Origin of the sequence: Pararhodonellum marinum, from assembly GCF_015354735.1 — a bacterium.
Taxonomy (GTDB): Bacteria; Bacteroidota; Bacteroidia; order Cytophagales; family Cyclobacteriaceae; genus Pararhodonellum; species Pararhodonellum marinum.
Map to the genome: position 1 here is coordinate 1 of NZ_JACEFJ010000019.1, position 57,671 is coordinate 57,671.

Sequence of the window (57,671 nt, forward strand, 5' to 3'; positions counted from 1 at the left end):
TTTTATTCGGATAGAAGCCGGTAAAGAAATTCTGATTTCACCGATTTGTGGGATTGTCCCCACATTGCTGTATTTAGGAATTGGGCTTTGGCTAAGGAGGAAAAGATTAGACCTCAAACTGCATGATTCCCCTCCTTAAGAAGAGGACTTAATTGAACATTACTGAACCCAAACCATGATAAATTGGTGATCGTAAACTTGGGCCCATTTTTTGACTTTTTTGAGTATATTTATCTCAGCCAGTTTAAATGTTGTTAAGCAAATTTCATTTTCTTTTTGAAATTGTTATCCCTACAACATTTTTTTTTACATGGGACCCTAACAACTCTGTTTTTTCACTTGGTTTTGCAAAATCAAAACTTGAATTAATTTAATTTTTTCTTCATTTTTTTTAAATTTGAGGCACGATTCCTGCACTATCTTATAATTCCAATTTTAAACTCCCTATTATTCTCTATAAACCTTGTATGGCTAGCCACAAAAAATTTAAAATAAAAGATTTCCCAAAACTCTTATGGGAAGCAGCCAAAATCTGGAATGCCAACGATCCTTTTCGATTGGGGGCTGTGGTAGCTTATTACGCGGTACTTTCTTTACCCGGCCTATTGCTGATTATCATTAATTTGGTTGGATTCATCTGGGGTGAGGAAATTGTCCAAGGTCAGATTACTGAACAGATTACAGAGGCGATCGGTAAATCTGCGGCTGATTCTGTGGTGACCATCATTGATAATTCCCAAACAGACGGAAGAACGGTTTTCGCAAGTATCATAGGCATTGCGGTGTTGATTTTCGGGTCTACTGGAGTATTTTATCATTTGCAGATTTCTATGAACGAAATCTGGCATGTCAAAGTCAATCCAGATGTGGGCTTCTGGAAAGTCCTTAGGGACCGAGCCATGAGTTTGGCCTTTGTTATGGCAATTGCTTTTCTTTTGATTGTAAGTTTTGTGGTATCCACAGCACTTACATTTTTGACTGGATACCTTTCCAATATCTGGGAACCTGCCTATGTGATAGTTGCGCAATCTGCTGAATTTTTGCTGACTACCTTAATCTTAGGTTTTCTTTTTGTGGCCATTTTCAGGTATATGCCTGACATGAAAATCAAGTGGAATACGGTTTGGTTGGGCGGTTTTATGACTGCCATACTTTTCAATCTGGGCAAAATTCTCCTCAGTTTTTATTTTGGCAAATCTGAGCCAGGATCCGTCTATGGGGCAGCGGGTTCAGTTATTCTGTTGCTGCTTTGGGTTTCTTACTCCTGTCTGATTCTTTTCTATGGAGCAGCATTCTGTAGGGTATATGCCGAGACTTATGGCTCCAAAACGCATCCCAATGAATACGCCATGGTGGTCAGTGAAAAAGAGGTAATAGTAGAAAAGGGCAAGCCTGAAAAGGAAGAAAAAAGCGAATCGGGTTGAGCACCCCTATCCTACCAAGGCTATGATAAACTATACCTTTTCGTTTTTTACTATGTCTATGGAATCATAATTATTGAATTTTCATCATTGCTAAATTGGTGATAATTCCTCATATTTATACCAAATCTAAGATTAGATTGTTTTTAACATAGTAAATCTATTTCTTATCAGGACTGAATTTTCGCTTCAGATATCAAATCGATTTGAAATGCTGAGGGCTTTTATGTTCTTAAAAAAGCCATCTACCCTGTTGGAGTAAAAAATGTAAGAGTCAAAAAAAGTGAACCAAACAATAGGTATTACCAAAGGACTTATCTGATTTTTAAATATTACCTGTAACACATGATTAAACTATGGAAGAAAAATTAAGGGAGGGGATGGGTGCCATCGTTTCTGAGGATGGTGTGACCTTCAGGGTATGGGCCCCAAATGCCCAAAGAGTTTTTGTAATGGGTTCATTCAACAAATGGAATGACGAATCAAATGAATTGGAGCATAGAGCTGATGGTTATTGGGATACCTTTGTAGAAGGGGCCAAAACAGGCGATGAATATAAATACGTGCTCTTGAACGGAGAGCAAAAACTTTCGAGGAATGACCCTTATGCCAGGCTAGTGACCCAAAGCAATGGCAATTCTGTGATTTATGATCCTTACAAAGACTGGGAGGATCATCAATTTCAGATTGCACCCTTCAATGAGTTGGTTATTTACGAGATTCACATCGGCACTTTTAATAGAGAAGGATTAGAAGAAGACCAGGTAGGCACCTTTTATACAGCGGTTGAAAAACTGGATTACCTAAGAGACTTGGGCATCAATGCCATTGAAATCATGCCTGTGATGGAGTTTGCAGGAGATCATTCTTGGGGTTACAATCCATCCCATCCTTTTGCGATAGAGACCGCATACGGTGGACCTGATGGGCTCAAGCACTTTATTTTTGAGGCCCATATCAGAGGAATTGCGGTTATCATGGATGTTGTCTTCAACCATTTCGGTCCCTCTGACATGGATTTATGGCAATTTGATGGGTGGAAAGAAGGTGACTATGGTGGAATTTATTTTTACAATGATCACAAAGCCAAAACCCCTTGGGGAGAAAACAGACCGGATTATGGTCGGAAGGAGGTATTGAATTACCTCAGAGACAATGCCCTGATGTGGTTGGATACCTTCCAATGTGATGGCCTTCGATTTGATGCCACAGCATTTATCCGCTACATGGATCATGCAGATCCACATAACCATACAGAATTGAAAGAGGGTTATGCATTTTTGCAGTCACTTAATTCGGAATTGAAGGAAAGATTTCCTCATAAAATTCTGATTGCAGAAGACCTTCAGGCCGATCCTGTGGTTACCGCCGATATTGAGCACAATGGATTAGGGTTTCATACACAATGGGGAACAGGTTTTGCACATGGAATCAAAAGGGTTTTGTTGGAAGTCCATGATCGACACAGAAATCTGCAGTTGGTGGTAGAATCTTTATTTACCCGATTCAACAACGACGCTTTTCAGCGGATCATTTTCACCGAATCCCATGACCATGTAGCCAATGGCTCCTCCCGTCTGCCAGAGGAGATTCAACCTGGGGAAGCAGACGGGGAATATGCCAAAAAGAAATCAACTTTAGGTGCCATCACTTTATTTACCGCACCGGGAATACCCATGATTTTTCAAGGCCAGGAATTCCTCACTTACGGTTCATTTTCCGATACCAATCCGCTGGATTGGTCGTGGCAGGCTAATTTTAATGGAATATCCATTATGTTTAGGGATCTAATCAATCTTCGGAAAGGGCTAGACCCAGCTTTGATCGGACTTTCTGGTCAAGGTACCGAGACCTTACATTTCAATCAGGAAACTTTGGTACTTGCTTACAGCAGAACCCATCTTGATCACCTCGAAAATCCTGCGTTGATAATCCTTAATTTTTCGGATCATGAAAGATATGATTACAAGGTAGGTGTACCTTTTGAAGGAGATTGGCATGTGAAATTCAATAGTGGTTGGAAAGGTTATGATCAAGATTTTTCGGAAATAGAAGTAAGTTCCGTGCATACCGGAGATGGAATTGAGGACAAACCTTTTTCCATCGTGATTAATTTGCCTGCCTATGGAGGGGTGATTTTAGCAAAATGAAGAATCAATTGACCTATATCGATGAAGGGGCGCTTTGCATTCAAAGAAAAAGGAGAGGTAGAGGTTTTCAATATACAGATGAACATGGAAATAAAATTGGATCCAACAAACTAAAAAAAAGAATCAAAGACCTGGTGATTCCACCCATGTGGAATGAGGTGATGATCTGTAAGTTTGATGATGGACACATTCAGGCGACAGGCAGAGACTTAAAAGGCCGCAAGCAATACATCTACCACGATTTGTGGGAGCGACAAAAACAAGAGGAGAAATTTTCCCGGATGGCGAGGTTCGGCAAGTTATTGCCTAAACTAAGAGAAAAAACCGCCGAAGACCTTGGAAAAAGGGAATGGGACCTCCGAAAAGTAGTGGCCTTGATGGTGGAGATATTGGATGAGACTGGGATTCGGATTGGCAACAAGCAGTATGCACAGTCCAATGGTACATTTGGCCTCAGCACTTTGAGAAGAAAGCATTTGGAATTGGGAAGGGGATTTGCTTTGTTCAGATTCAAAGGGAAAAGCAATCAACTCAGGGAAGTCAGCTTGGAGGATAAAAAACTGGTGAAATACATCAAAAAAGTCATGGACTTGCCGGGGTACGAGCTCTTTAGGTATATGGATGAGGAAGGAAAAACCCAGCCAGTTGACAGCCAGGATGTCAATGAATACATCAATGAAGTACTGGGAGAAGGTTTTTCCAGCAAGGACTTCAGAACATGGGTCGGAAGCAGGTTGGCCTTGGAACTTTTCCCGGAGGCAATAGAAATGCAAAAGGCCAATCCCAGGAAAAAACTGGACACCATACTCATCAGAATGGTAGCGGATGAATTAGGAAATACACCTACGGTGTGCAGGGGCTATTACGTGCATCCTATGATTCTTACCAAACTTGAAGCAGAAGAGATTCCTTTGAAAAATCCTTTTCGGGACTCAAAATCTCCCTTTGCGCTTTCTGCCTCAGAAAAACTATTGATGCGCTTATTGGAAGAGTAGTATGTAAAACAAAAAGGAAAAAGAAAGGCCAAATTATTTTACATAAACAGTTGTTGTAAAGATATAGAACTTAATCCATGTTAAAACCTTAACCAAACTTATCCCTTATTTACTGGCACAATGGTAATTGCTGGAATGAACCACATTTAAAACCACATTATTTAACTTAAAAAAACTATGACTAACCTGACAACTGAAATCTACCACAGCCTAAAAAAAGGCCTTAAAAGCATTGGACCCGCCGTTTCTTTATTTTCAGGGGCATACCTGATGTATTTGGGCACACAGAAAAAAAATATCCCTCTAAGTTTCGCAGGGGGCTACCTCATCTTCAACGGAGGCTTGAAGTTCGGAGGATTACTGGATGGGAATTTAGCTGCTGAAATTGATGATGGCTTGGAGAAAATCAGCACAAAAGTTTCGTTTTTGGTCAACAGGCCCAAAAATGAAGTGTATACTTCTTGGAGAAGTTTGGCCAATCTGCCCATTTTTATGCATCATCTGGCTGAAGTCAATGAACTGGATGCGGAGACATCTAAATGGCACCTCAGCATTCCGGGGTCTAAAGAAAAGGTGGTTTGGATCAACAGAATCAAACAGGACAAACCTTATAAAAAAATTGCATGGCAGTCGGATGAGAATGCATTTTTTCAAAACAAAGGAAGCATTGGCTTTAAAAAAGTGGACGATTTTTCCACTAAAGTCAGTATTGATTTTGAATACAAGTTTAACCCGGCTTTCAAACCGCATTTGGAAGAACTAAATACCCCTCTGTTTGAAAAAATGCTGGAAAATGATTTGAATAATTTCAAGCTATATGCTGAAAACCAGCTTCCGAGCAAACATGAATTGAAATAACAGCTTTATTTCTTCTTTAGGATTTGGACTTGGGTAAAAAAAGAGAGGAGCTAAATGCTCCTCTTTTGTTACTTGATGATTTTTGTAGTAGTGGGGGCATACAAACCTAAGGTAATGGCATTGATCAGGCCATCAACGAAGGTATGCTGAATGGTTACTTCGTAATCCTTTGTCTCTCCGGCCATTTTTACCGGATCGGCGGTTTTCAAAGGAGCAAGTCCATATACTAGATAATGGCTTCTGTCTTTGACTTCAATGCCCTTTTGAGGACCATCTCCTACGGTGTAGCTTTGGGTGTAGCATGAGGTCAACCATCCGGTTGAGAGCAGCATCATGCCAATTTGGAAAATTGTCTTTTTCATTGTGTTGTTTTAATAGTTGATTTGTTAGGCAAATTTCCCAATTCCTGGATTTTGGAAATATCCCATGGTGATGTGGTTTTTTTAAAAAAGTAAACTAGGTTTTATGAAATTGATGTGAAGAATGGGTGATGACCCTATCTCCCTGATATAATAACCGAATCACTTTTTAATCTTTTGCTACAAGGATAATTGATGCAACTTCAATTTGATTTTTACCATCCTGAATTTGAAATAGAATTTATTTAGCTTTTCCACTTAACCCTTTTGATAAGTATAATCATGTCCACTTCTCCCTTCGAAACCGATAGACCTTTAATTCTGCCTTTTTATCTGCATCAATTACGGTTGTATTTGAAAAATAATTGAAGCTTAGAAAAGATGCTAGACCTCGATCCTATCCCGAGAGTGATTTCATCAGAAGTCCAAGAAGCATTGACCCAGACACTTATTCCAAACCTTGAGAAGTCCGAAGAGAAAGTGTTTTTTCCAGTGCTTTTGACAATCTTCTATAAGCGAGAAAGAAGGATGTTAGGGGATATATGTTTTTATGGTCCTCCCAATGAGGTAGGGATAATTGAAATAGGTTATGGCACTTATCCTGCTTATAAAAAAGTACCATGACAAAAGAAGCTATCTCAGGTGTGGTAAATTGGGCCAGGATTAAGACAGATATCAAATCCATTGTGGCGACCACCAATAAAGATAATCCGGCTTCCATACATATTTTTTAAAAAAAGCATTTTTGGAATGTCATAAATCTGAGTAAGTTCATTGGTCAATCAGTGTATGTGTTTGATCCAATTAATTAAAATTCATCCACCATTCATTAAAGATGGTCCTTTAAAAAAAAGCGTGAAATGCAGGATTCCTAGCACATCATATTCAAAAAACTAACTTATATGGGAAAAATCAAAGTCAGCATTATCGGAGGTGGAATAGCAGGATTGACCACAGCCATAGCCTTACGGCAAAAAGGAATCCAAGCCAATGTATATGAGGCTGCCCCCCAAGTCAAACCAGTGGGAGCAGGCTTGTCCCTATCTTCCAATGCGATGCGTGTATACAATTTGCTTGGCTTCATGGATGAAGTCATCAGAAAAGGCAGATTAATGGCTTCTTTTGCTTTGTTGGATCAAAAAGGCAAAATCATCACGATGGCAGACAGCGAGGCCATCAGCAACAAGTATGGTTTGGATAATTTTTTGATTCACCGCTATGCTTTGCATGAGTTGCTGCTTTCCAAACTTGATTCCGACACTGTTTTCACCAGCAAAAGGGCAATTGCTTTCAGTCACCAAAAAGATCAGGTTCTTGTATCCTTCGAAGACGGATCATCCCTATCCACTGATTATTTGATTGTGGGAGATGGTATCCACTCAGCCATTAGGAAGCAGCTATTACCAAAGTCTACCCCTAGGTATTCCGGTTACACCTGTTGGAGGGCAGTGATGGACAACAGCAGGTTACAAATCAATCAAACCTCTGAGACCTGGGGCACAAAAGGAAGGTTTGGAATAGCCCCATTGGCCCATGAGCAGTTGTATTGGTTTGCTTGTATCAATGCACCCCGAAATGATCCCAGAATGCAGTCTATGAAAGTGTTGGATCTTTTGGCTCATTTCAAAGATTATCATGATCCTATTCCACGGATTTTGGAACACACAGAGGAGCATCAGCTGCTTTGGAATGATATTATAGATATCAGTCCGATTGGTCAGTTTGCCTTTGACAGGATTGTTTTGGTAGGGGATGCCGCCCATGCCACCACTCCAAATCTAGGGCAAGGTGCTTGTCAGGCGATTGAAGATGCATATATCCTTGCAGATGAAATGGCCAAAGGGGAAGATTTTTCAAAGGCATTCCAATCCTTTGAAATGAGAAGAATCCCCAGAACGGACTTTATTGTCAATATATCATGGAAAATGGGAAAGGTGGCCCAATGGGAAAATCCGTTCCTTTGCAGCGTCAGAAATTTTGCTTTAAGGAATACCCCTAAAAGTTTCAATGACAAACAAATAGAAAAAATTCTTAAGACGGATTTTTAATCAAAGAATTTAAGACGATGGAATCAAACAAAATCTTTCAGAGCGAAATAAAATTACGCTGATGGTATTGATTTCTGATTTCTTTGGTAGTTCGATCAGCATCATCAGCGTTCAGAATTATCATCTACATGGCTTTCAAATTCCCGGAAGGAAAAAATATCATCCTTTAAAAGTAACCTCAATCCGGTTGCCGTCCGGATCCAAAGTTTCAAATTCATAGTAGCCATCTCCTGTGGTCCGTGGCCCCCTCAGAATTTCAAAGCCTTCATCCAATAGCTCCTTGGCCTTTCCGTCCACTTCATCCTTAGACGCAGCCCCAAATGCCAGATGGATCAATCCAAGGTGTTGTTTGGTTTTTCTGTCATTGAGGTTAGGGGGAATGTCTGTCTTTTGCATGATTTCCAGCCTTGCACCACCTTCAAATGTCAGGAAGTAACTTCGAAACCCGGTTTGGGGATTGTGATAAAGAGAATTCGATTTTCCATCAAAAAACCTGCAGTAATACATTTTTTGTTTTTCAAGATCATCAGTCCATAAGGCAACATGTTCCAAAGTCATAACCTATCATTAAGGGTGGTAAGTCCGATAATCCAAAAAGTAAACAAGACCGGCAAAAACCAAGGTAACTATCGCAGGAGCTGCTTCCGTAAACCCATCTCCAGCGGATAAGTGGGAATAAATGGCTAGGAACAGGTTGATCAGCAAGGCGAAATAGGCATAGGTTCTCCATCTGAATTGTCCGGAAAATAAAAAGGTGAGTCCCATCAGAATTTTCCCGAAACCAATTGCACCTAAAATGTATGCAGGAAATCCTAAACGATGGATGATGTCTTGGAAATCAGTGACGCCGAAATTGGGTCCAAACATAAATAAAGTGCCACTCAATAAAAGGTCCAAAGCGAGGAGGATGACCAATACTTTGGCAATGGTTTTTTTCTTCATATTAGGGTTGGGTTAAGTTGATATATTCAGGAAGTCCTCTTTTTCTTCCCTGCAGCATAGGGACGATCATGAGGGTTTTGATCAATGTTTTCAACAACCATTCAGGTATTCCTACTGGCACACTGTCCACCATCTCAAAAAGGAGCAACTTATCAGCCAGGCTTTTTGGAACATTTTTTTCGTTCATTTTACCCATTAAGCCCAGATTATAGGTAGCAATGAGGGCGTTTTCAATAGAACCAGCCGGATATATCTCTGCTTCAAAAGTCACGGGTTTATCAGTTTCATTCCAAAAGCAATGTCCCATCTTGGGAGGAACAATGAGTTTCCTGTCTCCAGGATTTAAGGTAAGCTGTCTTCCATCTACCCTCATGGACAGATGTCCTTGGATTACTTTAAAAGTTTCGGTTTGGGTGGGATGGTAGTGGTAGACTTTTGCCCAGTCCGCAAATGCCTTGATGGTTACCTCAATGATTAATTTCCCATCCTTCCTATCTTTGGATGATTGGATGATTTTCATCACATCTCCGGTGGCAGGGTTATGGTAGATTTCCATACCTGAATTTAATAAAATAGATAAGATTGGTTCAATTTTTTTTAGAAATGTGAAAATCCTTTCTGATTTACACATACAGTGATGAAATTATTGAGAAATTTCTACAGTTTTTCGTTTAACTAATTCCCGAAGAAAAGGAAATTCAGACAAAAAAGTCTTCAACATAAAGGGCTACTCTCCTAAGCATACATCAAAGGATGGGACTCTTTCTCTGCCTTGGTTTTGATCATTTTTTGAAGTAGACTTCTTGCTCTGCTCAACTGTGATTTGGAGGTGTTTTCGCTGATTTTGAGTTTATCGGCGATCTCATGATGAGAAAAACCTTCTATGGCATAAAGATTAAAAACTGTTTTGTAGCCTACTGGAAGACTGTTGATCAGTTTCATCAAATCTTCCACATCAAGTTCATCAGAAGGTGGGGTTTGTACCTGAGGGGGGAGAATGCTGTCAATGCCAATTTCCCGGTAAAAGTTTTTTTCTTTTTCCAGGTACATCAGACATTCATTGACCATGATCCTTCTGATCCATCCCCCGAAGCTACCAGTTGATTTGAATTGGTGGATGCGGTCAAATACTTTCATAAATCCTATAATCAGGACGTCCTCGGCAATGGCGGCTTCTTTGACATACCTCAGGCAGAGGGCGTACATTTTGGATGCATATTTTTCATACACGGCATTTTGCATTGACCTGTTTTTGGCCAAGCAGCCTCTAAACAGTGTTTCATCGGTAATTTCCAGGGTGCTTTTCATTGGCTTGCTGTTTTTTGGTTGTTACTTCCTCATTCAAAAGTTAAAGAGCAAGTGATCCTACAAATTTCAGCAGATTGGCAGTTTTCCAAAACCACATGTTGATGTGAAAAAGGGGAGGATAGCTATCTAAACATCAAAGGTTAATGTGATTTTTGGGTAAAAAACGGTTACCATAACTAAACCAAAAACTAAAGATAATTATGGGGTTTCAAGACGGTTCTTGAAAAAAAAATCACCCTATTCTTGAGCCTAATTCACTGAACAACAATTCTCTGTAGTTCGGACCCACTGGAATCTCTTCTTTACCAATGTTGATGTGGTAGCTGTTATAAGCCTCGATTTTCTTTTTCGAAACCAGATAGGAACGGTGAACCCGAATGAAATCTTTTTTGGGCAACAATTGTAAGAAACTTCCCAATGGCATTTTGGTCATCAGGCATTTATCATCGGTGTAGATTTTCAGGTAATCTTTGAGACATTCTACATAAAGGATTGAAGTCAAGGGGATTTTATGGTTCATTCGGTCAGCCCGGATGATGACGAAGGGACTATCTTTGTTGGGTTCTACAGGTTGGCTGACTTGGCCCAGCATGTCCATGCTCAATGCCTTCTGCACTGCTTTCAAAAATCGATCAAGGGAAATCGGTTTCAATAAAAAATCCACTGCATTCAACTCGAATCCGTCAAAAGCATAATCCTTATGCGCAGTAGTAAATATCACCTTTGGTGGATGGACCAAGCTTTTGACCAGATCAGTACCCAGCATTATGGGGATTTGGATGTCTACAAACAAGAGATCCACGTCCTTTCCCATCAGGTAACTCAAAGCTTCGATGCTATTGTCAAATACAGCCAATAGCCTAAGAGACGGGAGGACACCGAGGTGGTTCTTCAACAACTCTCTGGCATGAAATTCATCATCGACGATGACACAGGTATACATCTTATTGGAATTCATGGCTGAGGTTTATCTTGAGGTTAACGATAAATTCCCGTTCATCATGAATGGTTTCAAGGCTGTATTGTTCCGGGTAGAGCAAGGCAAGCCGTTTCTGTACATTCGCTAGACCAATCCCCATGGAGGTTGGCTTTTCCTTAATTGCGATGGAGTTGATCACTTTCAGTTCCAGCGTACCTTCACATACCGTCCCGGATATCCCAATCCAATTGTCAGTTCCGATTTCATCGGCGCCATATTTAAAGGCATTTTCAATGATAGGGATCAACAACAAGGCTGGAATCCTGAGCCCTTCGACCTTGCCTTCTATATCCATGTATACATGCATGGCATCTCCATACCGGTATTTTTGAAGATCAATATAATCCTGGATAAGCGCCAACTCTTCTTCTAAATTGATGAAAATCCGGTCGGAATGATTCAGTGAAAACCGAAGGATGTTGGAAAGTTTCAGGATGGACAATGGGGTCTTTTCTGACTGCTTGGTAGACAGGTAATAGATGCTGCTCAAGGTATTGAAGATGAAGTGTGGGTGCAATTGTCCTTTCAGAAAATTAAGTTCTGCCATTAATCTTTCCTTTTCTGATAGCTCCGTTTCCTGTTTTTTTCGGATCCAGAGCTTGGTGAGCTTTATGGCCACAGCAAAGCCACTGATGGTCAGCGATCCTCTAAATCCCGCCATCAGTCCATAAAAGAGGCTGTTTTTGGGCTGAAACATCATGGCATGGTCGACATGAAAAGGAAGTACAATGTAATTGGTGATAGGGATAGTGATCAATGAGGTAACGAGTAAGCACAGTAAAACGCCAAATGTCAACCAACCATATTTACCCCTTACCAGAAATCTAGGGATCAAAAAATAAATGATGCTGTAGGTCAAAAACAAATGAATGGGGAGGTAAAATATCGCTTCAACAAAAGAAATCAAGAACCCCTCGCCAATGCTATCAAATTTGGTCGAATAAATTACCCCCTGAAAAATAAGCACAAGCAGCCAAAACGAAATATGTCTCAGCCATTTTATACTTTTCTTTTCAGAAAAAACAAATGCTTCCATCAATCCTTGGAATAATGCCAGGATTGAAGTTCCAAAATTTTTATGGTTTAGTACCATTAGTGTCGACAAAAGGACGGATAAAGTAGACGAAAAGTCTTTGTGGCCCATTTTGCCTTCTATTTCTACTGAACTCGATTCTACTTCTACCATTGGAAAATTCAATTCATTTATTCCGTTAATGTAATCCTAAACCAAAACTTATTTTACCATGAAAAATTTCATCATTACTTTCGCATTGCTTTTATCAGCAGCCATTTCAAGCAGCGCCTTAGCGCAATCACAATTCGGTGATAACGGTACTTTTTGGGTTGTAGAGACCCAAAAAGGCGTTAAATACTCTCAGATCAAAATCTATGACAATGATCACAACTTGCTTTACAACCACGAATTGATCGGAAAAAGATTGAATTCCACAAAAAGAAAAGACAAGAATTACATCAATCTGATCCACCAAAGTTTTTTGGCAGGGCACTTACCCACAATCTGGAAAGACCAAAAAGCGGAAGTAATAAAGCCATAAATTTTGCCTCATACTTTCAAGAGGGTAAGTCCAATGGATTTATCCTCTTTTCTAGCTTAGGGATTCACTCGGATCTAAATCCCAAAGGCAGATCAATTAGGTTGTGTTTCCATTTACAGGTGGATATGATTCCGCTTTTTGGATGAATCTTTCAAATCAGCCTATCCCTAAAGGCTTTTGCGACCGCTTCGGACTTTGAGTTGACATGCAGTTTTTCATATATTTTTTTGATATGGCTGCGGACGGTATCCATGGCGATAAACATTTCAGAGGCGATCATTTTATAGGAGTAGCCTTTGACCAGGAATTGAAGGACTTCTTTTTCTCTTTCTGAGAGGTGATAATCATTTCCTGAAGGAAGGTTGATTTGGGAAAACATTTTGAGGACCTGCGCAGCCACGGAGGCTGTCATTGGTGCCCCGCCGGTAGCTGCTTCATGTATGTACTCCAGTAATTTCACTGGGGGAGTCTTTTTCAAAATGTATCCATTGGCTCCATTTTGCAGCGCTTCAAAGATGTTGACATTGTCATCAAAAACGGTCAGCATCAGAATGCTCACGTCAGTATTTTGCTGTCGGATGATCTTTAATCCCTGCAGTCCATTTACTCCCGGCATATCTATGTCCATCAATATGACATCAGGTTTATAAGAACCGACTTCAAAAGCCACATTGCTGCAATTTTTAAATGCACCCAACACTTGGAATCCCTCGGTACCGTCGATCAACATGGTCAGCCCTTCTCTCAATTGGGGATTGTCTTCGTATATTAAAACCTTTATCATCTTGAATTATTTTTTGTTATGATTGTGCAGCAACCTGCCAATCAATATTTTACAAATTTAATCACTGCTTAGAAACGGGCCAATCACATATTGGGGTGTATTTGTAGGTAAAGTACAAGACCCAAAGCATAGCAATATGATCGGGAATCTGATCCTTTGGATTTAAATTTAAACCGCAACGTCCAGCACCACTTCAGTCCCTTCTCCAATCTCAGAGGTGATTTTTAGCTCTCCGCCCATATTTTTGGCTCTTTTTTGCATGTTGTTCAACCCGTTTCCGGAATCTGCAGCCTGAGGATCGAATCCTTGGCCATAATCCCTGACCCGCATATGGAGTTTGCCTTTTTTGAGGGAAAAGTGGACAAAGGCCCGGCTGCATTTGGAATATTTTGCCACGTTGTTTACAGCTTCTTTGAATACCAGAAATAAGTCTCTTCTTGCATCCATGGGGAGTTTGATCCCATACACATTGTCTTCCACCTCAAACCTGAAATCAATTTCCTTGGCTTCCAGTACATTGGTGGTAAACTCACGCATCCTTGCTATTACTTTTTCCATGGTGTCATTTTGAGGCTTGATGCTCCAGACAATATCATCCATGGCTTCCATCATCCTTTGACTGTTGTCAGAGATTTTGGAAATATAATCGCTGGTTTTGACAGGGTCGGAATGCAGCTTGGTTTTGGCCATGGCACTGAGAATATTGATGGTGCTCAATGTGGATCCCATGTCATCATGAAGATCCCTGGCAACCCTGTTTCTCACCTTTACCACTGCCAGGATACGGTTGAGATGCAACCGGTACATGGTCAGCAGAATGCCGAGTAAAAGCAACAATACCAAACCCCTAAACCACCAGGTTTCGTGAAAAGGTGGAATGATCCTAAAGGAAAAGGTTTCGATGGGAGAGGGGATTCCTTCTAGGTTTTCGCTTCGGATCTCAAGGGTATATCCACCCGGAGGCAGAAGTGAATAAACCGCCATGTTGTTCTGTCCAGCAGGTCGCCACTCCTGTTCCATGCCAGTGAGTCGGTAAAAATATTTGAGTTTGTCCTGCTGTTTAAAACTCAGGGTACTAAAATAGAAGGAAAATGCATTTTGGTCATGCGTAAAAGTTTTCTTCCTGTCATTATTCAAAGAATCTACAAACAAATGCTGCTCAAATAATTTGATGCTGGTTAATGTTGGCTTGTCTGGGTTGATGGACCTGTTGAACTTGCCGGGGTCAAAATAGACTAAGGAACCATAACCAGTGAAAATCACATGGCCATCCTGGGTCAATGTGCCTCCATTTCCATCCAATTCCAGCTGATCCAGACCGTCTTTTTGACCATATGGGGTAAAGGAGTTTTGGTAATAATTGTACCTACAGATACCATTGGGTGTGTAAATCCAAAGAAAACCATCCTTGTCTGCTTGCATGTGGAGGATTTCATTGCTGATCATTCCATCTGCATAAGAAAGGATTCGATTTTCTCCACTGTTATCATTGTAGGCATTCAGCAGGTCATAGCCGAAAAAAAATATACTGTCATTGAGCTGGGTGATTTTTTCATGCTTATTGGAAGAAAGGATCGAATCATCCAAGTGTTTTAAGATTTCACCACTTTGAGCATCAAGGCAATATACTCCGGAGTGGGAGGAAACCACCCAAATCCGGTTTTTACTATCTACTAAATTTCCAAAGGTGTACCCATTGAAGGCGTGCACCAATTCAAAAGACTCATCGACCAAAGGGCTATTTGCTTTGTATTTTATGAGGTCTCCACGTTGAGTGGAAATCCATAAGTTTCCATTATGGTCTTGACTCATACCACGGATGGTAGAACCCTTGAAAATGGGAAATTGAAAATACCTGGCTTCCAAACTTTCTGGTTCGATGAGCTGGAGCCAACCTCTCTGTAAACCTACCCATACCCAATTGCTGTTTTTTTCTTGAATAAGATGCCATGGTTGTCTGATTTCCGTGAGATCCGGTGCCTGATCATAAATTTTACCATGTGGCTTTTCCTGAAAATTTTCATCTAAGATAACCATCCCTCTTCCCCAGCTTGCTAACCAATATTGTTTGGTTGTCTTGGCCTTGTTCCAAATTTCTCTGGCAGTCAATAGCAGATGAGGAGGATCAGCCTTTTCAAATTTTTTAAATTGGATTTCATTCGCATTGGGTGAGCGGAGGTATACTCCCTCATCCGAAGCCAACCAAATTGCACCCTCCCTGTCTTCAATGACCTGATAGATCTGACTGTGTTTTAGGTAATCATCCCTTAGAAATTCAAATCGGCTTAAGTCCTTATTCCAAACCTGAAGGCTGTTGACTCCATATTTCCATAATTCCCCCTTGCTCGTTTCCAAGCTATGGTCTGTTTCTCTGTATTCATTGGTATGGTTATGAAGGGTTGAGGCAGCATTTGTGATTTTTTTTTCCTTTTCGCTGTAGGACTGGAATACCTGCCCTTTTTGATCCCAATAATTGATCCAATGGTTTCTATTTCCGTCGATGAAATAACTTCTGACACCATTGATCTGAGGATCATCCAAAAAAGGTAAGCCATGTGGATTTTCCTCTCTTGAAAAGACCTGGTTGGTGGCAGGGTCGAAAACAGCCATTCCCTGTTGGCATGAAATCCAATAATATCCTGTTTCGAGATCTTCAAACACATGGTTGACCGAATACCCATCTGGCCATTTGATCGGGAGGTTTTCATCACTGAAAACCCCTTTATCCTTCTGATACATCAATACTGTATTGCGGACCAATACAACAAAGACACGCCCCTTACTGTCAATGAACATCTTTTCACCTAAATAGCGGTTGCCCTTGTTGGCAAAGGGAATCTTGGTGAATTTCAGTTCTGAGGGCTCAAATATTCCATAATCCTCCCCATAGGCCAACCACATGTTACCTTCTGGGTCTGATAGGATCTGTTTAACAGGCTTGGCAGGAAGAGGCTGCGGTTGCTGTATGTCGAAATAAAGGAAATTTTTCCCGTCAAACCGCTGAAGGCCGTTGGAAGAACCCAGCCAAATAAAACCGGATTTATCCTGCCAAATGGAATACACATTATTGGAGGCCAGACCATCTTGAATGGTCAAGCGGTTAAAATGCCAGTTGGTCTGGGCATTAAGCTCAAATTGCAGGACGAGGGTAAAGAGAAACAAACAAAACCACCTGATCATCAAAGTAAAAATAAGTACTTGAATTGAATTTTTTTAATTCCCTTTCGCCAATTCACATGTTTATGTGGTTTTGATCCAAAATCCAAAAGGACTGCAACCCCATTGCTGGTTTTTCCATCTTGGAACCAAGAAAATCAACAAAACCATGCAAAAACCACAAAGAATCAATCCATACCTATTGCCCCACAAGGGGCTTAGACATCTATTGGCCAAAACAAGCCTTTTGGCGGGTAACCTCGATGTTTCCAAGCAGTCAGACATCGAACAGCTACACTTTCTTTCCTTAGAACTTTTCTTCCTTTTGGAACAACATGCGCGCACAGAAGACCATATGATTTTGCCCTTGCTTGAGCAAAAGGCACCTGGCAGCACCATAGAAAATATGGAGGAGCACGAAAGGTTGGAGGCCATGGTCCATCAGCTTGCAACTCAACTTGACCAGCTTCGATTTAAAGCCGAACCACAATTGTTCATCGATTACTTTTTGGAGTTATCGGATTTCCATTCCCAATATCTGGCGCATATGATCATGGAGGAAAGGGCGGTGTTGGATTTGATTTGGACGCACTTCTCAGACCAGGAACTGATGGACCTGCATCATCGGATTTTGGCTTCTTTTTCACCGGAAAAAATCCTCAGATGGTTCAGGTATATCGTCCCCGCTCTTAATCCTTCGGAGCGGTTCATGGTACTGTCTGGCTTGAGGGATAAGGCACCAAAACCATTTTTTGATGCCCTGATTGAAGTCATCAAACCTGAACTGGATGAGGCTGTTTTTTCTGAACTGTTGCATCAATTGACAGGAGTGGAAGCCTAATAAATTTACTTTAAATCCTCTTTGGATATTAGATAAGCGCATTGGGTTGACCAATTTTGTTTCAAAATTTAAATTTTAAAGCATTATTAATCAATAAAATAATATACCTAAAATAAAGTAAAACTTCAATAATCAAGTTAAAAACCATTTTAATAAAACCACATATATGAAAACTATTCAAAAATTGCTTTTGGCGAGCCTTTGGGTGATTTTGTTCGCCGCATGTGACACAGATGATACATTGCCTACGCTTACCAATAAATTACAAGCCAACGCCGGAACTGACAGAGAGGTGCCTTTGGGTATCGCTGTCGAACTCAACGGAACTGCTTCCAAAGATGGGAACAACAAGCCCTTTTCGTATGAGTGGAGCTTCAAATCCAAGCCTGAAAACAGCACTGCCATCCTGGAAGGTGCGAGCCATGAGAAATCGACTTTTACCCCAGATCAGCTAGGTGATTATACCATTGAACTGAAAATCGCCAATGAGACAGGAGAAAGCAAAGCCTCGGTCAAAATAACCGCGGTCAACAGCAATGCTGGGGTCACCATAATCTTGGACCAAGACATCACACAGGATCGCATTCTTTTTGATATCCATGATGATCCTACAGTACCTGACTACATTGTTTCGGTCAATCTCGCAGTGAAAGCAAAGCTGACCGTTCAACCCGGAGTGGTGATTGCATTTGAAGAAAAGAAAGGGATGTTGGTGCAGCAGGGTGGCATACTGATAGCCAAAGGAGAAATGGATAAGAAAATCCAATTTATTGGAAAAGCTGCTGCCAAAGGATATTGGGCGGGGATTGTTATCCAAACCAATTCGCCTTTCAATGAATTTCAGCATGTAGAAATCAAGGATGCGGGAAGTCAGGCAGTTTATCCACTTTTGCAAGCCACTGCTTTGGGATTGGCCGGCAATTCCTATTTGAGGATCGCCCAATCCACCATTCTTCAGTCTTTGGGACATGGGTTTTGGGTCAGCCCCACCGCTTCAATGGATTTTAGCCAAAATGCATTCAGACAAAATGATGGGGTCAACATGGTATTGCCTGTGAATGAGGTCCATAAGCTGGATGCTGAGACGGTATGGGAAGCCCATTCCCAGGATGCAAACTATGTTGAAGTCACTGGTCCTGAACTCATAATTCAAGGAAATATCACCTGGCCTAAACTTAGCAATCAGACACGTTACAGGATCAGTGAAAACCTGGTCATCAAATCCAACCTAACACTGGAAATGGGTGCTAAAATAGGGGTGGCGCCTGATAGATTTATCAGAGTCCTTGGTTCCCTTCATGCCAAAGGCAGTCAATTGGACCAAATCAGCATGGAGGTATGGCCTGCAGGAAATCACAAATGGGGTGGATTGGTTTTTCACTCCGCAAGTGATCTCAACCGCTTGGAGTGGGTAGAAATCCGTCATGCAGGTAACAACCAAAAAGGCTATGGCATGGACCAAAGTGCCGCAATAGGTGTGGATGGAGCTCAAGGAGGAAAGCTAAACTTGGTGAATACAAAGATCCTAGGAAGCAACGCTTATGGGCTATATGTAGAACAGGGAGCAGTATTGGGTGATTTTGAGAAATTATCAGTGGAAGCCATTAAGGGTAAAGTTATGGCCTTACCGGCTGCAATGGTTTACAGGGTGAAAGACCTGATCCAAGTAGCTGTCCAAAATCAGAATCCTGCTGTGGAAGTTGTGGGATTTTCTCTCAATGAGACAGAAGAGGCAGTTTGGGGGCCATTACCAGGTGGCATGACCTATTACCTTCCCAATCAACTTGATGTAACTTCTGGATTGAAATTACTGCCCGGAGTAAAACTTGAATTTAACCAACACGCCATGTTGGCAATCCTTCATGACGGCTACCTGATAGCCAAAGGAACAAGCCAAAAGAATATCGAATTCAAAGGAAGTGTGGATCAAAAGGGCTATTGGAGAGGCATAATTTTTAGATCCAACAGCAACCATAATGTCATGGAGCATACCTTGGTTTCTGGAGCTGGAGGTCTTGAGCTGCCTTGGACAGGTGGAAGAAAAGCAAGTATCGGTGTATTTCCCGGAGGCACTGGTCTACAGCTCAAGAACAGCAAAATCCTAAAAAGCGGCGGATGGGGCATTTTGGTTGATACGAGTTTTGGAGCCATCATCAATCCGGATGTAGAAAGTAGCAATCAGTTTGAGGACGTGAGCAGTGGCAACATTATTCGCTTGTAATTGAATATCTCAATCCTTTTAAAACAAGTCTTTCGATTAAGAAAGACTTGTTTTTTCATCTCAGATTTTCCTGAAGTAATCACTTTGAGTCAGGGATTGATGAATAGTAAGGAAACCATTCATTGACATTGGGTAAGGAATGAAAGGAAGTTTGTTTTTCTAAAAATTTGATGGTGAAATCCCATGTTTATGTGGTCTGACCTTTTCAGATCAATGCAACCTAGTGTGTGGAAATCCAATCATTATATAACCAATCAATAAGAAAATGACAGTAACCACCATTAAAATTGAGCAGATAATCAATCATACAAGAATAATCTTATTCCCTTCTTTGCTCCGGAAAAAGGATAAGGTTTATTTAATAGACTGTGGGTATGAGGAAACTTTCGGAAATTTGGTAGGCGAGTTGTCAAAAATAGGCATTCAGGTAAATCAAATCCACGGAATCATCATTTCCCATGATGATATCGATCATTTAGGGGCACTCAAAAAGTTTAAAGAGCAAAATGAATCCATAGAAATTTATTGTGGATCATTTGAAAAGGATTCCGTAAGCGGAAAAATTAAATCTGAGAGATTGGTTCAGGCGGAAAGCTCTTTGGGTGATCTCACAGGTGATTACAGGAATTGGGCACTCGGTTTTATTCATGCCTTGACCAAGATAAAAAGGCTTGAGGTGGATAAAACTTTTCATGATGGGGAAATTTTTGAAGATGAAATTCAGATTCTCCATACGCCGGGACATACCAAAGGGCATATTTCACTTTTCATTCCAAATCAAAGAATCCTCATCGCCAATGATGCCTTGGTGGCAGAAAATGGTTCTTTCGAAATCGCTAATCCCACTTTCACATTAGACCTTAAAAATGCGATTAAATCGGTAGAAAAAATTAAAGCACTCAAGCCCCAAAAGGTAATTTGCTATCATGGGGGAATTGTAGAAGAGGATGTGGAAGCAAAATTGGAAGATCTGATTTGTAGATACAAGCCTATTTTAGACCATTGATATCCAATGGAATTGACCAATCTAAAACAGAATATGAAATGAGAAAAGTTATTTTATACATAGCAAGTAGTTTGGACGGTTACATTGCCAAACCAGGAGACGATCTTTCTTTCTTGAATAGCGTGGCAATAGAAGGAGAGGACTATGGTTACAAGGAATTCACAGACACCGTTGATACAGTAATCATGGGAAGAAGAACCTATGAATGGGTGATGAAACAGGTTCCTGAGTTTCCGCATCAGGACAAGCAAACGTATATCATCACCAGGGAACTGAGAGAGAGAAACGGAAATGTGCATTTTTATTCTGATGAATTGGTGTCTTTAGTGGAAAGACTTAAAAAGCAAGAGGGCATGAATATTTTTGTAGATGGAGGTGCTCAAGTAGTCAGAATGATGATGGAAAGAAAATTGTTGGACGAAATCATCTTGTCCATCATCCCTGTCACACTGGGGGATGGGATCCGATTGTTTTCTCCTGGCATCCCTGAACAGGCGCTTGCGTTACAATCTGTGAAATCTTTTGAATCCGGTTTGGTCCAACTTCATTACCAGATTAGAAAGTAAAAAAAATTAGTATGATAAACAACTGAAAATAAATTAAATAGATAAAGTATATTAGAAATTTATTTAATAACCTAAAGTAGATCATGAAAAAATATTTCCTTTTATTGTCATCAATCCTTGCACTCAACAGCCTCCCGTTTAGCGCTCCTGTCTTCTCCCAAAAAGCACCTTGTACTTGTCCGGATGAATTCGAATTTCTGAAAAGCTACATAGAAAAGAATCATGCTGCATTTGGAGACAATGTCAATATCTCCAATCAGAAGGAATATGATGAATTTGTTGAATCAGTATCTAAGGAGATCCAAGGTGATCCTGTGGAAGACCACTGCATTATTTATCTAAAAAAATACCTCGCTTATTTCAAAGACAACCATACACAGATCCACGATATGGGCTATCAAGTCGATGAAAACAATGAAGAAGCATTGAAGCAATTTTTTGCCTCTACCAGGTTTCAACATAGAGAACGAATTGAACTTGACCTACCTGCCATTGAGGCCTATTTAAATTCAGAAAATGCAGCACCCATGGAAGGGATCTATGAAACACAGGATGGAACCTATACGGTGGCTGTGCTTAAGGATCAGAATGATTTCCGTGATTTTTATGGAATTATACTGGATTCAAAAACCAAGATATGGGAACCCGGTCAAGTCAAATTTGAACTGAAAGCATTGGGAGAAAACCGATTTCAAGGGTATTTCTACTATAAATTTTACGGTCTAAATGATGAGGAAGTGAGATTCGATGGAAATCAATTGGGTACTTGGATAAAAAAGGAGGCGATAATTGAAGAGCATCCACCTTTTGATTCAGAATTTAGTCAGGAGCAAAAGCTTTTTGAATTTAAACTGTTATATGATGATCTAGGCTACCTGTCAATAAAAACCTTTGAAGGATATTTCAAAAGCCAATTGGATTCCCTTTTTCTGGCTCACGAGCAGGAACTGGGCAGCGTTTCCAAATTGATCATTGATGTAAGAGGTAATGGAGGTGGGAGTGACGCTTTATTGGCTCCATTTATCCCCATGTTTTATACAGATACATTAAGAACTGAACTCCCTCAGTTGTACGCCACCAAGGATAATCTAAAAACCTATGCCGAATTCTTTGAGCAAATAAAATCAGATTCTGCCAGGTACGGTAAAGCCACGATTGACCATTTAAGGAAGCTGATCAAAAAAATGGAAGCTGGTGAAGAAGGGGAGTATGTCAATATGTTTGATTCCATAGAAGAACTTGGAGAAACCATGGAAACTGATTTCGGATCCCAACAATTTGTTTTGACCAATTCTATGAGTGAAGATAATCGATACCGGCTTACATATTACAACCAAGAAAAACCACTTCCCCTCAATCCGGAGAAAATCGTGCTTCTGATGGATAGAGGCTGTGCAAGTACCTGTGAAAACTTGATTCTACTTGCCAATCAAAGCAAGAAAGTCATTACCTATGGAGAGAATTCGGGTGGATACAAAGGCTATGGGAATGTTTTTCCGATTATGACTCCTATGGGTTATCAATTGAGCATGAGTACTACAAGATACGAAAAAGAAAGTCAATACGAATTTGTGGGAATACCTCCCATGGTTAGTGCCGAAGCAAATGAGGAATGGATAGCAAGAGCTATCGAGCTTTTGGAATCCAAATGATTTATATTGTGATCCAAAAAATATTCTGATTCCATGGGGTGTTACTGGCAATAGTATGGATTCTATCTTAACGTGATATTGATATTAGGATATTGCTATTAAAATACCAAACGTTTCCGAGTTTGAACACCTTCGGTTAAAGATTACGGAAAATCAATAATACTTTTAGACCTGCCAGGTTTTCAAAACCTGGTAGGTCTTTATACATTTGACCCTGAAATAAGTTCGAGATAATCATAGGTTACTTTTCTAAAGCATGATGATTCTGGTATGCTTTCACTTGTTTCTTGGCTTGGATAAGGTGTCTCTCGTTGTGTACCAAAAGAAACTCAATGGTATCACAGGGTCTAAGCCTCAGCAAATGGGAAATGGAACTGCCTATCCTACCACGGTTTAGATTACTAAATCTAGCCCGAGATAGCATCACCAATATTTCCTCCAGGTATTGGATAAAATCAGCCACGATTTTATGGGGATTGTTTGTTATGGCATTGGGATAATGCTTTTTCATCGCTTTGAATTTTTTCCCGTTTTCAACAGGCTTCATCATAGTGATGAAATAAGTCCCTAGCCAACTTAACTTAATTGGGGTTGAATCTTTAGTTTGTCTTTGGGTTGCCAGAACCTTTTTGACCCTGGGTAAATAAAAGGCTGCATAGCTGTTGAGATGGTCAATGCAGGCTGCAGCGGACCAAGCTTCAGCAACGGAAAACAACAAGGCTTCCTCCGGGAGGTTTTGGAAAATTTTGGTGGAAGCTGCTATCTGTTCTTCCACCATTTTTTCCATTTTTTCTATCCAGGTTTCTTTATTCTGCAATTTCATAATTCAACTCTTGTTTTTTAGAAGCGATCTGATGTGCCGATATCAGTCCCAGAGCAATGACAAACAACATGGTTTCAATCTTAAGCCATTGGTTTCCAAATTCCCCAAGTTCACCTTCCATGAGGATCGTCATGACTCTTGAAAATGCATAAAAACCCCAAAGAATAGCCAAAAATCCCAGTCCTTGGATTGGGTTTTTGATCATGAGGTAGATCAGAGAAAAAAACAAGGTCAGACCTACTCCTCCATATACCCCCCTTATGGAGCTGAAGGCATCTGTGTTTGAAAGCTTTACCTGAACCAAGTCCATGATGGATTGGGGAGATGCAAAAGCCATAAGGCTTACTGAAAGCAAGGCCAATCCAGAGCACAATATGAATAATCTGGAAAGAAGTGTTAAAATTTTAATCGTTTTCATCCTTCAATGTTGTTTTGTTTGTTACCCAAAATTGGACATTTTCTAAAGGATTATTTTTGGTATTTACCAAGATTTTGGACTCTCAAACTCAAAGGCTGTCTCATCAGATTCTAACCTTATTGATCAATTTACTAAAGTTGCTGGCATCAATGCCTATGTAATTGGCCAGGTATTTATGCGGGATCATTTGAAGGATATGTGGGCTTCTTTGTAGGAGTTTCCGGAATTTTTCTTCTGAACTGTAGGTCTGTAATTCCACCTGTCTTTCCAAAACCCCAGCTAAAGCACCGGTGATGCCCAGCCTTACAAACTTTGAAATACCTGCATGTTTTTGGGAAAGTCTTTCTAGATCATCGTAATGGACCCTTAAAAATTTTGAAGGCGTTAAGGCCTTATAAGCATATTTTGAAGGAGTTCTTAAGATGAAAGAATCCAGTAGTCCCCCAAATGAATGGGGGTAGGTAAAGACCAAAGTGGCCTCCCTTTGCTGGTTTTCATAAAAAATCCTTTGAAGCCCTTCTGTGATAAAGTAAAGGTTGTCTTCTATTTTGCCAACAGGGGACAGACATTCCTTCCTTTTGCAGGAGAACGGCTTCCATATCTGATGAAAATCTTCCCATTCCTCATCGTTCAAAGTTGATATGTTGTTGGTGATTACTTTTAAGATTTCTTTCATGGTTTAGCGTGTACTTTTGTCTCCTTTTATAGAGATTGTAAAACAATGCCATTGGTTGTCTTGAGCAATTTATTTAGCAGCTATATTAGTGGCGTTTTTTAATACTTGCACTTTTTTATAGAAAAGTCAATCAGGAAGCAACTGTTTAACGCTAAAATGCATCTTCTTTTTTAAAACTCAAAAGTATGAGAGCTGATACCTTTAACCACAATGGCATGAGAAAAATCAATGTACTGTTTCTGGTGTTTCTTATCCTCCTCTTGATATCCAAAGTCTATGGTCATTGGATGGAGGATGGAGTGAGGTTTATCAGGGTAATTGGCTGGTTTGATTTTTTATGGCTGGGACTTGGGTGGCTTTTTGCCCATCTTCAGGCAAAAGCCGGATTGCCTGAAATATTGGGAACTGTAAAGCAATGGAAAAAATGGATGCTTCCTTTTACCATTGGGGTAGCTTTCGCCATCCTGGACGTTTGGGTTATTGAAGGGATGTTAAGAAATGAAGCCCACACGACACTTCCTCCATATACTCAGCCTTTTCCTTATTCGATTTTACTATATTTCGCAGGAGGGCTTCATATGGAGATTGTCTATAAACTAATCCCATTGACAGCCTTTCTTTTAATCATTGAAAGGTTTGTCCATTCAGGGGTAAAAAAATACCTGATTTTTCTTATTGTTTTCCTTCTTTCCATTTGGGAACCTTTGGAGCAAATGCCTTTAGAACCTAAGATGTTCATTGCATATAGTTTGCTTTCAGGTTTTGCGTTCAATTTTATCCAACTATACTTTTTTAGAAAATGGGGATGGATATATTCCCTAATCTGCAGATTGGGACTGTATTTGGTTTGGCACGTTCTCCTTGGTGTATGGATTGAATTTTTCCAGTTAACTTAAGAATTCATAGGTCTTGGGGAACAGAGCATGGTATCAAGGACCTTATGCCTTCCCATCATTCTTCCCAAAAATGTTCCATTTCTCCTTGTCCACAGTTTTCAGAATAGTAATAAATATGTTTACCAAAATCTTTGAATTTGGGTTTTCTGATAGCTAGAAGACTCGGACATTCCCCAAACAATCGTTTAAAGCTTTTTGAATAGCTTCCTTTCTTGACCTTAAAAGTGGGTGAACCTTCCTTTGAAACCAAATATGCCCTTTGCATTTCTCCTGTCAGGGTGATAGTGCCTTTTGTTAAAGCAGTTGATTTTCTTGCATTTACGGCATGATATACCTGAATTTTATCATCAAAACGGGGATTTAGGAGTTGCAGGAGCAATTCTTTACCACCTTTTAATTGCGCATTTCTGAAAACAACATAATCATTGTCTTTTATCGCACTTCTGTCTGTTTTTACCATGGCTTTGATGGAAGCTGAACTTTCATTGAAATATTGAGCTTTGACCAAATCATTGGAATATATCCCAAATTCAAATATTTCACTGGCCTTCAACTCATGTTTTAAGCCGGTATCATCTCGAAGCACCCATTTGTTGATTCCACGGCCGCTGCTGGTATTTAGAATTTTGCCATCAATTTTATCGCCATTTTTGAGTTGAATGTATGCTTTCTGAGAGAGTGGCATTTCTTCCAAAGGAGGCAACAAGGCTTGAGCTATTCCTTGAATAGGGCCATAAAGCCCAAGTGCTATAAGGAGCAACATTATTTTTTTCATGGTTCCTTTTTAGGCTAATGATGGCTTTGGCTAGTGATAGGTTGCATGTTTGGTTTGGTTGCCAATAGGAATCACATGTTTATGTGGTTTTTTTGGTGGGATGCAACTTTTCTTCAAAATCCACCATCATTGGGTTGTTAAATAAAAACAATCAATAATAACTAATGAATTAAACCAACTCAAATTATGTACACCGTCAAAAATTCAGTTTTAAACCTTATGATGGGTTTGGCATTTCTCTCAATGGTTTTAGGAGGATGCAACAATGATGATAGCCTTCCAATAGTTAATCCGATTATCGGAGAATGGGTGGCTGCCGAAGGGCAGTTTACGACCATCACCGTGAATGGTGAAGAAAAAACAATCGTGGAATTCGGTATGGAGGTTTTAAAATCCAATGAAACCGAGGCAGAACTCGCTGGAAAGGAATACCTTCAATTCAACTTTTTGGGTCCGATCGATATGGAGGAGCCTAAATTATTGTTTACCCCTTCGGATAAGCTGATAGCTAATCTGTCAGGTGAGCAGATAGAAGGTACATGGGAATTGAAAAACAATAAAACCATCCTGAATCTTGAGGCTCCTGATCTTTATGCCAATGGTTATTCTTTTAATGTTAAGAAGTTGACCGCCAATGAACTGGAATTGGATTGGGAATGGGAAATGAGCTTAGTGGGTGAAGATCCGGAAGTATTTGAGGTAGGTTTGAAAATCAAACTGGTCAAATAAGATGTGCGTGGCTTGTGATATTGATCCTGCAAAGGCTGAGGGCTTTGCAGGATCTTTAGTTGAAATGATCAATCAGGGAGCCTTGACCATCATGGTTTCTATGGGTCATCAATTGGGGTTGTTTGATGCCATGGTGGGATTAGCGCCATCCACTTCGGCTGAAATAGCTGAGAAAACGGGACTGCATGAAAGATATGTCAGAGAATGGCTCAATGCGATGGCTGTTGGAAAGATAGTAGAAGTGGACCACAGCTCCACCTATTTTCATCTGCCTCAGGAACATGCCATGTACCTGAGCAGACATTTTCCCGGAGACAACATCGCCTTGTTCTCTCAATATATTCCTGTTCTGGCCAATGTGGAGCAAAAAGTGCTGCACTGTTTTAAAAATGGGGGAGGCGTCCCTTATGAAGAACATGGCAGATTCCATGAGGTAATGGCTGAGGATAGTGGCCAAACAATTTTGGGGGCCTTGTTTGACTTCATTCTGCCTTTGATCCCAGGTCTTAAAGAAAAATTAGGGTCAGGAATCAATGTCTTGGATATTGGATGTGGTAGTGGAAAAGCGATGGTGATGATGGCAGAGTATTTCCCCAACTCAAATTTTTTAGGAGTGGATTTATGCGAAGAACCTTTGAGAAATGGAAGACGGGCTGTGGAGCAGAAAGGGTTGAAAAATGTTCGATTTCAACAAGGTGATTTGACCATGTATAAACCTGAGGGGCGTTTTGATCTGATTACGGCTTTTGATGCCATACATGATCAAGCAAGGCCTGATCTGGTTTTGAAAACAATTTTTAACTGTCTGGAGGATAACGGCGTGTTTTTGATGCAGGATATCGATGCTTCAGAGAAAGTCTATAACAATTTGGGTCATCCTTTCGGTAGATTGCTTTACAGCATTTCAACCTTGCATTGTACTACTGTTTCTTTGGCGCAGGGTGGGATGGGTCTGGGGACCATGTGGGGCACTGAAAGGGCCAACCTGATGCTGAAAGACGCCGGTTTCACTCAAATCCAGGAAAACAGATTGGATCATGATCCCATGAACTGTTATTTCGTGGTTCAAAAATGAGATTTCAATCATTTAGAATAGTGCGATACTGACATAATACCATACTGCAAAAACCTGGGAGTGATTAAAGAGTCGGATGCCATCCGGATCACGGAAGTTTCTTTCTACTTGAAAAACCTATAGGAAACCTTTTTCCATATGAATTCGATAGGACCTTGTTGAAATCTCATCAACCAAAATTTACTGAACATCACTTGAAGCATAAAAAGGAAGATTGCCAATAGGTAAGTTTCGGTAAGTGTGATTTTTCCGAAAAGTTTCAGTCCGCCTCCTGCGTGGAAAAAAATTAGGATGTAAAAGGCCGTCTGCAACAGATAGTTGGTTAGGGCCATTTTACCGACAGGAACAAATATTGAAAGCAACTTCCTGAAATAATTCAAATTAAAAAGCTTCATAAACGCTGCGATATAGAAAAGACTTTGCCATACCATCCCTGCAACTATTACAAATGGAAGCCAAATTAGCGAAAGAGTAAGCTCCAATGCGCCAATGGAAAGGAGATAAAACAAATAACTGGCTCCAATTCCAACAATGATTCCCCCGTAAATGATCGGTTTGAAGTATTTACTAAACCGCTCAGGCTGTTCGAAAAACAAACTTTTTCCTAACCAGAAACCTAGCAGGATATTGCCAAAAGAAAACACAAAGGTCAAGATGGAATCATTGAAAAAGTTGACCATAGGATCAATGGTCGCATTGATTTTCAAGTATCGCCACCATGAATTGGTGACTGGGAGTTCGGTTGACAGTGAATGGTCATATGGGTAATCAGGTAAGCCTAAGATCCCATTGATGATGAATACCGAGGCTGTTAAAAAGACATTAAAGAATAGAGCTACTTTAAGAATCTTTTTCACCGGCCAGTGAAATACAAACAACAATAAACTACCACAAATAGCATAATAGCGGATGATATCTCCAAACCAAAAAAAGTAAGCATGAACACTTCCTATCAAGAGGAGCAGCAACATCCGGATCAGGAAATAGGATTTAAAATCAGCACCTTTTTCCAATGTCCGCTTCATTTGTATGTAAAAACCAAAACCAAAAAGGATTCCGAATATGGTAATGAATTTTTTATCGATAAAAAGATGGAATAATGTATTCAATATTTCATCTGAAATTGATGAGCCAATATGAAAGTTTCGAGTCTCGTAAATTTCGGTTGAATCAGGCATGTAAGGAATATTTGCGATAAGAATTCCGAAAAGGGCAAGTCCCCTTAAGGCATCTACCACCGATAATCTGGTAGTGTTCGGTTTTTGAAGTTCTACAATCATAATTTTTTGGTTGCTCAAAATTATGATCAGGTTTGTCGAAATGTGTTTTTTGTCATTTCTAAATCAATGAAGTCTAAAAAGATGGTGTTGAAGTATGGAAATTATCGTTCTATACTTTAATTTTACTGATACCATTTTTTAATTTTCCAATCATTTTCGATAATCGACCAAGAATGAAAAATGTCCGAAAATCCCTTTTACTGGTTTTGGTCAGTTTTCTCATTGCAGTTTTTTTTGTTTTAATAGGAAGGGAATCATGGGATTGGGGGCTCTTTTTGAAGGGAATGTTTTATTTTGATATTGGATGCGTTACTTTAATTGTGTTGACTGTCCTTAGTTTTTTGGTTTGGCAAGATGGAAGGCTAAATCAAAAGTTTTCATGGTTCGATAGTTTTTGGAAGCGGTTGTCTCATCAGTTCTTATTTGGGGTAATGGTCCCAGTCTTTATGTCTATCGCTTTGGTATACTTTTACATGGAATTTGTCCTTGGTTATAACATTTTCAACACTACCTATTTTTCTTATGAGCTGCCTATTTCAGTAGTATTTTTCGTATTGATTAATCTGGTTCTTGGTATCATTTATTTATTGGAAAACAGGGAAACAATTTCTGAAAAAGAGAAGCTACAGGAATCAAATACTGACAAAAGACTTCAACCGATATTGGCACATAAAGGCAAGAATAAAGTAATCATTGACCAAGAGAAAATCCAATTGGTAGAGAAAATCGGAGTTGCCAATATCATTTTCTGCAACCCATTGGGTCAATTTATTTTTCAGGGCTCATTGGAGGATTTGGATGGATTATTGAATCCTCAATTGTTTTTTAGAGCAAATAGACAGGCCATTGTTTACCGGGAAAACTGCAAAAGTTTTCTTACCGAACGTTCGGGAAAGGTCATTTTGAGTTTAAAGTGTCCAGATTCTAAACAGCTGACAATCAGTCAAAAGAAGGCTAAAGAATTTAAATCTTGGTTGATTAAAAAAATTTGAAAAAAAACCATACCTCAGATTGAAGTTTCCATACTTCACTTTGAAGGAGGCCAAGTAACGGTATTTTTTGGGCGAATAAGCCGAATTTTGGACCGATATAGGTTTCAGAAATACTTTGAAAATGGCTATATGGCCGATGTCCTCATTTAATTTTATGTTAATCAAAATGAAGTCTACCACTATTATTTTCATCTTGTTGGCATTGAGTGTCAATCTCGGTTTCTCCCAGGAAGAAGGAAAGAAAAACAGTCTAGGTTTAAGCTTGGGCTATGCACAGCTCCAAAGGCAGGATTTGATTTTCTCGCCATTCGTCCACCGTGATACATCTTTTCCTTCGGTGGGAATCCATTTTGAAAGGAGGTCAAAATTATACCATAAAGTGGCTGTCAATTATGTGAATTTTGACCCGATGCTTGATGGTCCCTTTGATTTTTTTCTTGATGGGGAGCAAGAGACCGCTTACCCGCACTCCCTTAATTTTGTCGATCTGGATTATCTGATAGGGAAAAGTAAAATGATCAATGACCGGTCTTCCATTATTAAGGGAGTGTTGTTCAGTACCAATATTCAGGCTTTGAATTATGTGTATGGAAGGATCAGCAGTTTTGGATATTTAGCTACAATTGGTCTCGGGATTTTCGGGAATTATGAATATGATTTGAATGAAAGGAACACACTGTCGGTATCTCTGCGGCTTCCTCTTGTTTTTTGGAAAGCTAGATCTCCTTATCTGGTCAACGATGACGAATTTATTGAGAACATCAGTAGTCATTCTGGCTTAAAAACCTTTGCGGCTTTTTTGGGAGATGGCAAACCTGTGACTTTGAATAGGATCCAACAATTTGATTTAATGATGAAATATTCCTACCAAGTCAATGAAAGATGGGGTATCGGGGCTACTTATTGGTTGGAGTTCATCCATTCAAATGATCCTAGGGGATTGCTGTCCTTTAGGAACACACTCAATTTTTCAGGCACTTATTTATTTTGAGATATGAATACATTATTGAAATACCTTACGTCATTGGTCCTGTTCATAGGAATGGCAGCTTGTGAGCCAATGTTTACTGAACAACCTTCAATGGACCCAGAAGCTATTTTTGAAAATCTCTGGACAACATTTCTTCAGGAATACGCCCCATTTGAAGAAAGAAATGTGGATTGGGAAATGGAGTATTCCCGTTTTAGACCAATGATCAATTCCTCTACATCGGATGAAGAATTGTTTGATGTTATATCGGATTTGTTGGAAACATTAGATGATGGACATGTCAGCCTGACCGCTCCAGGTAAGGAGATATATTTTGCCAATCGTATCAGACGGGAGAAAATTGATGAAGGTCTTTTTGATTTGGATGTCATCCAGAACAATTACCTCGAAAACATCAGAATGGATGAAGACCAAAGCTACATTTACGGTAAAATCAAAAATGAGAATATCGGATACATTTTCTTTGATTTTGTTGGGGATAACTTTTTCCGTATGCATGATTTTCTGAATGAATTTGAAAATGCAGATGGATTGATCATTGACCTTCGTCACAATCAGGGTGGAGATTTTACGTATGCTTTTTCCGAAATCGGCAGGTTGACAGATCAGAGAAGGTTTGTTTTTAAGAGCAAAACCAAAAATGGTAAAGGGAAAGATGATTTTACACCTTGGTTTGATTGGTATCTCAATCCCTCAGGAAATTACCTCGAAATCCCCATTGTTGTCCTTACGGATCGGTTTACCATCAGTGCGGGGGAACGGGCTGTAATGGCATTCATGACTATTCCCAATGCAATCACACTTGGAGATACTACTAACGGTGCCCACGGAACCATGATCGGGAGAGAATTGGCCAATGGCTGGTTTTACTCATTGGTGCCTCAAAAGGTGGAATTGTTTGATGGGAAAAATTATGAAGGCATTGGTTTGCCTCCGGACATTTTTTTCAAGAATAAGCTGGAAGATGTGGTCTCAGGAAAGGATGAGCTGTTAGAAAATGCCATAAGTAGACTAAACAATTAACTCAAGTATGATGTTGAAACCATCTATTATATTTAGGATAAGGTAATTTTTTTTATGACAATAATTCAAAATGATTTCTGAGTATCCTTAAATCTCAGGATTGTATCAATTAATTGGGTCAAAAATCATCCGGCAAGCCTTCCCGATGCTGAGGGGCTCGAGGAAAGGGGGTTAGGCCGGGGAAATTTTTAAATCCAATGCAACCAAACTATAGGGATTTGTATCTTTTTCAATGAAACCCCATCGTAAAAGCATGCTTGTCCACAGACCAAAAAAAATCCTTCTTCTAGGTGCCACAGGCAGAACAGGAAAAGAAGTGCTCAAAGAAGCTTTGGAGCATGGATGCAAGGTGAATGTATTGGTTCGAGATGCCCAACAAATCCATGATCAACACCGAGACCTGCGGGTATTTGAAGGGGATACCAGAGTACCCGCTGACCTCAGAAAATCTATTGCTGGCTGTGAGGCTGTTATCAGCTGTTTGAATATATCCAGAAAAAACGATTTTCCATGGGCTCCGCTGAGAACACCTGAATACTTTCTTTCCATGACCATGAAAAGCCTAATTGCAGTCTGTAAGGAAGAGGGAGTCAAAAGGCTTATCTTCACATCAGCTTGGGGAGTAGGGGATAGCCGACCCCATATTCCTGGCTGGTTTGCTTGGATCATAGATAATAGCAATCTCTCCGCGGCTTATTTGGAGCACGAAAGGCAGGAGGCTTTAATTAGTCAATCAGGCTTGGATTGGACCGTCATACGACCTGTGGGGCTAACAAATAGTAAGACAAAAAAGGTTGTAAATGTTGTCTTGAACCATGAAAAAAAGCCCTCTTATACCATTAGCAGAAGATCTACAGCCTCTTTTATCCTAGCATCTTTGATGGATCGGAAATATATCCATACCTACCCCGTTATTTATTCTTGAAGATAATTGAAATTCCTGCCTGGGGCTTGGGGAATAAGCAAAAAAAATGGAGAACGTCCGTCAGGTGTTCTCCTTGTTTTCTTCCATTAAAAAATCCGTCGTTGGTTTAAGGATGCTGTTCTTTACATTTACTTGTAATTGAGAATCTAGTTACAATCCCAATTAGAAGTCACTTAATTTACCCTAAAGCTGTCTTCGGGTCATCAAAACCCCAACTGGCATGAAGTCTGTCAACTTTATGCTTCAATTTTTGGTATTTTGTCATGTAAGGAAAGGCCTCTTTATTGTTGGCTTTGTTTTGAAAAGCGTTGGACTCATTATGATCTTGTCCATCGGCATGTTGCAATTCCCAGTTGTTTTTGCTTCTGTTTTCCATGGTTGGTCTCTAGTTAGTTGTAGTTGGTTATGGTTATTTACTTTTACAAATTTGCAAATTATATGCCCAAGCATCATTACATCATCTCCAGAATTGCTTATAAAATTTACAGGTTAAATAACCATCTCGTTTAATTATTTCGAGATAAAATTTGGATTATCATTGATTTTGATATTACTAAAAGAAGAAATGCAAAGTTTTTATTTTTGAGAATTTTGGTGAAAATCCAGAGTGGATACCCAATACCGCAAAGAAAATAAAATTGGGCTGGATGGGGATTGAGTGGTTTGGTCGGTGAATTTTTGGGAAAAACAGTAATACGGAGTTGTATTTTTTTTGGTAAAACACCCCTTGAATTTCAACTTACTTATAGTATTCAGCGGCTCGAAAATTATTAAGATTAGGATTTAAAACTGATATGCCAATTAGTTCATTAAAATGATCATTTCGTCATGGTTTTAGCCATGTTTTATGGGTCAAATTTTTTCTTTTAGTCCTGGATTTCAGTTATGAATCAAATTCATATTGGGTATTTTTTACAACATTTTGTAGATTTCTACCAATAGGACAAGACTGGAAATTTGGATTGGTCTTTTAGCAATTGGTTAAGCATTTGCATCAAACAAACCTGAAGGTGAACTTGGTTAAATTCCGATTTCCAAGAATGAGATCCGATGAATAATTTTTATGTCGTAAGAAAAATCCGCTCACTAATTTAAATGCCCATAGAAACCAAAAGGCATTCCATGGGCATTTTTTATCTTAAAGAATTGATATAGGCGGCGATTTTCAGGGCTTCCTCTTTGGGTACCTGAGGCATAGGAGGCATAGGGGTCGCATAATCAGGCCAGTTTTCGGGCTTGGGGTAATAAATCAGTTCCACGATCTGTTCATTGGTATACCTCCTTTTTGCAATGTCGGTATATGAGGGACCCACTTGTTTTTTATCCGCTGCATGGCATGCTGTACAGGTGTTTTTGGCCAGTAGCGCATTGACTACCTCCAAAGAAGGCACTTCATCGCCTTTGGGAGCTTCTGGCTTTACTACAGCAGTACTGGAAGCTGTGAGGGGCTTTTTGGTTGCTGCTGCTTTCTTGGCGGCTTCTTCCTCTTGTTTTTTTCTTTCTTCAGCGGAATTGAACTGGCTGACTTCAGCAAGCGTCAATTTGTTGCCTTCAGGAATGTTGTTTAGGGTGTAATAAGCCGTAGGATGCACCAGTGAATGAAATTCCAATTTTTCTCTCAATCCATCTAAAGAGAGCTTGTGGATGTAATATCTCCTGAGGTTCTCCACGAGGATCCGGACTTTCTTTCCATCCTCAGATAATTTTACTCCGGTTATGGGGTTGTCCAAGATGTTTACCGGAGGGCTGCCGTAAACTGGGGTGTACTTGTATGTGAAACTTTGGACGGCATAGGAAGCAAGATCCTCCGCTGATTTTGGATCTACGGGTTTGGTAAATTCAATTTCAAATCCATCAGGCATGGACTTGATGTTTCTCATTTCAAACGGCAGTTCATTATTCCAAACCATCCGTTGTAATCCTTCGTTGGCTTCCCCGGCAGAACCCCAACCCCGGTTGGTTTCTCCAACGAAGAGGGACTGGTCAGGGCCAAACACCATTCTTAACACACCGGATTGAAAACCGCTTCTGAAATCTATGGAAGCCCCCTGGTATTCCCCATTGACTTCTTCCAACATAATCCGCATGATCTTACTTTGCCCTTGATCACCTACTAGGATCTGCCCTTCAAATGGCCCCAGATGTCCTTTGGGTATCTGCAGAGGCTCGGCATTGGAGATGCCATGGATACCGTGGGGCAGCCAAACGGCCGGCAGCTTCAGTTCCTTGATCTTTTCTTTGGCTTGGTACATGGTCACAAATTCCTCATCGATGATGTTTTCCGGCTTGATGTATCGGCCGTTTTCATTTTTAACTTTACGTGGATCCACCACCACATCAAACTGTGCGGCAGTGAGTTGAAGGGGAGAGCCTTCGACACCTGTCCAGGCAAGACCGGCTGGATGACCGGTAAAATCCCCTTTTTCTAAATGCCACAGCCCGCCCGAACCGATATAATCACCCTGGTTTTCGGTGTAAAACAGCTTCCCGTCAATCATTCCAAGGCCGGCAGGAGAGCGCATGCCCGTGGCAAAAGGCTCCATTTTTCCATCGGGAGAAATCTTCATGACCCAACCCCGGTATGGAACCCTGCTTTCTCCCCGCCACCATTCTTCATTCCCAAAAGCAACATTACCGGAAACATAGAAATTTCCTTCCTGATCCATCACTGGACCAAAGCTGTATTCATGGTAATGCCCGGAAATGGGCCACGAAAAAATGGTTTCATAGGTGTCGGCGAGACCATCCTGTGTGGTATCAGTCAACTTGGTCAATTCGCCTCTTTGCGCACAATACCATGAACCGTCCTTGTAGGTCAATCCCAAAATTTCATGCAGTCCTGTAGCAAATTTACGGAAATAAGGCCTTGGACTACTGGGATTTTCTACCATAAAGACATCTCCACGACGGGTAGCTACACCCAGCGTGCCTTGGTCAGAAAAGGCCAGACCACCCACTTCGAGCAAAGTGCCTTCCGGTGAACTGACTTTCATGATTTTGAAATAATCCTCTTCCATAGGTGATTCCTGTCCAAGGGCAGAAAAAGCAACCAAAGCAAAACAACTAAAAGAGAGGAAGGTATTGAAATATGTTTTTGAGGTCTTCATGGGTGTCATCTATCAATTAAAACAAAAGGGAATATTGAACGGGCAACCCAATGGAGACCATGAGGGCTTTACCATTTTGGTTGCTTTCCAGGACTGGTTTGGACGGTGATTTCGGATCCAACTGAAGGTAGTATCCTTTGTCCACCACCCAATAAAGTCCGTCTCTTATCATTTTAATGTCACTGCCTTCTGCAATGGTCAGTCGCTTGTTGCCAGAGGCCCCTTCTACGGTAATGGATCTGTCCAAACCTTTTCCGTCAGACCTACTCGTGATCAAATCCTTGAATGAAAGCCCTTGGCTAAGGTAACGGTATTCTATGCCATTGTCTTTGACTTGGTATCCTTTCGGAATAAACTCCACATTGCCTGACTGAAAAGTGGTACCATGTATGGTTCGGGTTGGATTGCCCAGAAAAACCACTGCGCCCAAGGGCCTGGAGACCCCATTGCCTCGTTCATGCCACATAGGTGTAGCATCCAAAAAATCCCCTCTCCACACCTGGGCCAGGTTACCTTTGCTCAGGTCAAAGGAATAATGTACTTTTTGGGGACTCGAGACAGATATGGCATGGGTCAATTTTTGGCCATCCGGTAATTCGATGAAACTTCTCAGCATCGGCACCTCCTGGGTATTGACCAAAATAGGATCTACCTGATTGGAGGGTGCAACCCTACTTTGGGAAAGTGGAGTCATTCTAAGTCCCGGACCAGCAATGCTCAATTCCAATCCCGTTTTGGACCAATCATTGGTTTTGGATACCAGAATTTCTATAGGTAAGAGGCCTTTTTCCAGGGCAATGGTTTGAAATTGATATCCCTCTATCAAGGGTAACTCTTTTTTGCCATTAATTTTCAATCCCGCCCTTCCTGATGGCGCACCCATAAGGAATGTATATTCTCCGGATTCCGGAATGCTGAGATGGCCTTGATAATGTATTATGTTTTGTCCGGATGGTGCGGATATCTGATCCGAAATTTCATTTAAACTACCCTCAATCACTGGCTTTAACTGCGCAAATTCAGGTTCCTTATCGAAAAAACCCTGATATACTTTGTATTTGAGGCCGGAAAGTTCAGGTAATTCAGTATCAAACTGGGTCACTTGAATGTTTCTGAATGCCACAGCTCCATGATCTCCTTGGATCCTAATAGGTCCTGTGGCAATTTCATCCGCCACCAAAGCACCCCTCGTAGGGCCGTAAAGTTCCAGATTTTCATGGATCAGGACCCCATTGAGCATCACGGAGATGAATTTTGCATTTTTGGTTTTTTGTCCCTGTTCATCAAATCTCGGAGCTTGAAACGATATGGATAGTTGCTGCCATATTCCCGGTGCTTTGCTTACATTCTGTCTGGGAGCATGACCACCAAAGCCTTTTTGGCCCTCAGGCTTGCTCTCGTCCCACCTTTCATAAATGCCACCCATGTCTCCTGCCCTCGGATTGGTTTTGGTCCAGCTATCCAAAATCTGAATCTCGTACTGCCCCATCAGGTAGACCCCTGAATTGGAATTGGGAGCCACCATGAATTCCATTTCAAGATCGATGTCCCCGAATTTTTCTTTGGAAACGAGGTCTTCACCCTTGTTCTTTTTAGTAGGGAGGTTGACCAAAATACCCTTCCCGTTTTCTATTTTGAGTACATTGATTTTGTCCAATTCAGCCATGACTGCTCCGGCTTCCTGCCAAGTACCTTTGTTGGGCTCAAAGGCGGTCAATCCATCCAATTTTAAGGGCTCTTGGGCAATGGCTGTTGTCAATCCCCAAAAGTAAATGGCGGCCAAGCACAAGGGGATTTTATTTAGACTTTTTATTTTCATTTTACGAAAGGGTATTTAGCTAAAAGGTTATTCAAAGGTTTGTAAAGATGCTCCAAAGGCCCTTATTTTCCAAACAAGCAACCTTAGAAAGGTGTTTTTTAGCAATGAGGGCATCTCCGATGCTGAGGTTTTTTAGATCCAAGTGCTGATGAAGAAACAGTTGAATTGTTTACTAAGAAATCAAGAGAAAAATGGATGGGGTGGTGCCAAGTTCATTTTTCCCGGGTAAATGGAACAAAACGAACAGCCCCCAACCGAGTGGTCTTGATTTTCCCGTTCTTGTTTTCCAATCGAACCAATTCCTGAATGCTGTCTTGTGACCCAATAGGAATGATCATGATACCTCCTTCTTTGAGTTGGGCCAGTAGGGGGGCTGGTGGACTTTCCGCCGCCGCAGTAACTAAGATGGCATCAAAGGGACCCCTTTCCGGCCAGCCCTGAAATCCGTCGCCAATCTTTACCCTTACATTTTTGTAACCTAGGTTTTTCAAGTCCTCCTGAGCTTTTTCCCCCAAAGAGGCTATAATTTCCACTGAATATACTTTATCTACTATTTCTGCCAAAACCGCTGCCTGATACCCGGATCCCGTGCCTATTTCGAGCACTTTCATGTCGTTTTTTGGCTGAATGAGGGAAGTCATGTAAGCCACCATATAGGGTTGTGAGATGGTCTGTCCTTCACCTATTGGCAAAGGTCGGTCCTGATAAGCGTATTCTGCAAGTTCTTTTGGTACGAGGAGGTGGCGAGGCACCTTCCTCATGGCCATTAGGACCTCAGGATTTTTGATTCCCCTGGCAGCAATTTGGGTTTCCACCATTTCTATCCTTCTGGCTTGGAATGGGTCTTCTTGAGCGATAAGCAAAAACAACAGTAAGATCCAATGGTTCTTCATAAGAATGGCATTTTTAACCTTGGTTCTTCTAAATTTACCAATAGGGACAGTGAGATGCAAATGAGGTTATTTGAATCATGGTCTTTCCTTGCTGGAGATCCATATTCCAAAAGGATTGTTACCCCACATCATTACTTATTAAGTTCAAATTAATTAGCTCCCTCTGCTGTAATTTTGGAAAGCCGCTTGTTTTTTTTACATAAATTGCAGGCAGTTTTCAAAGGAATCCCTTTGGCATCAGAATGCCATGCTAAAAAAGCTCCTGTTGAAATATGCTGTACCCATACGCTCATACACCTTTGATTTGATGATTGGATTTCGAATGCATACTATTATGCGTCTTGGCATAATGACGCTGCTTGCCCTTCTTTCTGCGAAACAGCTATCGGCACAAAACAATCCCGATACCTTAACTACCAGGCAGCTTGAACAAGTCACCGTAACCGCACAAAAGCAAACTGAAAACCTACAGGATGTACCTGTCAGCGTGACTTCATTTGGTGCTATGGAAATCCAAAATTTACGTTTATGGAACAATGAAGGGCTTTCCGGTTTTGCGCCGAATCTATATGCGGCACATTCCGGTGATGGCCGAACCGTGATGGGCATTCGGGGAATTGCGACCACTTCCTATGATCCGGCTGTAGTCACTTACATTGACGGTGTGTTGCAGTTTGGTCTGGACACCTATTTCAATACTTTGCTGGATGTGGAGCGGATCGAGGTATTAAGAGGTCCTCAAGGCACACTATATGGCCGCAATGCCATGGGAGGGGTGATCAACATCATCACCCAGCAGCCTACCAATACCACCAAAGGTTTTGTTGGCGTGGATATTGGAAATTATGGACTGCAGCGGTACAGCGCCGGCATCAAAACCCCATTGGTCAAAGACAAGTTGTTTTTGGGCGTTTCGGGACTATGGGAAAACCATGACGGTTTTTTTACCAATGATTTTGATGGTTCAAAATTTGATCGACGAAGGGCCTTGATGGGCAATTATTACCTCCGCTATTTGGCCACAAACCGACTTGCTTTTACCCTTAACCTCAAACACAACAACAACCGGAATTTCGGTGCTTTTCCCCTCGCTGGCAGCATCGAACAGGCACTTGAAAATCCTTTTAGGGTGAATCAGAATGCAGTTACCCGAATGGTGGATGATGTATTCAATGTTTCTTTGAGTGCAGAGTATACTGCAGAAAACTACACCCTCACTTCCCAGACTGCCTTCCAATCCAATTACCGCATTTATGAAGAGCCTATAGATGGGGATTTTTCCCCACTTGACATCGTGTCCATTGTTAATAATTTTGGAAGGGAGTGGAATAGAGTAAAGGTTTGGACCCAGGAAATCAGGCTGGCCTCTGTCAGAAAACCTGAAACCAAAATTTCATGGCATACCGGTGTATTTGGATTTTTGCAGGATGATCCTGTAAGACAGGGAATTTATTTTGGCGAAAATGCTGACCTTTTTGGATCTCCGTTTACTGATTTTACCCAGATCACTACCAATGTGGGGAATAATTATGGTATGGCTTGGTTCGGTCAGGGGACCTATCACCTTGATCCCAAATGGGATGTCACTTTTGGTCTACGTTTTGATTATGAAAGCAGGGAATTGACCGCAAATCAGGAGGTTATTTTTGGAAGCAACCCACCTATCCTGACTCAGGGAGATACCACGGGAAAAGCCAGTTTCAATGCGTTTTCTCCTAAAGTCATCTTAAGCCGTAATTTGGCTGAAAACCGCCTGCTTTTCTTATCATACAGTAGAGGTTTTAGGGCAGGTGGTATTACCCAGCTTTCCTCAGATCCCGGCGAAATTCCGCTTCTAGGTTTTGACCCGGAATTCAGTGACAATTTTGAGTTGGGGTTCAAAAGTGACTGGATGGATAATAGGCTGCGTTGGAATGCAAGTCTCTTCTATACCTTGGTCAGTGATGTTCAGGTGCCTATCCTGATTCTGCCAGATGCCATCGTGGTCACCACCAATGAGGGCAGTCTCATAAGCAAGGGAGTAGAATCTGAGTTGACTGGATTGATCGGTAAAAAAACAATGCTTTCCTGGAATGTAGGCTTTACAGATGCCCGGTTTACGAATCTGAATTTAGGTGGGGAAGGGAACGGTGAAGATTTAAGTGGTAACAGACAGCTGTTCACTCCTGATTTTACCTCTTCACTAATCGCTCAATATCAGACTGATATCAGCAGTGAGAAAAATTTGAGTTTAATTGCCAGAGCGGAATGGATATGGATAGGAAACACCTACTATGATTTGGCCAATACCCTGAAACAAGATCCCTACCACTTGGTCAATTCCCGCATTGCTTTGAGAAAAGACAAGTTGGAATTGGCGCTGTGGGCGAGAAATATGCTGGATACCAAGTATGTGAATTTTGCTTATAACTTCGGAGCTGCCCACCTTGGCAACCCGGCCACCTTCGGGCTTTCTGCGAGGTTTGACTTTTGAGCAGGATTGGTCTGAAAAATTATTGCACGCAAAGGTGCAAAGGCGCTAAGAAAAAAAGGGAGGTAAAGGTTTTTTTGGATAGCTGAAACTTTTTGTTTTGAGTTAGGGGCTTTTTAATTGCACGCAAAGGCGCAAAGACGCTAAGAAAAAAGGGGAGGTAATGGTTTTTGGTTAGCTGAATCTTTTGTTTTGTTAGAGGCTTTTTAATTGCACGCAAAGGCGCAGAGACGCTAAGAAAAAAGGGAGGTAAAGGCTTCTTGGCCCAGCGGAATCTTTTATTTGAGATAGGGACTCTTTAATTGCATGCAAATACGCAAAGGCGCTAAGAAAAAAAGGAGCTTATAATTAATTAACACAGTGCTTTCTTTTTTTTTGAAAAATATTGACTTTTAATGAATTACAAAAAATGGTTATCTGCTTCTTTGCCAGTAACACAATATTCTTCTTCAAACGGGACGGAAGTCGGCCTTTAGTCGGGCAGGCCCGCCTTTAGTCGGGCAGGGGATGTGCCGGGATTTCAGTTCGCTGGTGATAATTATATTGAATTACCATTTTACTGGCATCATTGCGTACCTACATATTACAAAAAAAACTTTGCGTCTTTGCGCCTTTGCGAGAAACCAGTTTCTTTACTCCTCTGCGAGAGAAACAATGGATTTTGATTATTTTATCTGGATTATTTATATTTAGAATTATTTAGGTATTTAATCGTTGACAAAATTGCCTTCATAGTCTTTCGCTTTTGCGAAAATAAATTTTTGTTTTTTTAAGAAGTTTTTAGTGCTACACTCACTTTTATATTTATGACAGAAAATGAGCTTTCAAAAACCATTGTAGACACCTGTTACCGAATTCATGTGGAATTAGGTCCGGGTTTGTTTGAGTCAGTTTATGAAGAGATTTTAACTTACGAATTGATTCACAAAGGATTGTTTGTTTCGCGGCAGCAGGCCATACCTGTCTATTGGCATGATGTTAAAATGGATCAGGGATTTCGTGCTGACTTGATAGTGGAAAATAAAGTGCTGATAGAGGTAAAATCTGTTGAGTCCATTGCACCCGTCCATCAAAAACAAGTATTGACTTATTTAAAGCTTTCTGGCTTAAAGCTTGGGTTGTTGATTAATTTTAATGAGGTATTGTTAAAAAATGGAGTTAGCCGGATAGTAAATAATCTTTAGTTGACAATTGCACGCAAAGGCGCAGAGACGCTAAGAAAAAAAGGGAGCTAAAGGGCTCCTTGGGCTAGCTGAATCTTTTTGTTTTGAGTTAGGGGCTTTTTTAATTGCACGCAAAGGCGCAAAGACGCTAAGAAAAAAGGGGAGGTAATGGTTTTTTGGTTAGCTGAATCTTTTTGTTTTGAGTTAGGGGCTTTTTAATTGCACGCAAAGGCGCAGAGACGCTAAGAAAAAAGGGGAGGTAATGGTTTTTTGGTTAGCTGAATCTTTTTGTTTTGAGTTAGGGGCTTTTTAATTGCACGCAAAGGCGCAAAGGCGCTAAGAAAAAAAGGGAGGTAAAGGTTTTTTTGGATAGCTGAAACTTTTTGTTTTGAGTTAGGGGCTTTTTAATTGCACGCAAAGGCGCAAAGACGCTAAGAAAAAAGGGGAGGTAAAGGTTTTTTTGGATAGCTGAAACTTTTTGTTTTGAGTTAGGGGCTTTTTAATTGCACGCAAAGGCGCAGAGACGCTAAGAAAAAAGGGGAGGTAATGGTTTTTTGGTTAGATGAATCTTTTGTTTTGAGTTAGAGGCTCTTTAATTGTACGCAAAGGCGCAAAGGCGCTAAGAAAAAAAGGGAGTTAATGGTTTTTTGGTTAGCTGAATCTTTTGTTTTGAGTTAGAGGCTTTTTAATTGCACGCAAAGGCGCAAAGACGCTAAGAAAAAAGGGGAGGTAATGGTTTTTTGGTTAGCTGAATCTTTTGTTTGAGATAGGGGCTTTTTAATTGCACGCAAAGACGCAAAGGAGCTAAGAAAAAAAGGGAGGTAATGGTTTTTTTGGATAACTGAAACTTTTTGTTTTGAGATAGGGGCTTTTTAATTGCACGCAAAGGCACAAAGGCGCAAAGAAAAAAAGGACTTATAATTGATTTACACAGTGCTTTCTTTTTTTTGAAAAATATTGACTTTTAATGAATTACAAAAAATGGTTATCTGCTTCTTTGCCAGTAACTCAATATTCTTCTTCAAACGGGACGGAAGTCGGCCTGTAGTCGGGCAGGCCCGCCTGTAATCGGCCAGGTCCGTCTTTTGTCGTGCGGGCCCGCCTTTAGTCGGGCTGGGATGTGCCGGGATTTCAGTTCGCTGGTGATAATTATATTGAATTACCATTTTACTGGCATTTTTGCGTACATACATATTACAAAAAAACTTTGCGTCTTTGCGCCTTTGCGAGACACTAGTTTCTTTACGCCGCTGCTAGAAGGCAATTTCTTTAGGTAGAAACATTTAGAAAAAGCTGCAAAGAAAAAGGTATATTTTTATTTATTTTACCCTAGATCTATTTCCAAAAACAATTTGTTTAATCCAACAAAAAAATCAGCTAAAGGGTAAGAGATGAGCATCCAACCACCAATAGTAGTAAAACCGCTTTTTGGTCCTTTAGACGACCTGCTGCTTGACCTTTTAAAAGGACTTTCGGACCAGGATTGGGAAAAGCAAACCATAGCCAAAGCATGGAAAGTAAAGGATGTAGCAGCCCATTTGTTGGATGGAAACCTAAAGACCCTGAGTATACAGAGGGATGGCTATTTTGGAGAGATTGCCCCGGAAAAGCCAACATATGGAACTTTGGTTGAGTGGCTGAATGAGCTAAACGCAAGCTGGGTAAAGGCAGCCAAAAGAATCAGTCCAAAAGTACTGATTCATCTTCTTGAAATCACCGGGAAAGAGGTTACCGCCTACTATGAAACTCTACCGGATTATGAAAAGGCGGTTTTCCCAGTCAACTGGGCAGGGGAGACCCAAAGCCAAAACTGGATGCACCTGGCCAGAGAGTACACCGAGAAATGGCATCACCAACAACAAATAAGAGACGCAGTAGAGGTACCCGGGATTATGAACAAAGAATTTTATTTGCCGGTGTTGGATACCTTTATGAAAGCCCTGCCTTTTACTTTTTCCCAAATGAAAGCAGGCAAGAATGATATGGTGAAAATAAGTGTAACCGGAACGGTAGAATCTACTTGGTACTTATCAAAAATCACTTCCGGTTGGCATGTAGGAAAAACAGAGATGCAACAACCTACCGCGACTGTTGAGATTGATGCTGATTGGGCTTGGAAACTGTTTTCAAAAAGCCTCAGGTCCCATGATATTATGGACAGGGTAAAAATTTCAGGTGAGGAACGGTTGGCCTTAAGGGTATTGGAAATGGTGTCCGTTATGGCCTGAATGTGCTGAGCTTATTCTTCATTGTCATTCCAGATATCATGCGTGGTTTTCCAGGTTCCGTCGGACTGTTTTTGTAAGATATTGAGGTATTTGGAAGTGGAGGTAGTTTTCTCGCCAGTAGCCTTTGAAATCAAATCAACCTTGGCTTCCCCTCTCCCAAAAGCCATATCTCCAGACACTTCCACCTCCTCGTAATAACTTTCCAAAGAAGTTTCAAATTCATTAAAAATCGCTGCGTAATAGGCCTCTACCTCTTGGGTTCCAGTTTTAACAGGGCTACCTGGGGCCATTAGCTTTGCATCCCCTGTAAAATATTTGGCTATAGTGGCTGCATCTCCCCGGTTAAAGGCCTCAGCTCTGGCTTTACTCATTGCTGTGATGGCAGTTTTATCACTTTCTATATTCTCATCCCCCTTCTGATTAGTTTGACAGGAGAAAAGGAGAAAGGCAAGAAAGCAAAAGGACATAAGGTTTTGTGACATTTTGGAGATTAGTTTATATATTGAAAGATAGATACTTGTTATATTTTAGGTATCAAAACCCTTTGGCAATGAGCTAAAGGAGGAGCTACTTTCACAAAGTGAAGGCAATTTAATTGAATATTGCCACAATAGCCATGGACCGCAAAAGTACTACTTGGCTAGGGTTGAAAGTACAAAAAAACCAAATTTGAACATTCAAATCCCAACAAAAAACCTATGCAACAAATGAATTGTCAACGAAATGTACTATCACTCAAAATTCGGATAATTATCTTCCAATTTTTATTGATCCCAACCATACTAATCGCCCAGACCCCTGTCCAAAATTCTCTTTCCACGCCATGGACAACACTTGTCGATAATGAAAAACCTTTGCCTGAATACCCTAGACCACAGATGGTCAGGGATTCTTGGATAAACCTGAACGGTCAGTGGGATTACGCCATCCAGGAGAAAGGCCTGAAACCGCCTAAGCAGTTTGAAGGTAAAATTACGGTTCCTTTTCCTGTAGAATCCCAGCTCTCAGGAGTTATGAAGCCAGTTGGGGCTGAGAAGGAATTGTGGTACAAAAAGGAAACAACTATTGCGTCAAAAGATAGGAAAGGCAAGGTATTGCTTCACTTTGGAGCAGTGGATTGGGAAACTGAAGTTTTTGTCAATCGAAAATCAGTAGGGATCCATCGAGGTGGATATGATCCTTTTACTTTTGATGTCACAGATTTTTTGAACAATGGTCAAATGCAAGAAATTATGGTCAGGGTCTGGGATCCCACTGATGATGGGCCTCAACCTAGGGGGAAACAAGTGAACAATCCAAGGGGCATTTGGTACACCCCAGTAACCGGTATCTGGCAAACTGTCTGGCTTGAATTTGTACCGAAGGATTATATTTCTGACATCAAAATCTCTCCTGATTGGGACAGAAGCAGGTTTTTTTTGGATATTGAAACAAAATTGAACCCAGGTCAATTTTCATGGGAAGCGGTAGCATATTATGGTACAGAGGTAGTGGCGAGTGAAAATGGAGAAATCGGTCAGGAAATTGAATTGAACATTCCAGATCCCAAAGCTTGGTCACCAGAACATCCCCATCTTTATGATATTACAATCAAGCTGAAGCGCGGCAATAGGGTAGTGGATCAATTCAAGACTTACAGCGCTTTAAGAAAAATAAGTATTGGATACGACGCCAATGGCATGCAGCTGATGGAACTCAATGGCAAAGCCCTCTTTCAATACGGACCGCTGGATCAAGGTTGGTGGCCGGATGGGTTGTACACTGCACCGACTGATGAAGCCCTGTTGTTTGACATTGAGAAAACCAAAGAAATGGGCTTCAACATGATTCGTAAACATGTGAAGGTGGAACCTGCACGGTGGTATTACCACTGCGACAGATTGGGAATGCTGGTCTGGCAGGACATGCCCAGCGGGGATATGGGTAATGTATGGGAATCGAAGATTGGCATTTATCGGAAAGGTCTCGAAAGGGAAAGGACCAATGAATCAGAGGCGATTTTTAAGACAGAATGGCAAGCCATCATGGATGCGTTCCATCATTTTCCTTCCATTGTGGTGTGGGTGCCTTTCAACGAAGCCTGGGGGCAATTTAAAACCAAAGAAATCACGGAATGGACAAAAGCACACGATCCCAGTAGATTGGTTAATTCTGCTTCAGGAGGCAACTTTGAACTAGAAGGCAACAAACTGGTTGGGGATATCTTTGATGTGCACAATTATCCGGATCCGGTCATGCCATCCCCTGACCTTTTTGGAAAAGTAAATATTCTGACCTTGGGGGAGTATGGTGGCTTAGGCCTTCCTGTGGAGGGTCATACTTGGCAGGAGAAGGACAATTGGGGTTATCAGTCTTTTAAAAATAAAGACGAACTATGGGACCGTTATCAAAAGCTGATTGTTGACCTTAAACCATTGATCCAAAAAGGTCTTGCCGCTGCGGTTTACACCCAGACAACAGATGTGGAAGTGGAAGTAAATGGCCTGATGACCTATGACAGGCAGGTTATTAAATTCCCCATTGAAGCGTTGAAAAAGCTGCACGATGAATTGTATAAGTGAAGGAATTCATATTGCAGCTGACTGAAACTTGAATGCTTAAAAAGTAAAGAAAATGCATTCAGTTGAAAAGTCCCAAAAAAAAGAGGGTTGGATAATTCCAACCCTCCGATTACATAGTTCCATTGATTTCAACCAAACTACACTTAATGAGAAAAGCCAAACAAACCTTATGAATGTAAGCCAATTCTCCGGACTATGTAATGTTTAATATTTTTATAAAATAAAGTAGGACATTTATGTATTTAACACGAAAATCTGCTTCATTTATTGTGTTTCTCCTAAGGTAATTGACAAAATACCTACCAAAATTGCAATATACAGTCAATCAGTCCCTTAAGTTGCTTTGCTAAAATTGGCTATACATTTTTGAACAAATTTGTTTGAAAAATGGACTAAGTTGATGGTAACAAAATTATCCAGATGATCTTTGTTTTGTCAAATCCACTGAATTTATGTACGGAAAAAATATTGGGGTGAGCAAGAACTGCCAAAAGCTTAAGCCTTTAGCAATATAAAAACCAAGGTGAATTTATGAATTTCCGTAAATGAAATCCAGGATTTGTGATGAGCTTTTGACATTGAACGAAACAATTTCCGGTATGAAAAGTTATAAAAATCGAATTATTTACAGGAAAAGTGATTAATTTTTGGTCTGAAAGCCATCAACCCACCTTATGTTGCAAAAGTTGAGCCTCGTCATCTTTATGATTCTTTTTGGATCCATCCTTCAAAATCTGCATGCTCAAACCCGAAAAGCCACCTTGGAAGAGATCATTTCTTTTGCTTTTGAGAATCAACCCGGAGCAAGGCAGGGCCAATTGGCCAGAGAAATAACCGATGCCAATGTGAAGTCGGACTTATCCGGCTGGTGGCCACAGGTGGGAGTTTTTGCTGATTTATTCCGGTATTTTGAGCAACCGGTGGCTATTTTTCCCGATTTCGATGATCCGACTTCCGGACAATTTCAGGAAGTTAGGACTGGTGTTCCTTATAATTCTAATGTGAATTTTACCGTTGACCAGCCTTTGTTCAACAACTCGTTGTTTTTGGCTAAAGACCAGGCCAACCTACGTAGAAAGGAAGCAGACCAAAATTTGGAAATTTATTTGGTGGATTTAAAGGTTGATGTGAGTAAGGCATTTTATGACGTATTGCTCAGTCAGGAAGAAATCAAAATCAGGGAAGAGGACCTTCAGCGGCAGGAGAGGCAACTGAAAGATGCCATGGCCCTCTACCGGGCCGGAATCGCAGACAATATTGATTATAAAAGAGCTACCATCACCGTTCAGAATACCAAATCAGCCCTTTACCAAGCCAGAGAAGCCTATCAGGTGCGAATGGCCATGCTCAAAGAATTGAGTGGACTGCCGAAGGAAGAACAGCTTGTCCTGGAGTATGACCTTGACAGGATGTTAGAAAATGTCTACTTGGATACGCTTGAGAATGTGGCTTACCGCAACAGACCAGAGGTAGTGCTGGTCCAGACGCAGCAATCCCTTCAAGATGCCGGCCTGAGTTATTACCGGAGAATGTACATTCCGGAGTTTTCTGCATTTTTCAATTACAACCTGCTTTACCAGACACCGGTTGGCGCTGAATTGTTTAACCGAACTTTCCCTAATTCTTTGATAGGAATGAGGTTCAATTTTCCCATTTTTCAAGGCGGAAAAAGAAACCACGACATTCGGGCAGCATCTTTGGAGCTTCAACAATTGGAGCTTGAAATGGACAACATACAACTTCAGGTGGATCGAGAGCATCAGGAAGCCCTCAGCAATTACAAAACAAACCTTTACCAGTTGATGATCCTGGAGGGGAATAGGGAGTTGGCAGGGGAAATCTACCAAACCGTCAGCTTACAATATGAACAAGGCATCAAAAATTTTCTAGAGGTGATCCAAGCTGAAACTGATTTGCAAACCGCCCGAATCAACTATTTCAATGCCCTTTTCAGACTGATGGCCAGCAGAATGGATCTACTTAGGGCAAGAGGCTTGATTGATACCGGATATTAAATGCCAGCTATGAAAAACCCTTTGAAAATCAATTTCTTTACTATTTATCCTAGGTACATAAATATGGCTTGGGCCAAATTTTTTTGTTTGGTTTTGCTTTTTTCTTTTTCCTGCGGTGAAAAAGAGGAGGAGCAAACATACACGGAGGTGACAAGTACTTTGGTCAAGGAAGAGCAGGTAAGGTTTTCCAGAACCTACCCTGCTGCTGTGGTGGCATTGGAAGAGGTGGACCTGCGGGCCGATGTGGTCGGGTACGTGACCCGAATCCACATTGAAGAAGGGCAACAGGTGAAAAAGGGTACCTTGATGTATACCATAGACCAAACCCGCTACCTGGCCAGAAAGCAACAGGCAGAATCGGCTGTAGCCATTGCAGAAGCCAATTATGATAGGGTAAGCATGGATGTGAATCGGTACCAGAAGTTGAAAGAGGAAGATGCCATTGCTACTCAGATACTTGACAATGCCTTGGTAGATCTTCGCAATGCTCAAGAAACTTTAAATTCGGCCAAATCTGATTTGGAGAATGCAAGAATTGATCTGGATTATGCTAGTATAAGAGCACCATTTGACGGAACAGTCGGTTTCTCGCAAGTCAGGATCGGGACTTTGGTCAGTCCCGGTGAGACATTGTTGAACACCATATCCAAAGATGATCCTATCGGAGTAGATTTTTTTCCTGAGGAGCAGCACCTTTGGACTTTTCAAGAGCTGTTCAGGAATGAAAATGTTGAAGTAGACTCCATTTTTCAACTGCTCTTACCAGGAAATAGGGCATATCCTTTTACGGGAAAAATAGAAACTTTGGATCGGGCAGTGGACCGAAACACAGGGACTTTTCAGGTAAGGTTGCGATTTCCCAATCCGGACAACATGCTCCGTCCCGGATTGAGCTCCACGCTTAAGGTTCTGGATGAAAAATCGGAGACGGTATTGTTGGTTCCCCAGGCAGCCGTTCAGGAACAGATGGGAGAATTTTATGTGTATGTGGTAGAGGGAGAAGAGGCCAAGGAAGTCAAAATCAAACCAGGAAAAAGCAAAGGAGGGTATTTGGTTGTTTTGGAGGGGTTAAAAGAAGGACAGGAAATCGTTGTCAAAGGCATTCAAAAAGTAGGTTCAGGGGATAAAATCAAGGTATTAAACCAGGAGGTGTCTCCATGATAGCGGATACCTTTATCAAGCGCCCCAATACTGCCATTGTTTTATCGGTTTTTATCCTGCTTTTTGGGATTTTGGCTATAGTTAGTCTTCCTGTGTCCCAATATCCCAACATTACTCCGCCGGTCATTCAGGTCACAGCCATCTACACCGGAGCAGATGCTGAAACCATCGAGGAAACGGTAATTACTCAACTGGAAAAAGAAATCAATGGCACTCCTGGTATGGCCTACATCGAGAGCATCGCCAGCAGTGAAGGTAGGATGACGATGAACATCACTTTCGAAGTGGGTACCGACGTCGATGTAGCGGCTGTAGAAGTCCAAAACAGGATCAGCGTGGCAGAACCGCTTCTACCCGAGGAAGTAAGAAGGCTGGGTGTGGTAGTAAGGAAACGTAATCCCAGTATTCTTTTGATTGTATCCATATTTTCTCCTGAAGGTACCCATGGCATAGACTTTCTTAATAACTACACCAACATTTTTGTAAAGGATGAGTTGTTGCGGGTTCCTGGGGTAGGAGACATATTTGCAAGAGCAGAGGATTTTAGTATGAGGATATGGTTAAAACCTGACCGGCTATCCCAACTTAATCTGACCGCCAATGACGTAATCAATGCCTTAAGGGAACAAAATATCCAAGTGGCAGCAGGTAGGATAGGAGCTCCCCCGCAAACAGACTATCAGGCCTTTGAGTATACCGTATTTACCAATGGACGCCTTGAAACCGCAGCAGAATTTGAGCAGGTGATTCTTAAGCGGAATGAGGACAACAATGCCTTGGTCTATCTCAAAGATGTGGCAAGGGTGGAGTTGGGAAGATTTGATTATTCTACCAATAATTTTACAGACGGCTTTCCAGCTGCCTACCTGCTCGTCTACCAAACTCCAGAAAGCAATATACTGGAAACTGAGGAGGGAATCAGGGAAACAATGGAAAGATTGAAACAAAGCTTCCCTAATGACTTGGATTACATTGTACCTTTTGAATCGGCCTCTGTGGTTTCTGAATCCATTTCTGAGGTGGTAAAAACTTTGCTCATTGCCCTGGGATTGGTTCTTTTGGTTGTATTTCTTTTTCTTCAAAACTGGCGAGCCACCCTGATCCCTATATTGATCATTCCTGTTTCGATCATTGGCACCTTTGCGCTGTTTATTCCTTTAGGTTTCACGATCAATACACTTACTTTATTTGGTTTTGTATTGGCCATTGGCATTGTGGTAGATGATGCGATTGTGGTGGTGGAAGCCACTATGGCCATTATGGAAGAGAAAAAAGTATCCGCCAAAGAAGCGGTATCTGAGGCCATGAAGCAGATTTCGGGACCGGTTATCGCCATGTCCCTGATTGTGGCTTCGGTGTTTTTGCCGGTGGGTTTTATACCTGGCATACTTGGCAGGCTGTATCAACAGTTTGCCATGGCTATCGCTGTTTCAGGATTGATCTCCGGATTTGTTGCCCTTTCCCTTACCCCTGCATTGTGTTCTCTCTTGCTCAAACCCAGCAACATAGACAAAAAATCTAAAGGATTGAATCGTTTTTTCTATTTGTTCAATCGCTTTTTTGAAAGATTGTCCAAAAGTTATAACCGAAAGGTCATGTGGAGTCTGGAAAGGTCTAAATACATCCTGATAGGCTTGGGACTGCTTATCTTGGCTACCTTTCTGATGTTCCAGCAAAAGCCCACTGGATTCATACCCACAGAAGATGAAGGAAGGTTATTTGTAACTTTTGAATTGCCCGAAGGGGCTTCCACCAACCGAACCTTGGCGACCATCACCAAGTTGATGGACATCTTGGATCAGCAGGAAGAAGTCCTTCATTATTCGGCGGTTACCGGTCTGAACGCAGTAAATTTTGCTGTTAAATCAAACAGTGGTACAGTGTTCACCCAATTGACTCCTTGGGGAGAAAGGAAAGGTAAAGGGCAAGGGGCTTTTGAGATTCAAAAAAGACTGGAAGACCTTCTGGCAAGGGAATTGCCAGAAGCTGAAGTAGTTATCATTGCTCCACCTGCTATTCCTGGATTGGGTAGCACCTCTGGCTTTACCTTTGTCTTTCAGGAGCTGGATGGAACAGGTAACATCAAAGACTTTGAATCCAATCTGGAAACCTTTGTGGAGGAATTGAACAAGCATGAAAGCATAGGGAATGCTTTTTCATTTTTCAGTGCCAGTACTCCGGCTTATCGCGTAAAGTTAAATAGGGAACAGACTGCCCGGCAGGGCATCAACATCGGGGAAGCCTATCAGACCCTTCAATCCTACCTGGGGAGTTTTTATGTAAACGATTTTATCCTCTATGGAAGAAATTTTAGGGTGGTGGTGCAAGCAGACAGTGTTTATCGAGAAGATCCAGAGGGACTCAACCAGTTTTTTCTTAGAAATGCCGCTGGGGGATTGACACCCATGAGTGCTCTGACGGAGGTGGAATTGATAGAAAATGCCCCTTTAATCAATCATTTCAACTTGTTCAGGTCAGCCACTATCAACGGTGAGGCCGCTCCTGGTCGCAGTTCAGGTGAAGGTATTGCTGCCTTGGAAGAGGTAGGTGACGGAAACCTGCCAACAGGATATGGGTATGATTTTGCAGGAATTACCCGGGAAGAAGTAAAAACTGGACAGAGTACCCTTTTGGTATTTCTGCTTTCCGTATGCTTTGTTTTTCTATGTTTGACTGCGCTTTATGAAAGTTGGTCTGTCCCTTTTTCGGTTTTGTTGGCGGTTCCTACTGGAGCTTTCGGAGCTATTTTGACTTTGCTGTTGTTTCCTCGATTGGAAAACAATGTATACGCTCAGATAGGCTTGCTGACACTGATAGGCTTGGCTGCTAAAAATGCCATCTTAATTGTAGAGTATGCAAAAGAGAGGGTAGATGGGGGCATGGATATTACAGAAGCAGTCAAAGAAGCTGCCAGCCTGCGTTTGCGTCCCATCATCATGACTTCCATGGCTTTTATTTTGGGGATTTTGCCTTTGGCATTTGCAGGTGGTGCCGGTGCTTTGGCCCGCCAAACCATCGGATGGACTGTTTTCGGCGGGATGATTGCGGCCACGCTGTTGACCATTTTTTTGGTACCTGTGCTTTTTGTTTTGATCAGTAAGTTGGCTTTCAGCAAAAAGGAATTGGAAGACTTAAAACATCAAAGCGATTCATCCGGATAAGTTGAATTGATCATTTGCATGACATTGACCCCTTTTTGGATTCCGTTTAAATCAGGACTCCTCTTCGTCACTGCTGAATAAGTAGCCAAAGGCTCCGAAAGCTGGAACATTTCTAGAAACCACACTTACTATGGCAAAAATCGGAATAGCTAGTATCATACCCACAATGCCCCAGATGGCATTGCCCAATATTACAGAAAGGATAATAAAAAAGGGATGTACATTTAATTTTCCCCCCAAAACGATGGGTTGGAGGATATAGCTGTCCAGGAATTGAACAAATAAAAACGTAACAGTGACACCAATCAAAGTGGACATGTCTCCTCCTGAAAAAACTCCCATGGCCATGGCCAGTACGTATCCAAAAAAATTACCCACAAAAGGAATCAAGGAAAGGATGGCCGCAATGATGCTGACCACGATGAAATTTTCTACCCCTGAAATCCACAGTCCAAGACCGTACAATACCACCAAAACTATCATAAGTAGCAGTCTACCAATCAGATAATGCTGTACCACATCAGCAGATTTGGATATGATATTTCTAACTTCATCTTGCTTTTCTTTTTCAAAAAGCTTCAGGATAAATTGCTTGAATCGGTTTCGATAGTGGATAAAGAAAAAGATATAAACAAATGTGATCAGGAAATCTGTCAAAAATCCAGCGGCTCCTCCAATCACCGACAGTGCCTGTTCTCCTTTTTCTCCGTTATCTCCGTTTTCTTCTTCTTCTTCTTCTGATTCCTCTTCATCATCACCAACGCCCATATCTGATTTATATTCCTCCAGTTCGCCTTCATCCATTGGCGTATGTTGTAGGATGTAGGCTTCTGCTTTTTCTATTTTTGGCAATATAGTGTCCTTTATGTCATCCCAATCATCCACAATGGTTTTCATCTGCCAAGAGATGACCAAAAAGAAAAGCCCGGCTAAAATCAACAATATCAAAATATTGATGATACTGGTCCAAATCCGTTTCATCCCTTTGGACTCCAGTTTGTTGGCCAAAGGAAAGGTCAACATGGCAAGGATAAAAGCCAATACCAGAGGAGCTAGAAATTCCTTAGCCAGGACCAGACCATAAATGAAAAAGAACAGCCCCGCAACAAGCAATGTAAAATTGATTAAGATGCCATTGGGAGTAAATATTTTATTGGGTTGCATGGGTTGGTCATTAGAATTCTATGTAAAAATGGGGTAAATAATTGATTAATTCAAAATAATATTGAAAATATGATAATTTTCACCAAATAATATATCTTAAAAACCTTTTAAATCCTATTAAATCTGTATCGATAATCTACAGGTGACATGTCCACATATTTTTTAAATACATCGCGAAAGGCTTTTGGATCACTGTAGCCTACTGCATACATGACTTCATTGACTTGCTTTTGCCCCGATTCCAACTGGAGTTTGGCTGCTTCTATCTTTACCCTTTGCGTGTATTCAATCAGTGAATTGGACGTTGCTTTTTTAAATCTCCTTTCTAGGGTTCTTCTGCCAATTCCAAACCGTTCAGCCAGTTCCTCCACTGAAAATTTCTGGTCAAAATATTTTTCCAGGTATTCCTGAATGGCTAGAATTAAATCATCTCCATGATTTTTTTGCCCTTTGAATAGGGCGAAAGGCAATTGACTGTTACGTTCAATATCAAGGAGAAAAAACTTGGAGGCCATGATGGCCATTTCTCTGTGGGTGTGTTTTTCCACCAAATAGAGCAAAAGGTTCCAATAGGCATTGGCCCCGCCACTTGAGTATAGGCCATTTTGTTCTGAAATGATTCTGTTGTCCACCAACTTTACTTCAGGAAACATCTCTTTGAAAGTGGGGGCATGGAGCCAGTGGGTAGAACAGGTTTTTCCGTTGAGTAAGCCGGTCGAGGCCAACAGAAAAGCACCAATACAGAGGCTTGCTACTTCGGCACCTTTCAAATATTGGGCTGAGATCCATGGATAAAATGCCTGATTAAGCGCAATGGCTTCCTTGATATCCCCAGAGATCGCGGGTATGATGATCAAGTCAGTGGAGGTAACCTCATCCAGCAAAGTATCAGGATGAAAGCTTACCAAACCATGGTTGACCATTACTTCTTTCTGCAACCCGACCAATTGAACCTTGAAGGCTGGTTCAAGGTCCATATTTTCCAGAAACATATTGATGGCGGAAAACATGTACTGAGGATCTACCACTGCGGCGGGAACCGCCCTTTCAGGTACAAGAATGGAGACAGTCTTCATGTCAGGAAGTTAATAATTATGACTGTCGCAATCAACCCTGAATGATGTCGGAATTACACTTGGGATGTTTTTTATTTGGAAGTCAAGGCCTATCCATCAGCTTTTGTCATCCGTTCTTTTGAGCAATCCAAGTCCTGAACTGAAAAAAATAATACCTAAAATAAAAAAGACAAGGATGGTTTTCCAGTCACTGTTTTCACTGTTGAGAAAAAGATAGGCGCTATAAATTAATCCGCCTATGCCTGCTACGGTCAGGAGGGGGCCGAAAATTCTTTTGAGATTCATAGGTTGGTTTTTAGTTGTGGATAAATTGGGTCAAAAATGTTGCCAGTAATTTTCGGGGCTTTCAGGGTTGCCAGGGTTATCCAATTTGAAGGGTGACTGGATTATTTAGGGCGTGTTTGATATTGAAGCGCGCGTTAATCCTTTGTTTTTTTAGGATTGGTGAGGGCTTTTTTGATGCCCTCTAAACCCTCTACAAATAGTGACATCTGACCGATGACTTGAGACATCCTGTCCTGATCACCTAATCCCCTGATCCGGTTGTTGCGAACGAAGGCCTCTTTGATGGCTTCCCATCGTTTTTGCATGGAAGGATCCAATCTTCCCATCATTTCCGCCAATTTCAACAGGTTGGATTCTGCGTCTGAAGTCAGGGTTTGAGACTCATTTTGATAATGGTCCAAAACCAACTGTATGACTTCTTCATCATTGAGGATAGGGACCAGCATGCCCATCAATTTGTTCATGTCCCGATAGGAACCCTGCAGCTTAAAGGGAGGTTCAGTCCTGTAGTCATCAGACATGGCAGCAGAAGCAATGTATTGGGCGTTGACCATGAGAAGCACATCCCTGAGCATGATGGTCATTTGCAAAACTCGGATGCAGTCTTTTATCTCTTGAGCGGAAAGATTGCCTTCCAAATCAGGCAATTGAGTTTCACCGTTTTCAATGAATTGAATCAGTTTGTATAAATTTTCCATACCAAACTGCGCCATGGATTTCAGATTTTGATTTGAGGTCAATCCATTTTCGATCAAACTCAGCTCAAATAACTCTTTCCTATTGGAGGCGGTATCACCCAAGTTGTAAATATCGGCACGGTTGGACAACATGTCCGGGATTTGGAATTTGTCCCCGCTTTCTGTGTAGGGATTTCCTGCCATGACTACGCAGAACCGCTTTCCTCTGAAATCATAGGTCTTGGATTGTCCGTTGAATACCCCTTCGATCTTGCGCTGACCGTCAGCCAGAGAGATGAATTTCTGCAAAAACTCGGGATTGCAATGCTGTATGTCATCCAGATAAAGCATCACATTGTCACTCATCTCAAAGGCCAGATTTAGTTTTTGTAATTCCTGACGTGTGGCGGCATTTCTTGCTTCTGAAGGATCCACAGAGGTAATTT

At 41.1% G+C, this 57,671-nt stretch carries 50 protein-coding genes (1 of these 50 running past the window's edge); 27 read left to right on the forward strand and 23 right to left on the reverse strand.

Annotated features, from left to right (window positions below; genetic code table 11):
- Positions 1-467 precede the first annotated feature (467 nt).
- The 4 genes from H1A14_RS21700 to H1A14_RS21715 all read left to right on the forward strand — a co-directional run bounded on the left by H1A14_RS21700 (position 468) and on the right by H1A14_RS21715 (position 5,424).
- Positions 468-1,424, forward strand: a complete 957-nt coding sequence (locus H1A14_RS21700) for a YihY/virulence factor BrkB family protein (protein ID WP_194778412.1) — start codon at positions 468-470, stop codon at positions 1,422-1,424.
- A gap of 353 nt (positions 1,425-1,777) precedes the next feature.
- Positions 1,778-3,571 carry an alpha-amylase family glycosyl hydrolase gene (locus H1A14_RS21705; RefSeq protein WP_194778413.1) on the forward strand — a complete coding sequence of 598 codons (1,794 nt, stop codon included), beginning with the start codon at positions 1,778-1,780 and terminating at the stop codon, positions 3,569-3,571.
- Positions 3,568-4,566 carry a DNA topoisomerase IB gene (locus H1A14_RS21710; protein ID WP_194778414.1) on the forward strand — a complete coding sequence of 333 codons (999 nt, stop codon included), beginning with the start codon at positions 3,568-3,570 and terminating at the stop codon, positions 4,564-4,566. The genes H1A14_RS21705 and H1A14_RS21710 overlap by 4 nt, the downstream gene beginning before the upstream one ends.
- Before the next feature lie 177 nt (positions 4,567-4,743).
- Complete coding sequence (locus tag H1A14_RS21715; RefSeq protein WP_194778415.1) at positions 4,744-5,424, forward strand: SRPBCC family protein; 681 nt, start codon at positions 4,744-4,746, stop codon at positions 5,422-5,424.
- A gap of 68 nt (positions 5,425-5,492) precedes the next feature.
- Here the strand turns inward: H1A14_RS21715 and H1A14_RS21720 are convergent, their stop codons facing one another.
- Positions 5,493-5,786 carry a Bor family protein gene (locus H1A14_RS21720; protein ID WP_194778416.1) on the reverse strand — a complete coding sequence of 98 codons (294 nt, stop codon included), beginning with the start codon at positions 5,784-5,786 and terminating at the stop codon, positions 5,493-5,495.
- 378 nt (positions 5,787-6,164) lie between these two features.
- Between H1A14_RS21720 and H1A14_RS21725 the strand changes: the two genes are divergently transcribed.
- The 3 genes from H1A14_RS21725 to H1A14_RS21730 all read left to right on the forward strand — a co-directional run bounded on the left by H1A14_RS21725 (position 6,165) and on the right by H1A14_RS21730 (position 7,831).
- Positions 6,165-6,407, forward strand: a complete 243-nt coding sequence (locus H1A14_RS21725) for a GNAT family N-acetyltransferase (protein WP_194778417.1) — start codon at positions 6,165-6,167, stop codon at positions 6,405-6,407.
- Positions 6,404-6,517, forward strand: coding sequence for a GNAT family N-acetyltransferase (locus H1A14_RS23265; RefSeq protein WP_228527917.1), 114 nt, complete (start codon positions 6,404-6,406; stop codon positions 6,515-6,517). The genes H1A14_RS21725 and H1A14_RS23265 overlap by 4 nt, the downstream gene beginning before the upstream one ends.
- A gap of 168 nt (positions 6,518-6,685) precedes the next feature.
- Entirely contained in the window at positions 6,686-7,831 is a 1,146-nt protein-coding gene (locus H1A14_RS21730) for an FAD-dependent monooxygenase (protein ID WP_194778418.1), read from the forward strand.
- Between the two features lie 159 nt (positions 7,832-7,990).
- Here the strand turns inward: H1A14_RS21730 and H1A14_RS21735 are convergent, their stop codons facing one another.
- From H1A14_RS21735 to H1A14_RS21760, 6 genes are all read right to left on the reverse strand, one after another.
- Positions 7,991-8,389, reverse strand: a complete 399-nt coding sequence (locus H1A14_RS21735; RefSeq protein WP_194778419.1) for a VOC family protein — start codon at positions 8,387-8,389, stop codon at positions 7,991-7,993.
- A gap of 9 nt (positions 8,390-8,398) precedes the next feature.
- Complete coding sequence (locus tag H1A14_RS21740; protein WP_194778420.1) at positions 8,399-8,773, reverse strand: DoxX family protein; 375 nt, start codon at positions 8,771-8,773, stop codon at positions 8,399-8,401.
- Between the two features lies 1 nt (position 8,774).
- Positions 8,775-9,329: a cupin domain-containing protein gene (locus H1A14_RS21745; RefSeq protein WP_194778421.1), complete on the reverse strand. Its 555-nt coding sequence runs from the start codon at positions 9,327-9,329 to the stop codon at positions 8,775-8,777.
- A gap of 179 nt (positions 9,330-9,508) precedes the next feature.
- The gene (locus H1A14_RS21750) at positions 9,509-10,081 is read right to left on the reverse strand and encodes an RNA polymerase sigma factor (RefSeq protein WP_194778422.1); all 573 of its coding nucleotides are present in this window, start codon (positions 10,079-10,081) and stop codon (positions 9,509-9,511) included.
- 232 nt (positions 10,082-10,313) lie between these two features.
- A complete protein-coding gene (locus H1A14_RS21755; protein ID WP_194778423.1) occupies positions 10,314-11,039 on the reverse strand; it encodes a LytR/AlgR family response regulator transcription factor in 726 nt (241 codons plus the stop codon).
- Entirely contained in the window at positions 11,026-12,246 is a 1,221-nt protein-coding gene (locus H1A14_RS21760) for a sensor histidine kinase (RefSeq protein ID WP_194778424.1), read from the reverse strand. Before H1A14_RS21760 ends, H1A14_RS21755 begins: the two co-directional genes overlap by 14 nt.
- A gap of 58 nt (positions 12,247-12,304) precedes the next feature.
- Here H1A14_RS21760 and H1A14_RS21765 point away from each other — a divergent pair, with 58 nt between their 5' ends.
- Positions 12,305-12,616, forward strand: coding sequence for a hypothetical protein (locus tag H1A14_RS21765; protein WP_194778425.1), 312 nt, complete (start codon positions 12,305-12,307; stop codon positions 12,614-12,616).
- 151 nt (positions 12,617-12,767) lie between these two features.
- On the opposite strand, the gene H1A14_RS21770 is transcribed toward H1A14_RS21765, so the two are convergent.
- Positions 12,768-13,400 (reverse strand): response regulator, encoded by a 633-nt coding sequence (locus tag H1A14_RS21770; protein ID WP_194778426.1) that lies wholly within the window; start codon positions 13,398-13,400, stop codon positions 12,768-12,770.
- 168 nt (positions 13,401-13,568) lie between these two features.
- On the reverse strand, positions 13,569-16,580 hold the full coding sequence (locus tag H1A14_RS21775) for a sensor histidine kinase (protein ID WP_194778427.1): 3,012 nt from the start codon (positions 16,578-16,580) through the stop codon (positions 13,569-13,571).
- Positions 16,581-16,725: 145 nt separating this feature from the next.
- Here H1A14_RS21775 and H1A14_RS21780 point away from each other — a divergent pair, with 145 nt between their 5' ends.
- The 5 genes from H1A14_RS21780 (at position 16,726) to H1A14_RS21800 (ending at position 22,842) form a co-directional block, all read left to right on the forward strand.
- On the forward strand, positions 16,726-17,397 hold the full coding sequence (locus tag H1A14_RS21780; RefSeq protein WP_194778428.1) for a hemerythrin domain-containing protein: 672 nt from the start codon (positions 16,726-16,728) through the stop codon (positions 17,395-17,397).
- A 166-nt stretch (positions 17,398-17,563) separates the two neighbouring features.
- Complete coding sequence (locus H1A14_RS21785) at positions 17,564-19,618, forward strand: PKD domain-containing protein (RefSeq protein WP_194778429.1); 2,055 nt, start codon at positions 17,564-17,566, stop codon at positions 19,616-19,618.
- 265 nt (positions 19,619-19,883) lie between these two features.
- Entirely contained in the window at positions 19,884-20,624 is a 741-nt protein-coding gene (locus H1A14_RS21790) for an MBL fold metallo-hydrolase (RefSeq protein ID WP_194778430.1), read from the forward strand.
- 38 nt (positions 20,625-20,662) lie between these two features.
- Positions 20,663-21,190 (forward strand): dihydrofolate reductase family protein, encoded by a 528-nt coding sequence (locus H1A14_RS21795; RefSeq protein ID WP_194778431.1) that lies wholly within the window; start codon positions 20,663-20,665, stop codon positions 21,188-21,190.
- An 83-nt stretch (positions 21,191-21,273) separates the two neighbouring features.
- The gene (locus H1A14_RS21800) at positions 21,274-22,842 is read left to right on the forward strand and encodes a S41 family peptidase (protein ID WP_194778432.1); all 1,569 of its coding nucleotides are present in this window, start codon (positions 21,274-21,276) and stop codon (positions 22,840-22,842) included.
- Positions 22,843-23,083: 241 nt separating this feature from the next.
- Here the strand turns inward: H1A14_RS21800 and H1A14_RS21805 are convergent, their stop codons facing one another.
- From H1A14_RS21805 to H1A14_RS21815, 3 genes are all read right to left on the reverse strand, one after another.
- Positions 23,084-23,665: a DinB family protein gene (locus H1A14_RS21805; protein WP_194778433.1), complete on the reverse strand. Its 582-nt coding sequence runs from the start codon at positions 23,663-23,665 to the stop codon at positions 23,084-23,086.
- On the reverse strand, positions 23,649-24,083 hold the full coding sequence (locus tag H1A14_RS21810) for a DUF4345 domain-containing protein (RefSeq protein WP_194778434.1): 435 nt from the start codon (positions 24,081-24,083) through the stop codon (positions 23,649-23,651). The genes H1A14_RS21805 and H1A14_RS21810 overlap by 17 nt, the downstream gene beginning before the upstream one ends.
- Positions 24,084-24,186: 103 nt before the next feature.
- Entirely contained in the window at positions 24,187-24,759 is a 573-nt protein-coding gene (locus H1A14_RS21815) for a Crp/Fnr family transcriptional regulator (protein ID WP_194778435.1), read from the reverse strand.
- A 185-nt stretch (positions 24,760-24,944) separates the two neighbouring features.
- Here H1A14_RS21815 and H1A14_RS21820 point away from each other — a divergent pair, with 185 nt between their 5' ends.
- Entirely contained in the window at positions 24,945-25,655 is a 711-nt protein-coding gene (locus H1A14_RS21820) for a hypothetical protein (protein WP_194778436.1), read from the forward strand.
- A 55-nt stretch (positions 25,656-25,710) separates the two neighbouring features.
- Here H1A14_RS21820 and H1A14_RS21825 read toward each other — a convergent pair whose 3' ends face one another.
- Positions 25,711-26,430 carry a hypothetical protein gene (locus tag H1A14_RS21825; RefSeq protein WP_194778437.1) on the reverse strand — a complete coding sequence of 240 codons (720 nt, stop codon included), beginning with the start codon at positions 26,428-26,430 and terminating at the stop codon, positions 25,711-25,713.
- Between the two features lie 186 nt (positions 26,431-26,616).
- On the opposite strand from H1A14_RS21825, the gene H1A14_RS21830 reads away from it, so the two are divergent.
- Positions 26,617-27,159, forward strand: a complete 543-nt coding sequence (locus tag H1A14_RS21830) for a hypothetical protein (RefSeq protein ID WP_194778438.1) — start codon at positions 26,617-26,619, stop codon at positions 27,157-27,159.
- A gap of 1 nt (position 27,160) precedes the next feature.
- A complete protein-coding gene (locus H1A14_RS21835) occupies positions 27,161-28,234 on the forward strand; it encodes a class I SAM-dependent methyltransferase (RefSeq protein ID WP_194778439.1) in 1,074 nt (357 codons plus the stop codon).
- Between the two features lie 104 nt (positions 28,235-28,338).
- On the opposite strand, the gene H1A14_RS21840 is transcribed toward H1A14_RS21835, so the two are convergent.
- The gene (locus H1A14_RS21840) at positions 28,339-29,514 is read right to left on the reverse strand and encodes a DUF418 domain-containing protein (protein WP_194778440.1); all 1,176 of its coding nucleotides are present in this window, start codon (positions 29,512-29,514) and stop codon (positions 28,339-28,341) included.
- A gap of 173 nt (positions 29,515-29,687) precedes the next feature.
- Between H1A14_RS21840 and H1A14_RS21845 the strand changes: the two genes are divergently transcribed.
- The 4 genes from H1A14_RS21845 (at position 29,688) to H1A14_RS21860 (ending at position 33,445) form a co-directional block, all read left to right on the forward strand.
- Positions 29,688-30,506 carry a LytTR family DNA-binding domain-containing protein gene (locus H1A14_RS21845; protein ID WP_194778441.1) on the forward strand — a complete coding sequence of 273 codons (819 nt, stop codon included), beginning with the start codon at positions 29,688-29,690 and terminating at the stop codon, positions 30,504-30,506.
- A 166-nt stretch (positions 30,507-30,672) separates the two neighbouring features.
- Positions 30,673-31,497, forward strand: coding sequence for a hypothetical protein (locus H1A14_RS21850; protein WP_194778442.1), 825 nt, complete (start codon positions 30,673-30,675; stop codon positions 31,495-31,497).
- Positions 31,498-31,500: 3 nt separating this feature from the next.
- Positions 31,501-32,520 (forward strand): S41 family peptidase, encoded by a 1,020-nt coding sequence (locus H1A14_RS21855; RefSeq protein ID WP_194778443.1) that lies wholly within the window; start codon positions 31,501-31,503, stop codon positions 32,518-32,520.
- Positions 32,521-32,773: 253 nt separating this feature from the next.
- Positions 32,774-33,445: an NAD(P)-dependent oxidoreductase gene (locus tag H1A14_RS21860; protein WP_194778444.1), complete on the forward strand. Its 672-nt coding sequence runs from the start codon at positions 32,774-32,776 to the stop codon at positions 33,443-33,445.
- Between the two features lie 178 nt (positions 33,446-33,623).
- Here H1A14_RS21860 and H1A14_RS21865 read toward each other — a convergent pair whose 3' ends face one another.
- From H1A14_RS21865 to H1A14_RS21880, 4 genes are all read right to left on the reverse strand, one after another.
- A complete protein-coding gene (locus H1A14_RS21865) occupies positions 33,624-33,821 on the reverse strand; it encodes a hypothetical protein (protein ID WP_194778445.1) in 198 nt (65 codons plus the stop codon).
- A 757-nt stretch (positions 33,822-34,578) separates the two neighbouring features.
- Positions 34,579-36,552, reverse strand: coding sequence for a c-type cytochrome (locus H1A14_RS21870; protein ID WP_228527918.1), 1,974 nt, complete (start codon positions 36,550-36,552; stop codon positions 34,579-34,581).
- 16 nt (positions 36,553-36,568) lie between these two features.
- Positions 36,569-38,371: a 3-keto-disaccharide hydrolase gene (locus tag H1A14_RS21875; protein ID WP_194778447.1), complete on the reverse strand. Its 1,803-nt coding sequence runs from the start codon at positions 38,369-38,371 to the stop codon at positions 36,569-36,571.
- A 212-nt stretch (positions 38,372-38,583) separates the two neighbouring features.
- Positions 38,584-39,264, reverse strand: coding sequence for a protein-L-isoaspartate(D-aspartate) O-methyltransferase (locus H1A14_RS21880; protein WP_194778448.1), 681 nt, complete (start codon positions 39,262-39,264; stop codon positions 38,584-38,586).
- A 247-nt stretch (positions 39,265-39,511) separates the two neighbouring features.
- Between H1A14_RS21880 and H1A14_RS21885 the strand changes: the two genes are divergently transcribed.
- The 3 genes from H1A14_RS21885 (at position 39,512) to H1A14_RS21895 (ending at position 45,125) form a co-directional block, all read left to right on the forward strand.
- Positions 39,512-41,737, forward strand: coding sequence for a TonB-dependent receptor (locus H1A14_RS21885; protein WP_194778449.1), 2,226 nt, complete (start codon positions 39,512-39,514; stop codon positions 41,735-41,737).
- An 803-nt stretch (positions 41,738-42,540) separates the two neighbouring features.
- On the forward strand, positions 42,541-42,918 hold the full coding sequence (locus H1A14_RS21890) for a GxxExxY protein (RefSeq protein WP_194778450.1): 378 nt from the start codon (positions 42,541-42,543) through the stop codon (positions 42,916-42,918).
- Between the two features lie 1,370 nt (positions 42,919-44,288).
- Positions 44,289-45,125: a maleylpyruvate isomerase N-terminal domain-containing protein gene (locus H1A14_RS21895; protein WP_194778451.1), complete on the forward strand. Its 837-nt coding sequence runs from the start codon at positions 44,289-44,291 to the stop codon at positions 45,123-45,125.
- 11 nt (positions 45,126-45,136) lie between these two features.
- Here the strand turns inward: H1A14_RS21895 and H1A14_RS21900 are convergent, their stop codons facing one another.
- Positions 45,137-45,607, reverse strand: coding sequence for a YybH family protein (locus H1A14_RS21900; protein ID WP_194778452.1), 471 nt, complete (start codon positions 45,605-45,607; stop codon positions 45,137-45,139).
- Positions 45,608-45,832: 225 nt separating this feature from the next.
- Here H1A14_RS21900 and H1A14_RS21905 point away from each other — a divergent pair, with 225 nt between their 5' ends.
- From H1A14_RS21905 to H1A14_RS21920, 4 genes are all read left to right on the forward strand, one after another.
- Entirely contained in the window at positions 45,833-47,686 is a 1,854-nt protein-coding gene (locus tag H1A14_RS21905) for a glycoside hydrolase family 2 protein (RefSeq protein ID WP_194778453.1), read from the forward strand.
- Positions 47,687-48,360: 674 nt separating this feature from the next.
- Positions 48,361-49,701, forward strand: a complete 1,341-nt coding sequence (locus H1A14_RS21910; protein WP_194778454.1) for a TolC family protein — start codon at positions 48,361-48,363, stop codon at positions 49,699-49,701.
- Between the two features lie 9 nt (positions 49,702-49,710).
- Entirely contained in the window at positions 49,711-50,862 is a 1,152-nt protein-coding gene (locus H1A14_RS21915) for an efflux RND transporter periplasmic adaptor subunit (RefSeq protein ID WP_194778455.1), read from the forward strand.
- A complete protein-coding gene (locus tag H1A14_RS21920) occupies positions 50,859-54,023 on the forward strand; it encodes an efflux RND transporter permease subunit (protein ID WP_194778456.1) in 3,165 nt (1,054 codons plus the stop codon). The genes H1A14_RS21915 and H1A14_RS21920 overlap by 4 nt, the downstream gene beginning before the upstream one ends.
- A 51-nt stretch (positions 54,024-54,074) precedes the next feature.
- Here the strand turns inward: H1A14_RS21920 and H1A14_RS21925 are convergent, their stop codons facing one another.
- The 4 genes from H1A14_RS21925 to H1A14_RS21940 all read right to left on the reverse strand — a co-directional run.
- A complete protein-coding gene (locus H1A14_RS21925) occupies positions 54,075-55,187 on the reverse strand; it encodes an AI-2E family transporter (RefSeq protein ID WP_194778457.1) in 1,113 nt (370 codons plus the stop codon).
- 107 nt (positions 55,188-55,294) lie between these two features.
- Positions 55,295-56,263 carry a GlxA family transcriptional regulator gene (locus tag H1A14_RS21930; protein ID WP_194778458.1) on the reverse strand — a complete coding sequence of 323 codons (969 nt, stop codon included), beginning with the start codon at positions 56,261-56,263 and terminating at the stop codon, positions 55,295-55,297.
- Positions 56,264-56,359: 96 nt separating this feature from the next.
- Complete coding sequence (locus tag H1A14_RS21935; RefSeq protein ID WP_194778459.1) at positions 56,360-56,548, reverse strand: hypothetical protein; 189 nt, start codon at positions 56,546-56,548, stop codon at positions 56,360-56,362.
- A gap of 134 nt (positions 56,549-56,682) precedes the next feature.
- Positions 56,683-57,671, reverse strand: partial view of a DNA repair ATPase gene (locus H1A14_RS21940; RefSeq protein ID WP_194778460.1) — the final stretch only. It continues 3,859 nt past the right edge of the window; the window shows 989 of its 4,848 coding nt (coding positions 3,860-4,848); its start codon lies beyond the right edge, outside the window — the gene reads right to left on this strand; the stop codon is at positions 56,683-56,685.

What these genes read in the sequence shown, in the direction of transcription:
- H1A14_RS21700 (WP_194778412.1), top strand. Translation starts at nt 468, where the DNA reads ATGGCTAGCCACAAAAAATTTAAAATAAAAGATTTCCCAAAACTCTTA.
- H1A14_RS21705 (WP_194778413.1), top strand. Translation starts at nt 1,778, where the DNA reads ATGGAAGAAAAATTAAGGGAGGGGATGGGTGCCATCGTTTCTGAGGAT.
- H1A14_RS21710 (WP_194778414.1), top strand. Translation starts at nt 3,568, where the DNA reads ATGAAGAATCAATTGACCTATATCGATGAAGGGGCGCTTTGCATTCAA.
- H1A14_RS21715 (WP_194778415.1), top strand. Translation starts at nt 4,744, where the DNA reads ATGACTAACCTGACAACTGAAATCTACCACAGCCTAAAAAAAGGCCTT.
- H1A14_RS21720 (WP_194778416.1), bottom strand. Translation starts at nt 5,786, where the DNA reads ATGAAAAAGACAATTTTCCAAATTGGCATGATGCTGCTCTCAACCGGA.
- H1A14_RS21725 (WP_194778417.1), top strand. Translation starts at nt 6,165, where the DNA reads ATGCTAGACCTCGATCCTATCCCGAGAGTGATTTCATCAGAAGTCCAA.
- H1A14_RS23265 (WP_228527917.1), top strand. Translation starts at nt 6,404, where the DNA reads ATGACAAAAGAAGCTATCTCAGGTGTGGTAAATTGGGCCAGGATTAAG.
- H1A14_RS21730 (WP_194778418.1), top strand. Translation starts at nt 6,686, where the DNA reads ATGGGAAAAATCAAAGTCAGCATTATCGGAGGTGGAATAGCAGGATTG.
- H1A14_RS21735 (WP_194778419.1), bottom strand. Translation starts at nt 8,389, where the DNA reads ATGACTTTGGAACATGTTGCCTTATGGACTGATGATCTTGAAAAACAA.
- H1A14_RS21740 (WP_194778420.1), bottom strand. Translation starts at nt 8,773, where the DNA reads ATGAAGAAAAAAACCATTGCCAAAGTATTGGTCATCCTCCTCGCTTTG.
- H1A14_RS21745 (WP_194778421.1), bottom strand. Translation starts at nt 9,329, where the DNA reads ATGGAAATCTACCATAACCCTGCCACCGGAGATGTGATGAAAATCATC.
- H1A14_RS21750 (WP_194778422.1), bottom strand. Translation starts at nt 10,081, where the DNA reads ATGAAAAGCACCCTGGAAATTACCGATGAAACACTGTTTAGAGGCTGC.
- H1A14_RS21755 (WP_194778423.1), bottom strand. Translation starts at nt 11,039, where the DNA reads ATGAATTCCAATAAGATGTATACCTGTGTCATCGTCGATGATGAATTT.
- H1A14_RS21760 (WP_194778424.1), bottom strand. Translation starts at nt 12,246, where the DNA reads ATGGTAGAAGTAGAATCGAGTTCAGTAGAAATAGAAGGCAAAATGGGC.
- H1A14_RS21765 (WP_194778425.1), top strand. Translation starts at nt 12,305, where the DNA reads ATGAAAAATTTCATCATTACTTTCGCATTGCTTTTATCAGCAGCCATT.
- H1A14_RS21770 (WP_194778426.1), bottom strand. Translation starts at nt 13,400, where the DNA reads ATGATAAAGGTTTTAATATACGAAGACAATCCCCAATTGAGAGAAGGG.
- H1A14_RS21775 (WP_194778427.1), bottom strand. Translation starts at nt 16,580, where the DNA reads ATGATCAGGTGGTTTTGTTTGTTTCTCTTTACCCTCGTCCTGCAATTT.
- H1A14_RS21780 (WP_194778428.1), top strand. Translation starts at nt 16,726, where the DNA reads ATGCAAAAACCACAAAGAATCAATCCATACCTATTGCCCCACAAGGGG.
- H1A14_RS21785 (WP_194778429.1), top strand. Translation starts at nt 17,564, where the DNA reads ATGAAAACTATTCAAAAATTGCTTTTGGCGAGCCTTTGGGTGATTTTG.
- H1A14_RS21790 (WP_194778430.1), top strand. Translation starts at nt 19,884, where the DNA reads ATGACAGTAACCACCATTAAAATTGAGCAGATAATCAATCATACAAGA.
- H1A14_RS21795 (WP_194778431.1), top strand. Translation starts at nt 20,663, where the DNA reads ATGAGAAAAGTTATTTTATACATAGCAAGTAGTTTGGACGGTTACATT.
- H1A14_RS21800 (WP_194778432.1), top strand. Translation starts at nt 21,274, where the DNA reads ATGAAAAAATATTTCCTTTTATTGTCATCAATCCTTGCACTCAACAGC.
- H1A14_RS21805 (WP_194778433.1), bottom strand. Translation starts at nt 23,665, where the DNA reads ATGAAATTGCAGAATAAAGAAACCTGGATAGAAAAAATGGAAAAAATG.
- H1A14_RS21810 (WP_194778434.1), bottom strand. Translation starts at nt 24,083, where the DNA reads ATGAAAACGATTAAAATTTTAACACTTCTTTCCAGATTATTCATATTG.
- H1A14_RS21815 (WP_194778435.1), bottom strand. Translation starts at nt 24,759, where the DNA reads ATGAAAGAAATCTTAAAAGTAATCACCAACAACATATCAACTTTGAAC.
- H1A14_RS21820 (WP_194778436.1), top strand. Translation starts at nt 24,945, where the DNA reads ATGAGAGCTGATACCTTTAACCACAATGGCATGAGAAAAATCAATGTA.
- H1A14_RS21825 (WP_194778437.1), bottom strand. Translation starts at nt 26,430, where the DNA reads ATGAAAAAAATAATGTTGCTCCTTATAGCACTTGGGCTTTATGGCCCT.
- H1A14_RS21830 (WP_194778438.1), top strand. Translation starts at nt 26,617, where the DNA reads ATGTACACCGTCAAAAATTCAGTTTTAAACCTTATGATGGGTTTGGCA.
- H1A14_RS21835 (WP_194778439.1), top strand. Translation starts at nt 27,161, where the DNA reads ATGTGCGTGGCTTGTGATATTGATCCTGCAAAGGCTGAGGGCTTTGCA.
- H1A14_RS21840 (WP_194778440.1), bottom strand. Translation starts at nt 29,514, where the DNA reads ATGATTGTAGAACTTCAAAAACCGAACACTACCAGATTATCGGTGGTA.
- H1A14_RS21845 (WP_194778441.1), top strand. Translation starts at nt 29,688, where the DNA reads ATGAAAAATGTCCGAAAATCCCTTTTACTGGTTTTGGTCAGTTTTCTC.
- H1A14_RS21850 (WP_194778442.1), top strand. Translation starts at nt 30,673, where the DNA reads ATGAAGTCTACCACTATTATTTTCATCTTGTTGGCATTGAGTGTCAAT.
- H1A14_RS21855 (WP_194778443.1), top strand. Translation starts at nt 31,501, where the DNA reads ATGAATACATTATTGAAATACCTTACGTCATTGGTCCTGTTCATAGGA.
- H1A14_RS21860 (WP_194778444.1), top strand. Translation starts at nt 32,774, where the DNA reads ATGCTTGTCCACAGACCAAAAAAAATCCTTCTTCTAGGTGCCACAGGC.
- H1A14_RS21865 (WP_194778445.1), bottom strand. Translation starts at nt 33,821, where the DNA reads ATGGAAAACAGAAGCAAAAACAACTGGGAATTGCAACATGCCGATGGA.
- H1A14_RS21870 (WP_228527918.1), bottom strand. Translation starts at nt 36,552, where the DNA reads ATGAAGACCTCAAAAACATATTTCAATACCTTCCTCTCTTTTAGTTGT.
- H1A14_RS21875 (WP_194778447.1), bottom strand. Translation starts at nt 38,371, where the DNA reads ATGAAAATAAAAAGTCTAAATAAAATCCCCTTGTGCTTGGCCGCCATT.
- H1A14_RS21880 (WP_194778448.1), bottom strand. Translation starts at nt 39,264, where the DNA reads ATGAAGAACCATTGGATCTTACTGTTGTTTTTGCTTATCGCTCAAGAA.
- H1A14_RS21885 (WP_194778449.1), top strand. Translation starts at nt 39,512, where the DNA reads ATGCTAAAAAAGCTCCTGTTGAAATATGCTGTACCCATACGCTCATAC.
- H1A14_RS21890 (WP_194778450.1), top strand. Translation starts at nt 42,541, where the DNA reads ATGACAGAAAATGAGCTTTCAAAAACCATTGTAGACACCTGTTACCGA.
- H1A14_RS21895 (WP_194778451.1), top strand. Translation starts at nt 44,289, where the DNA reads ATGAGCATCCAACCACCAATAGTAGTAAAACCGCTTTTTGGTCCTTTA.
- H1A14_RS21900 (WP_194778452.1), bottom strand. Translation starts at nt 45,607, where the DNA reads ATGTCACAAAACCTTATGTCCTTTTGCTTTCTTGCCTTTCTCCTTTTC.
- H1A14_RS21905 (WP_194778453.1), top strand. Translation starts at nt 45,833, where the DNA reads ATGAATTGTCAACGAAATGTACTATCACTCAAAATTCGGATAATTATC.
- H1A14_RS21910 (WP_194778454.1), top strand. Translation starts at nt 48,361, where the DNA reads ATGTTGCAAAAGTTGAGCCTCGTCATCTTTATGATTCTTTTTGGATCC.
- H1A14_RS21915 (WP_194778455.1), top strand. Translation starts at nt 49,711, where the DNA reads ATGAAAAACCCTTTGAAAATCAATTTCTTTACTATTTATCCTAGGTAC.
- H1A14_RS21920 (WP_194778456.1), top strand. Translation starts at nt 50,859, where the DNA reads ATGATAGCGGATACCTTTATCAAGCGCCCCAATACTGCCATTGTTTTA.
- H1A14_RS21925 (WP_194778457.1), bottom strand. Translation starts at nt 55,187, where the DNA reads ATGCAACCCAATAAAATATTTACTCCCAATGGCATCTTAATCAATTTT.
- H1A14_RS21930 (WP_194778458.1), bottom strand. Translation starts at nt 56,263, where the DNA reads ATGAAGACTGTCTCCATTCTTGTACCTGAAAGGGCGGTTCCCGCCGCA.
- H1A14_RS21935 (WP_194778459.1), bottom strand. Translation starts at nt 56,548, where the DNA reads ATGAATCTCAAAAGAATTTTCGGCCCCCTCCTGACCGTAGCAGGCATA.